This is a genomic window from Sphingobium chungbukense, from assembly GCF_001005725.1.
Lineage (GTDB): Bacteria > Pseudomonadota > Alphaproteobacteria > Sphingomonadales > Sphingomonadaceae > Sphingobium > Sphingobium chungbukense.
This window is the reverse complement of sequence record NZ_LBIC01000020.1, coordinates 57,672-114,397: the sequence shown is the minus strand read 5'-3', so window position 1 is coordinate 114,397 and position 56,726 is coordinate 57,672. Positions and strand designations below refer to the sequence as shown.

Here is a 56,726-nt window from a genome sequence, read left to right as displayed (position 1 = left end):
GGGCATCGGTGAGGGCGCCTTCGATCTTCGAGGCGACGAAGCGCGAGGGACCCGCATAGCCAAGGGACCAGGTGAGGAAATGACGGGTCGGGTAGGAACCACAGGCGATGGTACCGATATCCTGGTGCCTGGGATCCTGGAGAATGCTCTCCTGGAGTGCGGCAATGGCTGCAGGAGGACCTTCGATATACTGAGCGAAGTGACGTCCTGTAAACAAAAGCGCTCCGGTGACCTCCAGCGAACGATTTCTCTGTACAGAAATGGCGACGATATCCCCGACGTGCCTCTCGGCGTCGGTCTCGTCCAACCGGCTCGTGCTGATGTAGAACCATCGATCCAACATAGGCCGTTTATGCCCATTAGATCAGAAGAGTAAAGGCGAGACGCAAGGGTGGAGGCGTTGGCGCACCCCACCTAGATCTTGCAGCTGCCTGCGGGGGGGAGTCGCGATCGAGACCCCATTCTGCAAGGCGAGAGGTGAATATCATCGCCCTTGCGAGCTTCGTAAAAATACGAAGGCCCTGGTAAGGCGATGTCGAGGAATGCGGTTTAAGGGCGCCCCCGAACCCCGGAGGCCTTCCATGTTTGCGCACAAGTCCAGTGATTTCCAGCTCGAAGGCGCCGAACTGCGCCGCCATCCCCGTCAGACGGTTTACAAGTCGGCCTTGCTCTACCCTGTGGTGCGCGAGGCCACGTTGGCGATTGGCAACATCTCCAGAAGCGGCTTGAGCGGCCAGTGCGCCTTGCCGCTCAGCCTCAGGGACACGGTGCATGTGAGCTTCGACGGTGAGAAATTCGTGACGGCCGAGGTTCGCTGGACCAGGGGCTCGACATGCGGGCTTCTCGTTGAAGAGCCTCTTGTGTGCTTTGGCGGGGTTGAAGGGAATTCACCTGCCGCCGCAGCCGGCGAACAGGCCCGCGAGCTCCGGCTCGCCGCCGACCTTTCGGCAACGATCGTGAAGTCTGCGCCCGTGCTCGTCGGCACGGTTCGCAACATGTCGCTTGAAGGGATGATGATCGAAACGGCCGGCTTGCGGGAAGGCACGCGTCTTCTGGTCAAGACGCGCGGAGCTGATGTGCGTATCGGACGCGTTCAATGGGCAAGCGGCGATTTGGCAGGCATTTTCTTCGACCGCGCGATAGGCCTGTAACATCGCGGCGCCGTCGCGGCGCCCGCAACGATACTCCTGGCAGGGCGTTGAGCGGGAAAGGAGTGCGGGCGACCTGCGATGAATACCGGATGCTCGATCTATATAGTGGACAGCGACGCGCGCGTCCGCCGCCATCTGGTGATGCTTCTGCGGGGGCAGAACCACAAGCCCACTTCTTTTGCATCCGGCAACGACTTTGTAGAAGCGCTGGGCTTCCTTGAAGCGGGCATCTCCATCATCGACATGCGCCTGTGCGACATGGATGGCCTGGACGTGCTTCGGAAGACACAGGGCCGCCGTCCGGACATGCTTTTGATAATGATGGCGGCGAACACGGACGTCCGTACGGCAGTCCAGGCCATCAAGGAGGGAGCGGACGACTTTCTGGAAAAGCCCTTCGAGGACGATGCCATCGTGCAGCTCGTCGCGCACGCCATCCCGGAACTTGGCAGGAAAATCCAGTTTGCCGCGCGTCGATGCAGCGCAGCCAAGCAGCTTGATAAGCTCACGAGGAAAGAGCTCCATATGATGATCTCTCTATCGCTGGAGAGGGATAATGGAAAAGTCGCCGAGCAATATCAGGTGAGCGTCAGAACGGTTGAATCCTATCGGACGCGCATAATGAGAAAGGTAGGCGTCACCAGATTTTCCGATGCCTTGCTTTTGCTGTCCGCAGCCGGGGTTTCGCGCGCGCCCTTCCCCGAGAAGGCCTGTTGAAGGCGAGCCGGCAATGACGATCTAAGGTGGTTCTACGACGATCGCACAGCTCTGGAATTTACATTGGGGTCATCAGCAAATTCGGGAATTTGATGAATTGCCGGCTTGATGCGGGCCGATGCGCTTCCACAAACCGTCGCAGTCTCTCAGAATCACCGGATGAACGCGGCCAGGTCCATGCCGCCGCAGTTGGCGATCGCCGCCTTACCCTCGAGCAAAGGCGAGCCGGCCAGAATGGCCTGCATCAATTCCTGGCTGCCGGCCCTCAGGTCCGCAGATGAATCGGGCCGTACCAATCCGTCCGGGGAAATTCCCGGATGGAACGATCTCTCCTGCTGCCTGACAAGCGCAGCGCCTGCGACCGGGATGCCGAACCGCATTCCGCCTGATATGCATCATCCGCCATGCGAATTTGGAACCGCGTGCAAATCCAGGCGCTTGAGACATCCAGGGAGAAAATCGACGATGAAATGGATCGGCGTGGCTGCGCTGCTGCTTTGCTCGAGTGCCTCATGGGCGCAGCAACAGGACAAGAAGGACGAGACGCTCAAAAAGGCCGGCGACATTGCCACTCAACCCGTCCGTGACGTCGGCCTCGACAAGAAGGAAATACCCCAGGTCCTGCAAGAGGCGATGGAAGACCCTTATAAGCGGCCGCCTTCGCGCAGCTGCAAGGGACTGAAAGCCTCGCTGGAAGACCTGAACGCCGTGCTCGGCTCCGACTTCACCACCAGCGAAAATGCGAACGAGAATCGTGCGGGCAAGATCGCCGAAGCCGTAGGCAAGAGCGTTGTCAATTCGCTCATTCCCTTTCGCGGTCTGGTGCGGGAAATAAGCGGCGCTGCGCCCGCCGAACGGCGCTTGCAGGCGGCGGTGACGGCCGGGATCGCCCGGCGCGGCTATCTTCGTGGGCTGGCGGCCGCCAAGAGCTGCAAGATCATGAGCCCGCCGGCAACTTCGCAGGAACAGGCGCGGGACGCTGAAAAATGAGGGAAGCGCGGGCGGTTCAGCCCTGCAACCGTCTCATCGTGGCGATCATCCTGGTGAAAAACGCAACGGCCTGACCCAAGCCATTCTCAGTCCTGTCTGGCGATCGGCGGCGAGGCTGCGGCAAAGCGCCTGGACAGGCCGTGATAGAGCCGTTCCTTGCACAGGAGATGCGCTCCAAAATCGGCAACCAGGGCCGAAGCGAGCAAAGGCAGCATGAGACCCCGGCTTGCGGTCGTCTCCGATACGATGATCACCGCCGTCAGCGGCGCGCGCACGACCCCTGTGAAATAGGCGATCATGCCCAGCAGGACAATCGCGCCGGGCGGATAGGAGGGAAACAGGCTTCGAAGCATGTCGCCGATCCCCGCGCCCACCGAGAGGGATGGCGCGAAGATGCCGCCGGGAAGACCGGATACGGCGGTCGCGAGGCTCGCCAGGAACTTGGCGCCGCCAAACCAGACCGGTACGTCCGCGCCGGCAATGACCGCATGCGCGGTCTGGTAGCCCGTCCCCCAGGTGAGACCGGTGATCGTTCCCACAAGCGCCACGAGCGCGCCGCACGCCCCGGCAAAGAGAACCGGCCGTGCCCGCATCCAGCGCATCGGCGCGAACATCGTTGTGCCTGCTCCCAGCATCAGGCGCGAGAAGAGACCGCCTGCCAGCCCCCCCAGCACGCCGGCGACCGGCGCGGCCACCAGCGCGTCGCGCGCACTCAGCGTCTGGCGCATTTCGCCGAAATAGACATAGTCGCCCGATATGCCGAGGCTCACCATGCCCGCAATCAGGACGGCAGCCATGACGAGAAGCGTCATGCGCTGCTCATAGGCGGAGGCCAGTTCCTCGATAGCGAACGCCACGCCGGCAAGCGGCGTGTTGAAGGCTGCCGCAACCCCCGCCGCGCCGCCTGCAATATACACAGATGCCCGCAGCGGCACGCCCATCAGCCGATGGGCATGGCCCATGATCGACGCGGCGATCTGGACCGTGGGGCCTTCACGGCCCACCGAAGCGCCCAGGAACAGGCTGGCGATGGTCAGCACGAACTTCACGCAAACGGTCCGCGCAGAGGCGAGGGCCTCCAGGCCGCGCTCAGGATCGCGCGAGGCGGCGATCACCTGGGGGATGCCCGAGCCCGACGCCAGCGGGGCGACCTTGCAAGTCAGCCATGCGAGAACCGCAAAGCCGGGCGGCGTCAAGACCAGCGGCGCCCACCACCAGCGGCGTGCTCCCTCCAGAAACAGCTCGGCCGCCGTGTCGGCCAGACGGGCAAAGAGCAGCGCGACAAGGCCAACCAGCACAGCGCCGCCCAATATGGCGGTGCGCCGCCGCCATATCAAAGCCTGGGGCCCATGACGCCGCAGCAGCAGGCGGACAAGACGAAATGTCCGGCTGTAGCGCCCATGGCCGGATCGGCGGTGGCCTGCCGGCATTCAGACAGGCTCCGACCGGTCGATCAAGCCGCTATCGAGCAGCGGCGCGGCGTCGATGTCCTGGGCGTCCATCAGCATGGCGAGACGCTCGACAGCGGCAAGGATCATCGCCTGCTCCCATGGAGGCAAATCGACAAAGCGGCCGGTAAACGTCATCTGCAGCGGATCGGGAGCGTCGGCGAGAGCCGCCCTGCCTGCGGGCTGGGCGGTGAGGATGAATTGACGCTTGTCCCGCTCGCTGCGTTGGCGCTGGACAAAGCCGAGTTCCTGCAACCGGTCCACGATGGTGGTGATCGTCGCCTGGCTGAACTGGAGGGCGCTGGCGACGGCGCTGGGCGTTGCGGCCGCACGGCCGGCGATTTCGCGCAGCACGAGCAATTGCGAAGGCGTAAGCCCCGTCGCCGCGGCGAGCTGGCGGCTGCCGATCTCGGTCGCCCGCAGGACGCGGCGAAGGGCACGGAGCGTGAGCGAGGCAAGTTCTGGTTCCATGGCCTGTCTACTGAAATGATAGCGAAATCCCCTAGCAAAATCCTTAGTCAAATAAAGCATTTTTCTCAGATGCTTTATCGGTCGAAGGAGGGATTTTCCCCTTCAAGGGTTGAAAACCGAGTCAAAACGCGCATATAACACGCCAAAATTGAATAGGCAGACCGTTCTGCCTGATAATATGTTTCGGGAGATTAATTATCTTCGATCGTTTGACCGGCACGGCGGTTCCGCCGCCGGGGGTCGGCGCGCGCCCTGCGCCAGAGGTTCGTGCAGATGTCGTGTTGCGCCGTCCGCTTGCAACCGACGGTCCCGCCGTCACCCGCCTGGTGGGCGCCTGCCCGCCGCTTGATCCCAACTCGGCCTATTGCAACCTGCTCCAGTGCACGCATTTCGCCGACACTTGCGTGATTGCCGAGCAGAATGGCAATATCGCCGGCTGGGTGTCGGGCTATCGCCCGCCCAGCGACCCTCATGCTCTCTTCATCTGGCAGGTGGCGGTATCGCCCGCCGCGCGCGGCATGGGCCTTGCCGGCCGCATGATCGAGGCATTGCTCGAGAGGCCCGCCGTCAGGGGCGCCACGCACCTTCTCACCACCGTGACCGGCGACAATGGCCCGTCATGGGCGCTCTTCGAGGGGCTGGCGGCGCGTTGGGGGGCACCGCTTCACCGCCGCCCGCTCTTCGAGCGCGACACCCATTTTGCCGACGCGCACGCGACCGAATGGGAAGCGCGCATCGGTCCGCTGGCACGCTGAGCGCGCCGCTTATCAACAGGAGGAACAAAATGATCCCCACCGGTCCCAGACCCACGTCCCGGACGCCTGACACAAGCCTCTACGAGCGGCGCGAGTCCGCCGTGCGCAGCTATGCGCGGTCGATGCCGCGCCAGTTCGCCAGGGCGCACAATGTGTGGATGCATGACAATCAGGGAGGCCGCTATCTCGATTTCCTCTCAGGCTGCTCCACGCTGAACTACGGCCACAATCATCCCGTGCTCAAACAGGCGCTGCTCGATTATGTGGCCGCCGACGGCATCGCGCACGGCCTTGACCTGCACACAGACGCCAAGGCTGCGTTTCTCGATGCGCTCGAGCAGCTGATCCTCTTGCCGCGCGGCCTCGACTATCGCGCGATGTTCACCGGCCCCACCGGCACCAATGCGGTCGAGGCGGCGATCAAGCTCGCGCGCAAGGTGACCGGCCGCGAGATGGTGATCGCCTTCACCAACGGCTTCCACGGCATGACGCTGGGTGCGCTCGCCTGCACCGGCAACGCCGCCAAGCGCGGGGGTGCGGGCGTGCCGCTCAGCCATGTCGCGCACGAGCCCTATGACGGCTATCATGGGGCCGATGTCGACACGGCCGCGTTGCTGGAGCGGCGTCTTGCCGATCCCTCGAGCGGCCTTGACGCACCGGCCGCGATCCTCGTTGAGACGGTGCAGGGCGAAGGCGGGCTCAACGCTGCATCGCCTGGCTGGCTGCGCAAGATCAACGCTATCGCCAGGCGGCACGGCGCGCTGATGATCGTGGACGACATCCAGGCGGGCTGCGGGCGCACCGGCGGCTTCTTCAGCTTTGAGGGCCTGGGCTTCACGCCCGACATCGTCACCATGGCGAAGTCGCTCTCGGGCATGGGCCTGCCCTTTGCCCTGACCCTGCTGCGCCCCGAACTCGACCAATGGGCGCCGGGCGAGCATAACGGCACCTTCCGCGGCAATAATCACGCCTTCGTGACCGCGACGGCCGCACTGCGCCATTTCTGGAGCGACGGGCGCTTCGAACGGGACGTCGCGCGCCGCGCCGCCCTGCTGGAGCGCAGGCTGGACGCGATGGCGGCCGAACATGGCCTCTCGACCCGGGGACGCGGCATGATGCGCGGCATCGACATGGGATCAGGCGAGGCGGCCGCCGCGGTTACCGCGGCCTGCTTCGAGCGCGGCCTCATCATCGAAACCAGCGGCGCGCGCGATGAGGTGGTCAAGGTCCTGGCGCCGCTCATCATCGATGATGCGCTGTTCTCTTCCGGGCTCGACATATTGGCCAGCTGCATTCGTGAGGCGCTCGCCCTCCCCTACGGCGTTGCCGCCGAATAAGAAGGAGATATCATGATTGTTCGTAAACTTCAGGACATCCGCAAGTCTGATCGCAACGTCAAATCTGCTCAGTGGGAAAGCGCTCGTCTTCTGCTGAAGGACGACAGTATGGGCTTTTCCTTCCACGTCACCACCATGTACGCTGGCGAGGAAATCAGGATGCACTATCAGAACCATCTCGAAGCGGTGCTGGTTCTCAAGGGAAGCGGGACCATCGAGGATCTGGGCACCGGCATCACGCACCAGCTCGCTTCCGGCGTCATGTATGCGCTCAATGCCCATGACACGCATGTGGTGCGGCCAACGACCGACATATTGTGCGCCTGCGTCTTCAATCCGCCCGTCACGGGCCAGGAAGTACATGATGAAAGCGGCGCCTATCCGGCCGAAGCGGACATGACCCGCGAGGCCGCACTGACCAACTGACCTTTACGAAAGGGGGGAAGTCCCTTGCAAGACGTCTACCCATCCCGCCACGCGAAAGTGGCGGAGTTTTTGCCGCGCCTCGACCCGGTCGTTCACAGCGACTGGAACGCGGACGCGCCCATCAGCATGGAACAGGCGGCGCAGTTTGACCGCGATGGCTATCTGGTGATGGACAATCTCTTTTCAGACGAGGAGGTCGCCTTTCTCCAGCGCGAAGCCGGCAGGCTTCTGGCCGATCCCGACGCGCTGGAAGAAGAGACAGTCATCAGTGAGCCTGGCAGCCGGGAAATCCGATCGATCTTCCGCATCCATGCACAAAGCCAGGTCGTCGCGCGTCTCGCGGCAGATCGGCGGCTGGCCGATGTCGCGCGATTCCTGCTGGGCGACGACGTCTATATTCATCAGTCCCGCCTCAACTATAAGCCAGGATTTCGGGGCAAGGAATTCTATTGGCACAGCGATTTTGAAACCTGGCACATCGAGGATGGAATGCCGCGTATGCGGGCGCTTTCGATGTCGGTGTTGCTGGCTGAAAACACAGCCCACAACGGGCCGTTGATGCTGATCCCCGGCTCGCATCGCAGCTTCCTGACCTGCGTGGGCGAAACGCCCGAGGATCATTATCGCATGTCATTGAAGCAACAGGAATATGGCGTACCGGACGAGGACAGCCTGGCCGAGCTGGCTCACAAGCATGGCATCGTGGCGCCAACGGGCAAGCCCGGGTCGGTCGTGATTTTCGATTGCAACATCATGCATGGATCGAACGGCAATATCACGCCCTTCCCCCGCGCCAACGCCTTCCTGGTCTATAATGCCGTCAGCAACCGGTTGGCCGCGCCCTTCGGGGTCGACAAGCCGCGCCCGGAATTCATCGCGGCGCGCGGCGCGCCACAGCCGATCATACCTGTATCAGGTCCGCTGGCCGAGGAGGTGCTGATATGAACCGCCATAGCGTCGAGAAGATCGGTGGCACATCCATGGCCGAGACGGCCATACTGTTCGACAATGTCCTGATCAGCGGCCGAAAGGGGACTGAACTCTACAACCGCATCTTCGTCGTGTCCGCCTATGCGGGGATGACCGACCTGCTGCTGGAACATAAGAAGAGCGGTCAGCCGGGCGTCTACGGCCGCTTCGTCGCGGATGATGGCGGGGACGGCTGGCGCGAGGCGATGGAAGCGGTGCGCGTCGCCATGCAATCGCGCAATGCACAGATGTTCGCGCGGGCGGACAGCCGACGCGAAGCCGACGCATTCGTCGATATGCGGATCGATGCAGCGGCGGCCTGTCTGAACGATCTGGCGCGGCTGCGCAGCCATGGGCGCTTCTGCGTCAAGGAGCAGCTCGCAACCGTGCGCGAAATGCTGGCCGGGCTGGGCGAGGCGCATAGCGCCCACAGCACCGCCCTGTTGCTGCGCGACCGGGGCGTCAATGCTGTCTTCGTGGACCTGACGCTTTGGCACCAACAGAATATGCAGCAACTCGACGAGCGGATCATGACGGCGCTCGCTCCGATCGATCTGTCTTCCACCATGCCGATCGTCACGGGCTATGCAGGCTGCAGCGAGGGCATGGTGCGCCGTTACGCGCGGGGCTATTCGGAAATGACCTTCTCGCGCATCGCGGTGCTGACCAGGGCGCGCGAGGCGATCATCCACAAGGAATTCCACCTGTCGAGCGCCGACCCCAAGCTGGTCGGAACGGACAAGGCGCGCAAGATCGGGCGGACCAATTATGACGTCGCCGATCAGCTGGCCAATCTGGGCATGGAGGCGATCCATCCCGGCGCCGGGCGCGGGCTGCGCCAGACCAATATTCCGCTACGCGTGCGCAACACGTTCGACCGGGAAGATGGCGGGACGCTGATCTGCGGCGATTATGTGTCCGAAAGCCCGCGCGTCGAGATCGTGACCGGCATCCGCCACGCCCAGGCGCTCCAGTTCTTCGAACAGGACATGGTGGGCGTGAAGGGCTATGACGCCGCCATATTGGAGGCGCTCACGCGGCATGGCGCCTGGATCGTCAGCAAATCATCCAACGCCAACACCATCACCCATTATCTGTCGGCAGACGCGGCGATGGTGAAGCGGGTCATCGACGATCTCCAGCAACGCTATCTGGATGCCTCGATCTCGGCTCATCCGGTGGCGATGGTGTCGGTAATCGGAAGCGACATATCCCGGCCCTCTCTGGTCGCCGATGCGCTGCGCGCGCTGGACGATGAAGGGATCGGCGTCATCGCGATGCAGCACCAGATCCGCAATGTCGATGTGCAGTTCATCGTCGATGTCGAACATTATGATGCCGCCGTCCGGGCGCTGCACAGCGCCTTGGTGGAGCGCGACAAGACGGCTTTGGAAGGACGGCGCGCCGCCTGAACGGCGTCCGATCGACTGTCATGCTATTGGCCATCCAACCCGTGCGCAGCCTTTTGCTGTCCATCTTCATGCTGATGGCGGGCAGCGGATTTCTGGCAACCCTGATCAGCCTGCGGCTCAATCGGGCGGGCAGCGGCACGATGACCATCGGCATCGTCGCCACCGCCTATTTCGGCGGGCTGATCATCGGGTCGCTGCGGGCGGGCGGCATAGTGCGGCGGGTAGGCCATATTCGCGCCTTTGCCGCTTTCGTCGCCCTGCTGTCGGCCAGCACATTATCCTATGCGCTGTGGACGCAGCCGCTGTTCTGGATGCTCTTGCGGCTGATCGACGGCATCTGCGTGGCAGGCGTTTTCGTGTGCCTGGAAAGCTGGCTCAACGATCGCACAGAGCCGCAGATGCGCGGCAGCGTGCTTGCCGCCTATATGGTCGCGCTCTATTCAGGGCAGGCAATCGGGCAACTGCTGCTCGGAGCGAGCGGGTCGCTGCCCGCGATCCCCTTCCAGCTCGCGTCCATTCTCATTTCGCTCGCCATCATCCCCTTGTGCCTCACGCGCAGTGCCGCACCCGCGCCGGTCGAGGCGAGCGCCTTCTCGATCCGTTCGCTGCTCGCTGCATCGCCGCTCGGCGCGTGGGGCGCCCTCGCCACCGGGATGATGCTCGGCGCCTTCTACGGCCTGGCGGCGGTCCATGTCCGGCGGCTGGGCCTCGACCTTTCGCAAACCGCGGGGTTCATGCTCATCGTGATCCTGGGCGGAGTGGCGCTGCAATGGCCGCTGGGACGTCTGTCCGACCGGCATGACCGGCGTCAGGTGATCGTGGGCAGTTTCACCGCGGCGGCACTGGTCAGTCTGGCGCTATCGCTGATCGGCGGCGGCCCCCTGCTCATGGGGCTGGGCGCGCTGTTCGGCGGCCTGAGCTTTGCTCTTTATCCGCTGTGCGTGGCGCATTGCAACGACCGCCTGCTGGAAACAGAAAGGGTAGCGGCGAGCGGCCGGCTGGTGCTGATCTACTCCGTGGGCGCGGCGCTGGGGCCGCTCATAGGCGCGGGCTTCATGACCGTGGCGGGAACGGGAGGACTGTTCCTGTTCATAGCTCTGAGCGCCGGGCTGGCCATGGCGGTCGGGTTATGGCGGCAGCAGGCCTGTGCGCCTGTGCCGGGAAAATATCAGCAGGATTTCCAGATCGTGCCGCGCACGACACCGATGGCCTCGCTGCTCGACCCCAATGTCTCGGATGATGAAACCGCCGCAGGATGACGTGAGACGATGACGACCTCTGCCACCATTCACCCCTTCCCTTCCCCAAGGCAGACCGATGCCGCCACGCTGCGCCGTGCCATCGCGGCGTCTGCCCTTGGCAATGCGACCGAGTGGTTCGACTACGGCATCTATGCTTACGGGATCACCTACATATCCGCAGCGCTGCTGCCAGGCAGCACGCAACAGGCCATTTTGTTCGCCCTGGCGACTTTCGCGATCTCCTTCCTCGTGCGCCCGCTCGGCGGGCTTTTCTGGGGTCCGCTTGGAGACCGGCTTGGGCGCAAATCCGTACTGGCGCTCACCATATTGCTGATGTCGGGCGCGATACTGTGCGTGGGTCTGATACCCGATCATGCGCGCATCGGTTTCTGGGCGCCGGTGCTGCTCATCGCGCTGCGCATGGTGCAGGGTTTCTCGACCGGCGGCGAATATGGCGGTGCGGCCACCTTCATGGCCGAATATGCGCCCGACGAGCGGCGCGGCTTTTACGGCAGCTTCCTCGAATTCGGGACGCTGGCAGGCTTTTCGCTGGGGGCGGCCCTGATGCTGGGCTTCTCGCTGCTGCTGGGCGATGCGGCGATGCACGCCTGGGGATGGCGCGTGCCGTTCCTGGTCGCGGCGCCCATGGGGTTGGTCGGCATGTATCTGCGATCGAAGATGGAGGATACGCCCGTCTTCCGAGCGGCGGCGCTCCATGATGCGGGGCAGCCATCGCCTCGCCTTCCTCTTCTTGTGCGCCGGCACTGGCGCCCCATGCTGGTGGTCGCCGGGCTGGTCGTGGCGCTCAATGTGGTCAACTATACGCTTCTTAGCTACATGCCGACCTATCTCCACCGCCGGATCGGATTATCGGCCGACGAGGCGCTGATCGTCCCGATCATCGGCATGCTCGCGATGATGGCGTTCCTGCCCTTCGCCGGCGCCTGGTCCGACAGGGTTGGCCGACGGGCGATGTGGCGCATATCGCTGATCGGGCTGCTCGTCGCTGTGGTGCCGCTCTATCTGCTGATGGCGACGGGGCTTGCGGGCGCCCTTCTAGGATTTGCCGTTCTAGGGCTGCTTTATGTGCCGCAACTCGCGACGATCACGGCCACTTTCCCCGCGCTGTTCCCCACCAGGGTGCGCTTTGCGGGCTTCGCCATTGCCTATAATGTATCGACGAGCATCTTTGGCGGGACCGCGCCGGCGATCGGCAGCGGGCTGATCAGCCTCACCGGCAATGAACTCATGCCCGCCTTTTACATGATGCTGGCCTGCATCGTCGGTCTGATCGCGCTGCACTTCATGCCCGAGACGGCGGGCCGCTCGCTCCATGGCGATCCCTTCGCGGAGAAACGGGCGTGATTACCAACCTTCCGGTTTCCAGCGACAGCATATCGATATTGACGCGCGGCTATGTGAATGAGCCGTGGGTGCAGAGCGCGCTGGCGCTGCTGCTGCTTGGCATATTCGCATGGGCTGCCAACTGGATCGCCAAGCGCATCGTGCTACGGCTGCTGCTGCGGCTGCTGAACCACCTGCCCTTTCGCATTGAAGCACAGCATATCGGCGCGATCGTCGCGCGTCTGTCGAACATCGTGCCCGCCCTGGCGATCGCGGCCGGCATCGGCGCTGTACCCCATCTGCCCGAAGGGGCCAGCGCGTTCGTTAGAAGCCTGTGCACGGCCTTCATCATCCTCACGATCGCCATAGCGGTGAGCGGCGGCCTGGCGCTGCTCAATGACCTCTACCAGCGCCGCCCGAACGCTGCGAACCGCCCCATCAAGGGCTATGTGCAGCTCGGCAAGCTGCTGGTCTATGGCGCGGCCGCGATCCTGATCATCGCCGCGCTCATGAACCAGTCGCCGCTGCTGCTCCTGTCAGGGCTTGGCGCGATGGCTGCCGTGTTGATGCTGGTGTTCAAGGACACGATCCTGTCCCTGGTCGCCTCGGTCCAGATCGGCTCCAATGACATGGTGCGGGTGGGCGACTGGATTGAAATGCCCCAGCTCAGCGCGAACGGCGACGTCATCGATATCGCGCTGCATACGGTGAAGATCCAGAATTTCGACAAGACGATCACCACGGTGCCCACGCACCGGCTGATCTCGGAGAGCTTCCGCAACTGGCGCGGCATGTCGGAATCGGGTGGACGGCGCATCATGCGCTCAGTGATGATCGACCAGAACAGCGTGCGCTTCCTTGACGAGGACGATGTCAAGAAGATGGCCCGCTTCCTCGTTCTGCGCCCCTATCTCGAGACGAAGAGACAGGAAATCGACCGCTGGAACAGGGAGCATGGCGCCGACGACCTGGTCAATGGCAGACGATTGACGAATGTCGGCACATTTCGCGCCTATGTGCTGGCCTATCTGCAATCCCGGCGGGATATCGCGCAGGACAAGACCTTGCTCGTACGCCAGCTTGCGCCCAGCGAGAACGGGCTGCCGCTCGAGATCTATGCCTTCGCCACCAGTACGGTCTGGGCGGAATATGAAGGCATACAGGCTGACATCTTCGATCATCTGATCGCGATACTGCCTGATTTTGGTCTGCAGCTGTTTCAGCGTCCGACGGGCGCCGATCTCTCCATGCTGGCGGTCCTGCCCGAGCCTTCGACAAAAGCTGCGTAGCGCAGGCTTCCTGCAGGAGCGGACCGGGCAACCCGGTTTGCAAGATGCAGGCGTTGGCGACAGGATTTGAGAGGCGGTTCATCTGTCCACGCGCGCCGCCCAAGACGAACGCCGGCCCGTGCAAGGTCGAGCCCCTGTCCTCGCGTCAGAAAGCAAAGGGTGGTTGTGACCGCCTGACTGGTCACAGTTTCGGCGCGCCTCGAGCATGCAGACCCGAGGGCGCGCCGGACAACCGGCCTCAGCCGGCCTTGGCTGCCTGTGCAAGAACCTGGGCGGAAGGCTTGTTGGCCGCGTCGACCGATCCATCGGCGAGCATCGCCTTCGACATCGTCGCGGCTTCGTCCTTGAGCGCCTGATCCTCACTGGTCTGGCTCGCGCCGATGAGCGCTGCGAGCAGAAGATTGCGGTTGACAGGATTGGACTGTTCAGCGGCGGTCTTGCGGGCGAGCGGGATCGCTTCGGCATAAAGCGGCGCCGCGCCTGCCTTGTCCTGCTTGCCGAGCCTGAAATTCCCCAGCTGGATGAGGATGCCGGTCAGCACGCCCCTGCTCTGCGCATCGGCAGGCCTGGCGGCGACGACCTTGCGCCAATGGGGCAGGCTTTCTTCATAGAGGGGAGCGACAGCGTCCAGTTTCTGCAAGGCCGCGTTCGCAGCAGCCGCAGCGTAGAGCGCGTTGGCGAGGAAGTTCACATTGTCGATCTTCTCGGGCTGGGTTTTGACTGCGTCGCGGATTGCCGGAAGCGCCGCTTCATATTTGGCAAGAGCCGTCGCATTGTCGCCCTTTTGCTGCGCCTGCTGGCCAGCGGTGAAATCGGTCACGGCCTTGTTGAAGGCAACGATCTGTTCCTGGCTGAGGGTAGCGGCGGCAGCGGCGGTGGGCGCCGGCGCCGCAGTTGCCGCCGGCGCTTGAGGAACCGCGGGCGCTGCGGCTTCCTGCGCGGCGGCGGGCAGGGCAGTGGACAGGAAGAGGGTCGTCAGTACAGTTTTATACATCGATTTTTCTCCGCTTTGATGGCTCTCAGGGAGGTTGAACTCCGACAAGCAGCCACGGTTGCCTTGAGGGAATGCCTAGGTCGCCAATAGGTCTATTGGTTCAGAAGGCGGGAATATGGCGTCGATGATCTTCAAGGCGAGGACATCGAGCCGGTAGGGCTTGGCAAGGATGGGACCAAAGTGCCGCAGGTCCGCCGGGGGCTCCTGCCCGTTCAGGCCGGCCGAGGTCACCAATATCCTGATCTCGGGCCAGCGCCGGCTCACCTCACGAACCAGGTCGAAGCCGTCCTGCGCGCCGGGCATGTTCACATCGGTGAAGACGAGGTCGATCCGGCCGTCAAGCTGGTGGAGAACGCCAAGCGCCTCCTCGACATCCTGCGCGGCGAAAACGGTGAACTCCTGGTCGACCAGAAACTCGCACACATTCATGCTGACCAGGGCTTCATCTTCCACCACAAGAATGATGACCGGTCTGGGAAATCGGGGTCTGCCAGTCGGCGCTGCGGTCGTGAACTGCTCCTTGTGCTTCATGCCGCCCTTATGTCTTGGTAAAAGGGAAGGGCGATTATCATGTCCCTGGCGCAGGTGCGCCGCGGGGAGGATATGAGCCGCAAAGATATTTCGCCGTACAGCATCCAAATCATCTCATGGACTGTCAGTCCGGCCGCGAGCCGGACGCCTCTCTCTTGCCTTTTAGACAGACACGGCGCCGTGGCGTTATTATAGCTTTTATATACATGGACCGCCCCGGGCCTGCTGGCTAAGACGGGAAATGCCTCTTTTCTTCAGCCGGCGGGCGATCTTGCGTCCATGATCGACAGGAAGCATCAAAGGACGTTTTCGCAACCGCGCGCAGGGGCGCTCTCATGGCGTGCCGCGCTCCTGGCCGGGGCTGTCGTCCTGCCGTCCTGGTTCATCGCCATCTATGCCCAGCCCGGGCTGGGACGCGTGGCCGCCGCCCTGCTTTTCGTCCTGGGCGTGGTGATCTGCGGCGCGCTCGGCGGCCTGGGCGCGGCACTTGCCGCGGCAACAGCCGCCTTCCTCCTCTATAATTTCTATCTGGTCGAGCCGGTTCTGAGCTTCGAGATTTCCACTGGCCGGGACGTCATTCCCCTGCTCCTGTTCAGCCTGTGCGCTGTCGTGGCCGGGGTCCTCGCCGCAAGGCTGAAGGATCGCGCGAGGGCCGCCGACGACAGCTACCGCCAGCTGAGCAGCCTGCTCGAGATCAGCCGGTCCCTCCAGTCCGCCGTCCGCGTCCCCGATATCGCCAGCGCGCTCGACGATCATCTGTCAGGTTCGTTCGATACGCTGGCAACGCTCTTCCTCGTGAGAGACGGCACATTCGATGCCGCCGTAAACGGCCCAAGCGATGACATCGGCCTCCAGCTTGTGCGGAAAGCGGCAGATAGCGAGGACAGCCCCCGGGAGGAGGGTCCCTATACCGTCTATCGCCTCGACAGCGCCGCGGGATTTGAAGGGGCCATTCTGTTCGGCCACGGCCTGTCCCGGCCACCCGACAAGGCCTTCATGTCGGCGCTCGCCAATCTCATCGCCCTGGCGGTCGAGCGCGCCGCGCTTTCAGAGAGCAATGCCGAGCGGCGCGCCCAGGCCAGGACAGAGGAACTCAAGACGGCCCTGATCTCGTCGGTAAGCCACGATTTTCGGACGCCCCTCACCGCGATCAGCGCTTCTGCCTCAAGCCTCATCGAGTTTCGCGACAGGCTCGATCCGGCAGCGGCTGAGCGGCTGCTGCGCGGCATCGTCAGTGAATGCGATCGCCTCAATCGCTACACCTCCAATCTGCTGGAGATGAGCCGGCTCGAGGCGGGACAATCGCTTGCCCGCAGGCAGACGCTGGGCGTGGCCGACACGATGAGCGCGATCGTCCAGAGGGTCCGTCCCCGGGCGAGCCATCGCCGGATCGTGCGCCGGATGAGCGACGAGGATCTGCTGGTCAATGTGGATGCCGCGCTGTTCGATCTCGTACTGGTCAATGTGCTCGACAATGCGATCATCTACAGCGACGATGGAACCAGCATCCACCTCGATGTAGGCCGCGACGGCGATTTTTGCGTCATCTGCGTCTCCGACGAAGGACAGGGCATCCCGCCTGACGATCTGGAAAGGGTCTTCACCCGCTTCTACCGGGTTGCCCGCCCCCGCCCGTCGCCACGCGGAAGCGGACTTGGCCTCGCCATCGCCAAGGGCTTCACAGAAGCGGCTGGCGGCCGGATCGGGGCTGCCTCTCCGGGGCCAGGCGGGCGCGGCACCGTCATCACCATCATGCTACCCCTGGCCACGGAAAGCTCGCCCGCATGACTGCCTTGCACATCCTTGTCGTTGATGACGAGCCTTCCCTGGTCGACGTACTTCAGCCCGTTCTCGAGACAGCTGGCTATCGCATCACGGTGGCACAGGACGGACGCAGCGCCCAGGCAGCCATAGAGGCGATCGAATTCGACCTCATATTGCTGGATCTGGGCTTACCCGACATCGACGGCAAATCGCTGCTGCAGCGCGTCCGGCTCGACCAGGACGTGCCCGTCATCGTCATTTCCGCGCGGCATCAGGAGGCAGAGAAGATCGCCGCGCTCGATGAGGGCGCGGACGATTATGTCAACAAGCCCTTCGAGATCGGAGAGCTGATGGCGCGGATGCGCGCGGCGATCCGGCGTCATTCTCTTTCCCGGGCGGAGGCATCAACCTACCGCGCGGGTGGACTGGCGATCGATTTTCCAACCCGCCGCGTGACGCTTTCAGGAGAAACCGTCAAACTCTCGCCAAAGGAATATGATCTCCTCCAGACATTGGCGCGCAGGGCTGGACAGGTTGTGACGCACAAGCGATTGCTCGCCGCGGGCTGGGGCGCGGAGGCCACCGACACCCAATATCTGCGTGTCTATATCGGCCTTTTGCGCCAGAAGATCGAGCAGGACCCTTCAGATCCCTGCCTTCTCCTCACCGAACCGGGCGTTGGCTATCGCCTGATCGGGACCGGTTGACGTTGGGACGCCTCCTCATCGTTTCCAACCGGGTCCAGGCCGCAAGGCTCGAGGATGGCAGCGGCAACCAGGGCGGGCTTTCGGTCGCCCTTTCAGCAGCGCTGCGGGAATCCGGAGGCATCTGGTTCGGCTGGTCGGGCGATATCGCCGAGCATTTCTCCGGCGGCATGCATTTCGAGAAGGAGAACGGGATAACGACGGTCACCGTCGATCTCGAGGCAAGGGACGTGGAGGAATATTATAGCGGTTATGCCAACTGCACGCTGTGGCCCTTGTTCCACTATCGCCTCGACCTTGCCCGCTATGACCGGATGTTCGCCAATGGCTATGAGCGGGTGAACGAGCGGTTCGCCCAAACACTGGTCCCCCTGATCGAAGAGGGCGATCTCGTCTGGGTGAATGATTATCACCTCATCCCTCTGGGGGATCAGATACGCAGGCTAGGACGGTCCAACCGTCTGGGTTTTTTTCTGCATATTCCCTGGCCACCCATGCGCCTTCTCCTCTCCCTGCCCAGCCACCGTCAGCTCGTCGAGCTCCTGCTGGCCTATGATGTCGTGGGCTTCCAGGCCGAGGACTGGCTCGAATCCTTTCATGACTATCTGCGCGTACAGTTGGGTCTGGAAAAGGATGAAAAGAACCAGATTGCGTGGAATGGACGAACGATCCAGCTGGTCGTCTGCCCTGTTGGACTGGATAGTGAGGACTTCAAAACCATAGTCCGAAGCGGAGCCGCGAAGGCGGCTTATCATTCCATGGTCCAGAGCCGCGCCGATCGATCCATGATCATTGGCGTCGACAGGCTTGATCATTCCAAGGGAGTTAAGGAGCGCTTCTGTGCATTTGAACGGCTGCTAGCGACATATCCAAGATTGCACGAGCAGCTGTTTCTGTTGCAGATTTCTCCCATCGCGCGCGATGATCTTGGCCATTACCGCGAAATCCGATCCGAGCTGGAAGCGCTCTCAGGCCGTATCAACGGCGCCTATGCCAGCCCCCATTGGGTGCCGATACGCTATGTCAACCAGAGCTACGACCGCGCCACGCTCGCGGGCATGTACCGTGCGGCTCGGGTGGGACTGGTGACGCCGCTGCGCGATGGCATGAACATTGTTGCCAAGGAATATGTCGCCGCGCAGGATCCCGACAATCCTGGCGTTCTGGTCCTTTCGCGCTTTGCCGGAGCCGCTGCCCAACTCGATGAAGCGCTGCTCGTCAACCCCTATAGCAGCGAAGAGGTATCCGAGGCGTGCCTCCAGGCGCTCTCGATGTCGAAATCTGAACGCCTGCGACGCTGGCGGCTACTGAATGACGTCATCGAGGCCCAGGATACTAGCTGGTGGTGGAGGACCTTCATCGGCTTCCTGGACGACGCGCCGGAAAGCCCCCTTGTCAGATCGTGACCGGGGATCGCAAAGGGATGGCTTCGCCTGCCTGGCCGGCCTGCGCGGCGACTTCATCATCAAAGTGGCTCGCCCTTAGCACATCTTCAAGAAAGGGATTGTCCGGCAGCCGCTGCCGCGCCAGGCTGATCGCCTTGCCCACGAGCGTGGCGTAAAGCTGCTGCCGCACCTCGACATCACCGGTTTGGCAGTCCAGCTCGGCAAAACCCTGCGAAAGCCGCTGTTCAACCAATGACTGGACCCCGCGCACGGCCTGTGAGCCGCACCAATCCTCCAGGGAGCCGGCGCCGCCTTTCGACACAGTAAAATCGAGATGATCCTTCGTGTGATCGTTCAACACTCTGCGTCCATCAAATTTCTCCTTCGCAGGAGGCGACCATAGCACGGGACCGGGGAAAGTGTTTTTATAGGATTTTTATCGGCCTGATGCTTCACCCAAACAAGGGCATCGGAAATATCGCAGGTGTCGCTGACACCAGGAGCATGCCCCGGCATGCGGCGGCGTGACCCGGTCGATCAGCCTCTTTGGCGCATCGTGATCTTGCACTTCCCGGACGCTGCTGCGATAGCGGCTGTGGGTGCACGCTTGTGAGCTGGCGGGCAGGTTCACAATGTGTTGGTCGGGCCGCCAGCACGGCAGAATCCTGTCCGGAGATCGGATGCCCGAACATCATCACAGACCCCCTAGCGCGCTGCGCCTGTTCCTGACCAACCAGTCGACGGGAGGCCTTGTCCTTATCGGAACGGCCGCCGTGGCGCTGCTGATCGCCAATTCTGCTCTCGGCCCCGCCTATGAGGCACTGCTGAGCACCTATCTCGGGCCGATGTCGGTCATCCACTGGATCAATGACGGGCTCATGGCCCTCTTCTTCCTGCTGGTCGGGCTCGAGATCAAGCGGGAGATGGTCGACGGCCAGCTTTCCACATGGTCGCGCCGCATATTGCCCGGGGTTGCGGCCCTTGGAGGCATGGCCGTGCCGGCCCTGCTTTATCTCGCCTTCAATTCAGGGCCGACCGCGCGCGGATGGGCGATCCCCGCCGCAACCGACATCGCTTTCGCGCTTGGCGTCATCTCTCTGCTGGGAACACGGGTTCCCGCCTCGCTGCGTGTGTTCCTGGCAGCGCTCGCCATCATCGACGATCTGGGCGCAGTGATCATCATAGCCCTGTTCTATACGGCAAAGCTCTCGATCATCGATCTGGCGGGAGCGGCTGGCGTGGTTGCGCTGCTATTCGCCCTCAACCGCCGCGGGGTGCGCCGTCTTGCGCCCTATCTGCTTCTGGGAGCGTTGCTGTGGCTGCTCGTCTATCGCTCAGGCATTCACGCGACGCTCGCGGGCGTTCTTCTGGCGCTGGCGATCCCGATGGATGGAAGACCCGGACAATCCGATGATGAAAGCGTCAGCCCCCTCCATCGGCTGGAACATGCCCTGCATATCCCCGTGGGCTTTCTCATCGTCCCGCTATTTGCGCTCGCAAACGCGGGCGTTCCCTTCCTCGATCTGTCTTTGGATGCGCTGACAGCGCCAGTCACCCTGGGGGTCGCGGCCGGTTTGCTGCTGGGAAAGCCACTGGGTGTGTTCGGCTTGTCGATGCTGGCTGTCCGCCTGGGACTGGCCGATGCTCCGGCCCATGCCAGCCCCTGGCAGATGTTCGGCGTGGCGCTTGTGTGCGGCATCGGATTCACGATGAGCCTGTTCATCGGCCTGCTTGCTTTCCCGGCAGCTCCTATCCTGATCTCGGAAGCGAAGATCGGCATTCTGGCGGGCTCGCTGCTCTCGGGACTCCTTGGATATGCCGTGCTGCGGCTCGCGCACAGCGAAAGAATGGAACAGGCGCGGCAAGGCGCCTGAGCCTTGCCTGATGGCAGGCCGAGGACGATTGGCAAAACGACGCGGGAACGCTGTTGAGCCGGATTCCCACCGCATTTTCGGACATCCCGGACGCCACCAGCCTGCACGATACAGGCAGCGCCATTGCCGATAGGGAAGGCCTGCCTAGAAATCGCGCGCTCGCCCGGAGTCATGATCGGGGCCGGGCTTCGATCCAGGTGGAACGTCGGGTGGCAAGAAGCTGCACGGGCTGGCCAAGCTCTCTTGCAAGCATGGCCATCATCCAGTCTCGATGCGCTGTCAGGAAGGCATCGAACCCCTCGGCCCTGGAAGGATCGAAGGTGGGCACCGCCCAGTCCACCGTCGCAGGCTGATACTGCGCCTGCCATATGCCGCGCGGATCTTCAGGCGGATCGAGATGGAGGCCAAGGAAGCGGTTTCCCTCGAACAGGATGGAAGGTGAGTGCGGGAAGCCAGGGCCCAGGATATAGTCGGGTCCGTCGCGTCCTGTCTCATGGCCATAGCGCGCGACACCGGCAACGGCGAAAAGATTGTTGGCGATCTTCACGTCGCTGGGCCAGCCCTGCCATTGGGTGGCCGCGACCATGGCGACATCCTGCTGCCCCCCCAAATGGATGACATTGCCTTCGATCCGGGCATGGGAAATGCCCCCGGCCAGCTGAATGACCCGCGCGCCGTCGTGGCGGCTCACATTGCCGCGCACGAGGGTCCGCTGGTTGCCGACATTATCGGGGCCGATCCGTCCGGGCGAGCAGATGAGGACGAAACCGCCTTCATTGTCATGGCTGAAATTATGGGCGATCGTGGTCCTGCGCGAATTGAAGTCAGCGTCAAAGCCCTGTCCGTCCCATCGTCCCTGGGTGAAGGCTGCCTCGTTCAGCTGGATCAGCGTGTTGTCGGTGCTCCACTGCCAGATGGCCACATTATAGCCTGGAGCGCGGCTGGCGGCGTAGCGCACGATATTATGTTCAACGAGCGCGCCGTCGGTTCCGCGCGGGACGATCCCGTCGCCGCCGATATCCTCCAGATAATTGTCGCGGATGACGACGCGCTCGCCTGGAAACCAGCGGTCCAGCGTGACCTGATCGCTGATGCCGGCAATTCCCGAACGATCCACCCTCCAGATGATGTTGCGCTCGATCGTCAGGCCGTGAAAGCGCGTCGCCCTCTTGCCGCCCAGCGCCTGGAAAACAATGCCCCCATTATCCTTTCGTTCATTGGTGCCGCGGACATCGTGAATATACATGTCCCGCACGGCGATGTTGCGGGCGACCCCCACATCCCGCTGCGATATCAGCACACCGTAGCGAGGTCCCCCAGGCGGGCCGTCATTGGTGACTTCAAGGCCGCTCACCTCGACATATTCGGCGTTCAGGACCGCCACCCCATATTGCGAAATGCCTCCCGCCTCGATCCGCGGCCGCGCTCCAATCCCGGCGGCCCTCACGATGATCGGGAGGTTTTTTCGGCCCGACCGGGTAACGACGAGGGGCTCGCGCCAGACCGAACCTGCGGCCAACAGCACCTGATCGCCCGGTTCCAGCTTCGCTTCCCGCAGCCGGGCGAGGGAGCGCCAGGCCGTGCCGGGGAGCAACGCATCGTTCGCGTCATTCCCGTCGACGGCGTCGAGATGATAGGGACGCGCGTTGGCGCCCATGGCCGGTAAAAGGACGAGAATGAGGAAGAGAAGCCACAGGCGCCGAGCGGGTTCTCGCGTCATCCTGGCACCTGGTCCCAGTTCAGCAGGCGCGGCAAGAGGAAAGTATCCTGGACAAAACTCGAAAATGTCGGCGCTGCCATCCCCGATAATCAGCCTTTTGCCTCCTTGCCCAGATATTTGGAAAGCGGTGTGTCGGAGCCGCGAAAAGGTGCGCGCTCAGGGTTCATCAGATCATAGGTTACAGCATTTTCCAGTACGCGCTGCACATAGTTGCGCGTTTCGTAGAGGGGGATCTCCTCGATCCAGCGCAGCATGTCGGCGCCTGGCGCCCTTGGGTCGCCATTGGCGCGAAGCCAGCGGTTCACATTGCCCGGTCCCGCATTATAGGCCGCGACAGCGAGGGGATAGCTGCCGCGATAATAAGAGAGCATCCGCTCAATATAGGATGCTCCGAGCCTGATATTGTAGCCGGGGTCATCGAGCGATCCAGGATTATAGCGCAATCCCAGCTTCCCGGCCTGTTCGCGGGCGGTACCGGGCATCAGCTGCATCAGGCCCCGCGCGCCCGCATGGCTGACGATGCTCCTGTCGAACTGGCTTTCCTGCCGCGCGATGGCATGCACCATGGTCCAGCTGGATCGTGCTTCAGCGGGAACAGGTACGCGCGGAAAGGCGCTTTTCCCATAGCCCGCCAGACCGCTCGAGAGCGCGCGCCGGCCGACCATGACGCCCATGTCCGGGCGGCCGATATTCTGTGCGAGTTCGGCGGCGAGATGATGTTCGGCATCGCTGGCGGCGTGGTTTGCGATGGCGCGGGCAAACTGGCTCTGCTCCTTCCAATAACCCATCTGCCCAAGCGCCTTCACCGCGCGAACGACCGAGCGGCTGGCGAACGCGGAGCGCTCGGCGGAGGATATCGAAGCCTGGCGCCTGGCAGGGGCGGGCGCGGGGATCGGGCGACCCAGCCGTTCCAGCGCGAGCTGGCCGTAAAATTGGCGCGGGAAAACCGCGGCACGCGCGAAATAGCGCTTGGCATCGCCCGCCTTACCCGCCTGGAGCGCCGCGCGGCCAGCCCAGTAGAAGCCCTTCGACCGGGTCTGGGGCGACTTGGCGGCCGTGGCGTAGCGACGAAACATCTCCATGGCCGCCCGGGGTTTGTTGAGCTTGTAGAAAGCGGTCGAGCCTGCAAGCCAGGCGAGGCTGGTATAGTCGTCGCGCTCCCCTATCGGCCGGTCGCTGACGTCCGTCCCTGGCGCATAGGCATCGTCCAGCTTGCTCGCTATGCCATAGGCAAAGCTCCACTGGCTCTCCTTCGCGGCGGCACGGGCCTCGGCCAACAGCAGCTCGTACCATTTTTCCGCGTCACCCGGCCGAACGGCCAGCGCCGGGCGATTGGCGAGATACTGGCGTGCCCCGATCCGGTCGCCGGTCTTTCGCATCCAGGTCGCCTTGTCCGCGACAAAGCCGGCATCGCTTGCGCCGGCCGCTTGCGCCCGGTGCATCTTCGCTGCCGCATCGGCTATCTTCTGGCGCAGCGCGATCCGCGCCTCATAGATGGGACGACGAGAGGAAAGGACATAGGGCAGCATCCGCCGCGCGCCCGCGACGTCGCCCTTCCAGAGAAGGACGTCGGCGCGCCGGTCATGGTCCAGCCCCGTCCAGCGCGCGCCGAAGGAGGCGAGCAGCTGGGCCTCGTCACCTCTCGACAATGTCCCGCCGATCCAGGCATCGTGCGCGGCTCTGCGCGCCTCGTCCATCCGGCCCTCCTGCATGAGCGCAAAGGCAAGGCGCGCGTTCCCGGTCGCGGTGCGCGGCGGGAAGCGGGTGAAGAAGGCGATGACCTTATCGGGATCATAGCTGTCGGGATTGATGCTGCTTTCCGCCAGCCGGCGCATCCGGCTCTCCCCGGGCCAGCCAGGGTTCGCCATGATGAAGCCGGCATAAGCCGAAAAGCCCAGAGCGTCACTGCGCAAAAGCGCGCGCCATTGGCTGATGGTGCGGACGATGGCAGGATCGCTTGCAACCCCGATCCGGCCCTTGGCCCGCTGCCATGGACTGGGGTCTGCGCCGCCTCGTCCGGGCTGCGCAACGCCGCCGGCATCGCTGGATCTGCCCTGGGAAGAGCGGGGAATGTCCTTCGTCGCACTGACCGCAAGGGCCAGCGACAAGAGGGTGATCATGGTGGGCATCAGCGGTTCTTGCAGGTGATTGAAATGCTGGCGGACCGGCAACTTAGCCTGGTGCACCGCACAGGGTTATTATGACTTTCCTATGCCTCGGATCGATCGGCGCGCATCGAAGCGCCCAGCCGCCCTGGCCCAGCTTATCGCCCCGCCAGGCGGTCCGATGATCTTTGAAACGGGAGGAATTTTTGCCCGTGGCGCAGCGTTTGCATGGCGCGCATTCCCACCCTCTCGTCTGATAATCGACCCGATCGCATCGCGCAGGGAGTGACGGCGCTTGATTGCCGGGCAACAGTCGCTAGGCTTTTTGCGCTCCCCTCCAGAACGAGATCCGATCAATCATGCGCAAAGCAGAACACGGCGTCCATGTCGCATCGCGCGTGAAGACCTGGTCCATGGCGGGTCTCCTTTTGGGACTTGCCTTTTTTCTCATCAGCGGGGCGACAGCCTATCTCAATATCCAGGCACTGCGCGAAAGCGACCAGTCCATCCGGCACACGCACAGCGTCCTCAGCGCGCTCGACAAGCTGCGCTCCACGCTGCAGGACGCTGAAACGGGGCAGCGCGGCTATCTGCTCACGGGCGCCCAGACCTATCTTGAGCCTTACAGGAGCGCCGTTGCAGAACTGCCTCGCCGCCTCGACGGCATCGCCAGGCTCACCGGCGGCAATCCGGTGCAACAAGCCAGTCTCGAGGGGCTGCGGCGCCATATCGAGGCTAAACTGGCCGAACTGGACGAGAGCATAGCGGCCAGCCGCGCGGGCGACATGGCTGCCGCCCTTGCAACGGTCAGGAGCGACCGGGGCAAGATCGAGATGGATGCCATCCGCGCCCGGCTCGATACGATGGCAGGCGAGGAGATGCGGCTGCGGCAGGTGCGGATCGGGGAAATGGCGACCGCCTCGAGAACGGCCGTCACCAGCAGCCTCATATCGGCGCTCCTGGGCGCGGGCCTCACCATCGCCGTCTTCATCCTCGTGCGCCGCAACAGCCGCGCCCGCGTCCGGGAAGAATGGTTGCAGGCAGGACAGCTCGGCCTGGCCGACGCGATGCAGGGGGACCAGACGGTCGAAGCGCTGGGGACGACGATCCTTGCCTATCTGTCCCGATATCTCGGTTTCGAGGGCGGCGCGCTCTTCAAGGGCGAGGGCGGCACCTTTCTGCGCGTGGCGACGCTTGGCGTGCCTCCCGACGCCGACATGCCCGCGGCCTTTGGCTTGGGGGAAGGATTGCTCGGACAGGTCGCCGCCGACGGTGACCCCATTGTCCTGCACGACCTGTCCGATCGCTATCTCACCATCGGTTCAGCCTTCGGACGTGACCAGCCGCGACATCTGGTCATCGTGCCGGGCAAGGTGGACGGCAAGGTCAACGCGGTCATGGAACTGGGCTTTTTCGATCCGGTCGACGAGCGCATCCTCGACTTTCTCGATCAGGCATCGGGAAGCATGGGCATGGCCCTGCGCTCGGCGCGCTTCCGGACGAGACTGCAGGATGCGCTGGAAGAGACGCAGCGCCAGGCCGGCGAACTGCAGGCCCAGAGCGAAGAGCTTCGCGTATCCAATGAGGAACTGGAGGAACAGGGACGCGCCCTTAAGGAAACGCAGGTGCGCCTCGAGCAGCAACAGGTCGAACTCGAGCAGACGAACAGCGAGCTTGAGCAGCAGACGCAGGCGCTGGAGAGCCAGCGCGATCAGCTCGAACGATCGGCAGCGTCCCTGGCGCTCAAGGCCCGTGAACTCGAACAGGCAAGCCAATACAAGTCCGACTTCCTCGCAAACATGTCGCATGAGCTGCGCACGCCGCTCAATTCATTGCTGATCCTCTCCAAGCTCCTGGGCGACAATCCCGATGGCAGCCTCTCGGCCGAACAGGTCAGATATGCCCGGACAATCGAATCCTCGGGCAACGATCTGCTCACCCTCATCAACGATATCCTCGATCTGTCCAAGATCGAGGCGGGCCATGTGCAGATCCAGCCCGAGACGGTGTCCGTACAGAGGCTCGCCGGCGATATCCGCCAACAATTCACCCCCATCGCCGAGGATCGCGGCCTCTCGTTCGAGATTGTCCTGGCACAAGGAGCGCCAGGCGCGCTCGAGACCGACCGGCTGCGGATCGAACAGGTGCTGAGGAACCTTCTCTCCAATGCCTTCAAGTTCACCGAGCGTGGCGGCGTTCGCCTCGCCATCGCGCCGACGGCGGACGGCCGGATCGCCTTTGCGGTCGAGGACAGCGGCATCGGCATTTCGCCCCACCAGCAACAGAGCATCTTCGAGGCGTTCCAGCAGGCCGACGGCACCATCAACCGCAGATATGGCGGCACTGGCCTTGGCCTCTCGATCTCGCGCGAACTCGCCCGGCTGCTGGGAGGCGCGATCGGCCTTGAGAGCGAGCCTGGCAAGGGCAGCACGTTCACGCTGACCGTTCCGCTCGTATACGATCCTGCGGGCGTTACCGCGCGAAGCGTCGAGGAGACAGCCACGGCAAGGCCTGTCTCCCCCACCGTCCCGCCCCAGGGTCAGACGCAGTCCGCGGCAGCCCAGGCCGTCCCCGCGCCGCACTGGACGATCGAGGACGATCGCGGTTCGATCGCCGCCGACCGCAAGCTGCTGCTCGTCATCGAGGATGACAAGGCCTTCGCCTCCATCGTCCGCGACCTGTCCCGGGAAATGGGGTTCCAGTGCATCATCGCGACGACGGCCGGGGAAGCGGTGGACCTGGCAGGCACGTTCCGGCCCAGTGCCATTGTCCTTGACCTCGGGCTGCCTGACCAGTCGGGGCTGACGGTGCTCGACCGCCTCAAGCATGACGACGAGACCCGGCATATCCCGATCCATGTCATCTCCGCGGCCGATCAAAGCCAGACCGCCCTTTCGCTGGGCGCCGTAGGCTATCATGTCAAGCCGGTCAGGCGTGAGGAGCTCGCGCAGGTTCTCGCCGGTCTCCAGGCCAAGCTCTCGACCCGCATGCGGCGCGTACTGATCGTGGAGGATGATCCCGTTCAACGTGAAGCGGTCGGCAAGCTGCTGTTGTCGGACGACGTTGAAACCGTCGCCGTCGGCACGGCGGCCGAATGCCTCGAGCAGCTTCGCCGCGAAAGCTTCGACTGCATGGTGCTTGACCTGACGCTGCCCGACACTTCGGGTTACACCTTGCTCGAGACGCTGAGCCAGGATGAGGACCGGGCATTCCCGCCTGTCATCGTCTACACCGGCCACGATCTTTCGCCCGACGACGAGCAGAGGCTTCGGCGCTACTCCAGTTCGATCATCATCAAGGGCGCCAAATCGCCCGAACGCCTTCTCGACGAGGTATCGCTGTTTCTCCACCAGGTGGTGGCCGAGCTTCCGCCTGAACAGCGCCGGATGATCCAGAAGGCGCGGCATCGCGATGCCATGCTCGAGGGACGCCGCATCCTTCTTGTCGAGGACGATATCCGCAATGTCTATTCGCTCAGCAGCGTCCTCGAGCCGCGCGGCGCGCTGATCGAGATCGCCCGCAACGGCCAGGAGGCGATCAACGCGCTGGAAGCGGCCTCGGCCGAGGCCGGGCGGGCCATCGACCTGGTGCTCATGGACGTCATGATGCCGGTCATGGACGGATTGGCCGCGACGCGGCTGATCAGGGCGGACGCGCGATGGGCGAAGCTGCCGATCGTCATGCTGACGGCCAAGGCGATGCCGGACGACCAGCAGCACTGCCTGGAGGCGGGCGCCAACGATTACATGGCAAAGCCCATCGATGTCGACAAATTGCTCTCGCTCGTTCGTGTATGGATGCCCCGGTGACCGGCCGGGACGCCACCGAGGATATCGAGATCCAGCTGCTGCTCGAAGCTGTGTACCGGCGTTACCATTATGATTTCAGGCACTATGCGCGCGCCTCGGTCAAGCGGCGTCTCCTCCAGGCGCGGCAGCAGCTTGGATTTGCCAGCATCTCAGGCATGCAGGAGAGCATCCTGCACGATCCCGCCATGCTGCCGCGGCTGTTGAACTACCTTACCGTGCAGGTAAGCGAGATGTTCCGGGATCCCTCCTATTTCCGGGCGCTTCGCGAGCAGGTCCTGCCGCACCTGCGCACCTATCCCTCTCTCAAGGTCTGGGTCGCGGGCTGCAGCAACGGCGAGGAACTCTATTCGCTCGCGATCCTGTTCCGTGAAGAGGGGCTTGACCAGCGCACGATCTTTTATGCGACCGACATCAATCCCGAGGCCCTCAAGGTGGCGCAGGCAGGCGTCTATCCGCTCGACCAGGTCCGCAATTTCACGCAGAACCATCAGAAATCAGGCGCCCGCTCCTCGCTTTCGGATTATTATCGCGCCGATTACGGGCGTGCGGCGTTCGATGCCGGGTTGCGCGAGCGGGTCGTCTTTTCCGATCACAGCCTCGTCACCGACGCCGTCTTTGCGGAGATGCATCTCATCTCCTGCCGCAACGTCCTCATTTATTTCGACCGCGATCTGCAGGATCGGGCGATAGGCCTGTTCAGGGAATCGCTCGCCCGCAAAGGATTTCTGGGCCTGGGCTCCAAGGAGAGCCTGCGTTTCTCGCGCCATGCCGATGCCTTTACCGATTTCATCCGCGAGGAGAAAATCTACCGGAGGAACGAGACATGAGGGAGGAGCCAAGCGCAGTGGCGATAGGGGCCTCGGCGGGCGCGGTGGAGGCCCTGCTCCAGATCCTTCCCGCCCTTCCGGCAGGCTATCGCCTGCCCGTCCTGGTCGTCGTTCATGTGCCCCGCGATCGCGGAAACTCACTGGTTTCCCTTTTCCAGACGCGATGCCGCCTCAGGGTCAAGGAGGCTGAGGACAAGGAAGAGACGTGCCCGGGCACCATCTATTTCGCACCTTCGGACTATCATCTTCTGGTGGAAGCGGATGGTTCGCTGTCCTTGTCGTCCGACGAGCCTGTTCATCACAGCCGGCCGGCGATCGATGTTCTGTTTGAAAGCGCGGCCGATGCCTTTGGTACCGGCCTGGTCGGGATCGTCCTTACCGGCGCCAACCAGGACGGCGCCAGCGGCCTCAAGGCGGTGGTCGAGGCGGGCGGCATGGGAATCGTTCAGGATCCCGCGACGGCTCTGGTGCCCACGATGCCGCGGGCGGCCCTGGCGGCCTGTCCGGCGGCAAGGCAAGCTGACCTTGACGGCATTATATCCCTCCTGCTGGAACTGACCGCGACATGAGTCCCGACAAGAATCTCCTCTACTGCCTGCTTGTCGATGATCTCGACGAGAATCTGGTCGCACTCGAGGCGCTTCTGCGGCGCGAGGGGCTTGTCTGCCTCAAGGCCCGGTCGGGCGACGAGGCGCTCGAACTGCTGCTCGTCCATGATGTAGCCCTTGCATTCCTGGACGTGCAAATGCCCGGCATGGACGGGTTTCAGCTTGCCGAGTTCATGCGGGGAAGCGAGCGCACGCGCCATATTCCCATCATCTTCCTGACGGCCGGCAGCGCCGACCGCCAGCGCCGCTTCCGCGGTTATGAAGCGGGCGCGGTCGATTTCATTCACAAGCCCATAGAGGGCGACATATTGCGCTCGAAGGCGGCCGTGTTCTTCGACCTTCACGAACAGCGCCGGCACGTCACGGCCCAGCGGGACGAGCTCGAGGCCATGACAAGGGCGCTCCAGGCCGCCGACCAGCACAAGAACCGCTTTCTTGCCATTCTCGGGCACGAATTGCGCAATCCCATCATGGCGCTCACGGCCGGGCTGCATCTGCTGGAAAAGCGCGATGGCACGCCCGCTGCCCGGGACGTGCGCAACCAGATGGAGCGGCATGTGAGGCACCTCTCCCGCCTCATCGAGGATCTCCTCGACGTCGCCCGGCTCGACCAGGGCAAGATATCCTTGAGGAAGGAGCGGCTGCGCCTCCAGGATGTCCTTTCCTTCGCGATAGAATCGAGCCAGCCGCAGATCGATGCCGGAGACCATGAGCTGGTTCTCGACATCCCGCCCGAGCCGATCTGGCTGGAGGCCGACCATGCGCGGCTTGCCCAGATCGTCACGAACCTGCTCAACAATGCCGCCAAGTACACACCCACTGGCGGCAGGGTCCAGCTCGCAGCAGCGATGATCGACGGCCAGATTGTGATAGAGGTTGCCGATAACGGCATCGGCATCCCGGCCGACAAGCAGGCCCATATCTTCGACCTGTTCACGCAGGTGAAGGATGTCAACAGCGCCGGCCATGAAGGGCTCGGCATCGGCCTGGCGCTCGTCCGGCAGCTCGTGGAGCTCCATGGCGGGACGATCGCCCTCAAATCGAGCGCGCCTGGAGAGGGCAGCACGTTCCGTCTTTGCCTGACGCCAGGATGATGGCGGATCAGGCGCGCGTCCGCGATCGGGAGGCCCTACCCCTCAAGGCTCCCGCCGTTGGCTGACCGCATCGCGCGCCGTCCGGAACTTTCCCTGGCTGGCAGGACCGCCTGCTCCCTGCAATCGGCATCGGGAGCCATGAAGGCAGAAGGGTGTGCGGTCAGGGTGACCCGACCCTGCCCTGGAGATCAGGCAGCGGCGCTGGCAGGTCCATGTCCAGGCGACGGTCGATTTCCTCGGCGAGCAGGTCGAGCTGCTCTGGCGAAACGGCAATGTCGAACGCAGAGCCATTCTCGAGCGTGAGGCGCAGACGATAGGTTTCTCCATCTGCATCGATCGAAAAGCCAGAGAGGCTGGGCATCATGATTCTCCTTGAAGCCCTGGGGCTGTTCCTGTGATGGCATTCTTCGGCTCGCCCGCTTTGCGCGCGCGCAGGCCTATACGCCCGTCCTTGCCGCGGCCTCCGACTTTGCGAGCCTTTTTCCGGTCACCAGTGTCTGGATGATGAAGAGCATGATCAGGATGATGCCCGCCGTTGCCACGAAAAGATCAAAACCCGACCAGGCGCCGAAATATCCCCGCCCCGTCCCAAGGACCATCATCATGATGGTCAGACCGATCAGCATCAGCCTCAGCTCGGTTGGGCCGGCTTGCAGATAGGAGAGTTTGAATTCACCGAGCACGCGCGCGGACAGGAAGGCATGGATCGAGAGAAGAAGATATCCTGCGAGCGCAAGAAGCGCGACATCCATCGCCACGAAGGGGCTAAGGCCAATGCCGGTCAGGATCAGCAAGGTCGCCAGCCCGTCGCAACTGTGATCGATGAAATATCCATAGGATGGCCGCTCGATCCGTCGATAGCGCGCGAGGCTTCCATCCATGGAGTCGCCAAACCACTGAAGGCCATAGCCGCCGATCGCGAGGAGCAGCCACCAGGCCGAGAGATTGCTCGCGGCATAGCCTGAAAAGACAAGCGCGGCGCCCGCCATGCCGGTGGCGGTCAGGCGATCGGGGGTCACCGAGTCGGGCATGCGGGCGCACAGCCATGTGAGAAGCTGCCGCTCTTTTGCCGCGAGCCAGTTCTGCTGGATTCGGCTGAGAGCCGGGGTCGAGTGATCCAGAATGACGGATATCTTCTGTAAGGGCGGCGCACGCCCGGCTGAGCGTTCGCATGGGGGTGAGGCAGCTCTGGTCAGCGCCGTCTCCCGAAGATGCGCCAGCCCAGGAAGAGAAGAAAAACGGCCGAGACGGCAAGCAGATCCATCAATGAAGAAATGTCGCGCACCATGCAATCCTCCGAAAAAGGCGGGAGCACATGGAGTCTCTCTGTCGGCCGGCGCATGAAGATGGCCGATGATCGAGACTATCAGGTCCAGCCGACGCGCAACACGAGTTTCGTGCGCTTCACGCGTGACCCGCGGACAGGCGATGGGACAGGGACAGGCGATGGGACAAGCATTGCGCGAGACTTGCCGCAAGCAACCGCCCTTCTTGAAGGGCCGCCCGACAAGCGGGCCATTCACCTTGCAGGATAATCGCAGCCGCTGCGAAAAGGACGCAAATGATTGGATGCCATCTCAGCTTTCGAATGCGGTAATGATCGGACAGGCTCCCGTCTTTTGACGGCCGCAGGCGTCGGCCAGTCGGGAAAGTGCCGCGCGAGCTTGCTGCATTTCGCTGATCTTCACGTCCAGGGCTGCGATGCGGGCTTTCGCGAGTTCGCGCGCGCGGGGCCGGTCATCAACTGAATCGAGCTGGAGTAGCTCGCCAATCTCTTCCAGCGTGAACCCGGCAGTCTGCGCCGAGCGGATGAACCGCAACCGCCGCAGGTCCGCAGCGTCGTAGCGTCGAACGCCGCCCTGTCGGTCAGGCTCGATCATAAGGCCGCGCCGCTGATAATAGCGGACCGTCTCGACACCGACGCCGCCTGCCGCAGCGAGGCCACCGATCGTGAACGACATAGGTCTTGACTCCGTACTGTGGTACGGATCCTATATGGTACGGGAATGATCAGATGACGAGTTCCAAATAACCACTCCCATGATTACCCGGACGATCAAGCGCGCGGCCCTGCACCGCATGGTGATGCCGCAGCATATATGCCCCTACGGCCTGAAGGCCAGGCATCTGCTTAAGAGCCACGGCTATGAGGTCGACGACCATTGGTTGCAAACGCGAGAGGAGGCTGACGCCTTCAAGGCTGAGAACGGGGTCCAGACGACGCCGCAGACTTTCATCGGAGGCGAGCGCGTCGGCGGCTATGATGACCTGCGGCGCTTTTTCGGCAAATCCGTGCCCGACCCTGGCTCCACCAGCTACAAACCGGTGGTGGCCGTTTTCGCGATGACCGCGCTCATGGCGCTCGCTGCGAGCCACGCCGTGTCTGGCACAGTTTTCTCGGTCCGCGCGATCGAATGGTTCATCGCTTTGAGCATGTGCGTTCTGGCTCTCCTCAAGCTTCAGGACATCGAGGGCTTCTCGACGATGTTCCTCAATTACGACCTGCTCGCGCGACGCTGGGTGCCCTACAGTTACGTCTATCCTTTCGCCGAAGGACTGGCTGGCGTCCTGATGCTTGCTGGAGTGATGACCTGGCTATCGGTGCCGGTCGCACTGTTCATCGGCACGGTCGGCGCCGCATCTGTCTTCAAGGCCGTCTACATTGATCGGCGCGAGTTGAAGTGCGCCTGCGTTGGCGGGGCCACCAAGGTGCCGCTCGGCTTTGTGTCGCTCACCGAGAACCTGATGATGATCGCGATGGCGGCCTGGATGGTCACTCCTGGAGGCGCGATGTGACCGGCTTGGCTGCCGTTTTGCGGCCGCGATCCTGGAGAGAGGGCATGGCGCACATCCCGCCCCGATCCGTTGTGAAGCTCCTGCTGCTGGCGCTGGTCGCCATCGGGCTTGTTCCCTGGCATAAGCGCGGGATGCGCAGCGACCGCGGCCCCCTCGAGGATGGCGGCCGCATCGGATTTGCACTGCGCCGGCATGCCGGCGCAGCCGCACAGGCCGCTCAAAGCCGACACCGCCTTCTGCGGGCTCTGCGCCGCCATTCCCGACACTGCCGCAGCCATCTTTGCCGAGATGCTATTCGCCAAGACCCATCCAGCGGCATCAATCCTGGCAAAGCTCGCCGGTGTCTCCCACGGGCCGGCTCCACCCCCTCCGCGAATTGCCTGCGTCCAACCGCACGGAACGACCAAACGCATTCACGGAGCTATACAATGAAGATGATTTCGATCATGGGCGCGGCGCTTGCCCTAGCCGTTCCCGCCACCGCGTTCGCGGCCGGCTGCTGCGCAGACGCGCCCTGCTGCAAAGAGGGCACCGACCCCTGCAAGGACGGCAAGTCATGCTGCGATGAAACCAGGAACGATGAACATGCTGGGCACGGGGTGCCGGGCGCCCGGGAGGAATAAGCTGGCGGCGCAGGGGCCCTCGCGCCCCTCCGCTCCCTTCCGACAATTCATGCGTTACGCTTGCAAGTGGGTGCGCTGGCGCATCTGCGCGAGACGTGTGCGCCACACGATTGGGAAAAATATGTCGATCAAAATACTGCTCGCCGCTACCGCGCTCTGCGCACCTGCCGCAGCCTTTGCCCAGGCCATGCCGGGTATGGACAGGGGGCGACATCAGCGCCACGCCGAACCCTCGGCACAGGCCAAACCGGCGCCAACGCCTCCCGCTCATCAGGGCTCGCAGAGCGCACCGCCAACGGATCCCCAGCCTGGGCTGAACCACGGCGCCGTGCACAGCACTCTGCGAGATCCTGCCCGCGATGATGCGATGCCTGGCATGGATAGCGGCGCCATGGACCATGGCTCGATGCCCGGAATGAACCATGCCGGCATGGACATGAAAGGCATGAAAGGTGCGCTCGGCGGCTACAGCATGATGCGCGATGCCTCCGGCACCGCCTGGCAACCCGACAGCTCCCCCATGTGGGCTATCATGGGCAAGACCGGCGATTGGTCGACGATGATCCACGGCTTCGTCACGCTCATCCAAGACCATCAGGGCGGGCCGCGCGGCGACAGCAAGACGTTTTCGACTTCGATGCTGATGGGAATGGCGCAGCGCCCGGTGGGCCGCGGCACGCTCACGCTACGCGCCATGGGCAGCCTTGACCCTCTCATGGGCAAGAGCGGCTACCCGCTGCTGCTCGCCACAGGCGAGACGGCCGACGGCCGCACCGAGCTGGTCGATCGTCAGCACCCGCACGATGCGTTCATGGAACTGGCCGCGACCTACAGCCATCCGCTCGGGCAGGACCTATCGGCCTTTCTCTATCTCGGCCTGCCCGGAGAGCCGGCACTTGGACCGGCGACCTACATGCATCGCTTTTCGGGAATGGCCAATCCGGAGGCCCCGATTTCGCACCACTGGCTCGACAGTACCCATGTCACCTTCGGCGTCGCGACCGCTGGCCTTGTCTACAAGGGACTGAAACTGGAAGGGTCGATCTTCACAGGGCGCGAGCCTGACGAGCGCCGCTGGGACATCGAGCGCCCTCGCATGGACAGTTGGTCCGTCCGTGCGACCGTCAATCCGACCACGAACCTGTCCCTGCAGGTGAGCCATGGGTTCCTGAACAGCCCTGAGGGGCTGCACCCCGAAGAAGATGTGCGCCGGACCTCGGCATCCGTCACCTGGAACCTGCCGCTCGGCGAGGACCGCAACTGGCAATCGACCCTTGCATGGGGGCGGAACGATCCCTCGGGGGGCGAGCACGGCCACAAGACCGATGCGTTTCTGCTCGATAGCGCGGTACAGTTCGGTCGCTGGACCCTTTTCGGGCGCGCAGAGAATGTCGACAAGGACGAGCTGTTCGGCGACATCCACGAAGGCGATCCACTCGCCGGTAAGGTCTTTAATGTCAGCAAGCTCAGCTTGGGCGGCTACCATTCAGTGCCGCTGGGCAAGGTCGCGCTCGACCTTGGCGGCCTTGTCAGCAAATATGATCTGCCGCGCGACATTCAGTCCCGCTATGGATCAGACCCGACGAGCTTCATGCTCTTTACCCGGTTGCGGATCACAGGCTGACACCTAAGGCTCGCCCGCGCGTTCCATGTCATAAGCTGACGCAGGAGCGCAACATGGACCCCACCGAGCACAACAACAGGCCCAAGAAGATGGTTATGACCTACGGCAGGTTCGCAGCCATGATCGCGACATCGACCGTGGTGATGTTCGGCCTGATGTACCTGAACAGCTATGCCCTCGGACATGTCGAATTCAGCCAGACGCGAGCCTGGATGGCGGTTGTGATGGGCGCGACCATGGCGCTCATCATGATCGGGTTCATGTGGGGCATGTATCCCAACCGCCGGGCGAACATAGCAATCCTCCTCGGCTCGGTCGCTCTATCCACAGGGGCCTTGTGGTTCGTCCGCAGTCAGGAGACCGTGAGCGACGTTTCTTACATGAAGGCGATGATACCGCACCACTCGATCGCCATCATGACCAGCGAGCGGGCCCACATCAAGGATCCGCAGGTACGAAAGCTCGCCGATCGGATCATCGACGCGCAGGTACGTGAGATCGCCGAAATGAAGCGGCACATCGCCCGGCTGGAGGCCCAGCCAACCCGCGACAATGCGCCGGATCTGCCGTCCTACCGTGATCGGGGCGCAGGTCCGCCAGCAGGTGAAACCGACGAGGACGCCGGCATCAACACGCGGGCGCCGATCCGCTAGTCAGCCGCCGTGCCGGCCAACCGGCGGCTTTGGCAACAACGCAGAGAAAACGCGGCCGCCTCCCGGAACCAGGCGCCTCGCCGCCGCGACAGCCGGATATTATAGATCGTGCCGAACAGCGGGGCGCCATACCATCGCCAGCCGACGCTTTCCGCCAGACCCATCCAGAAGCTTCTCCAGGTCAGAAGCCGAAAGCCCGGAAGAAAGATAGCCAGGGCGGAGTGCTGGAGAGGCAGGTTCGCGAGCAGCTTGCAGCCTGCGATGCACAAGAGACAGGACAGCGCCAGAAACAGGCTGAGCGCAAGGCCCAGCGTCACGATGGGAACCGGTGCCGCCGCGCGCTTTTCATGATCCATCGCAGCCTCCTTCGATCTGCTGGGTCAGCGACGGTTAGACACAGCGCCTCCGGGGCCTGGCAGGAAGGCCGGCACGCGCGCCATATAGTCGCGATACGCCTGTCCGATTCCGCGATGGCGTCGACTTCCTCATGGCGGGCCAGCCGTACATACATGACGACCAGGACAGGGAACATCGCGATGGTCAGCAGAGTCGGCCATTCAGCAGGAAACCGAGCATGATGAGGATGAAGCCGTCATATTGAGGGTGGCGCACGCGGGCGTAGATGCCAGTCGTCACCAGGCGGTGCCGGCGCTGCGCCGTGTGCAAGGCATTCCAGCCAACCGAGATCAGCCAGAAGCCGGCTCCGATCAGTATGAATCTGGCGATGTGGAAGGCCCCCCAATGCGGATTGACCTTCCAGCCGAACATCATCTCCAGCAGATGCCCCGCATCGTGAGAGAACCAATCGACATTGGGGTAGCGCGACTGAAGCCAGCCCGAGAACAGGTAGATCGTCAGTGGGAATCCGTACATCTCGGCAAACAGTGCAACCAGGAAGGCGCTGAACGCGCCAAAACTGCGCCAGTCACCTTTGGTCTCGGGCTTGAAGAAGCTGAAGGCGAACAGGATGAAGACCGCCGCATTGACGAGTACGAGGCCCCACAGCCCATAGCCGGGCTGATGCATATGTGTCATGGCCGGTCTCCGGCGCGCGTGGCGTCGGCGGTAACAGGTGGCTGGCTGCCGGGTCTGTCCTGTCCCCGATAGCCATGGCGTCCGTGTCCGTGATGCATAAACAGGTGCATCAGGGGGCAGGCGAGGAGCAGCAAATAGGGCAGGACGCCCAGCAGATGCGCACGGTGTTCCGACAGCAGGAGAAAAGCGGCAATCACCATGAAGCCGATCAGGACGATTCTGGAACGGAATATCCTCTGGCGTGATCGCTCCGCCATGGTGGCGATCCCTTCACTTGTGCGCGTGGCCATGCTTGGGCGGAGCACGATCCTGCGACGGGTTCATCATGCCGTCCGTCATCATGTCCGCCCCGGTCGCCTTGTCGGCGCTCCGACTGTGACCGGCGCTTTCCTTGTCCATCATAGGACAGCAATCATGGTCATGCCTGGGGTGCCCGGAAGGCTTCGGCACGTTCGTAGCGGGTTTACCCGGCACGGCTTCCTGCACGGCGGTTTGATGATCTGCATGGCGATCGGCCTGTTGAGCAAAAGCCGGCGCGGCCGTCATGGCAAGCATGAGGGCCCCGATCTCGAACGCACATCGCATCTTCCTGTCCTCGGGATATTCGAAATGCGACGATCATCGACCGTCAGCCGTGCGCGCGATATACGTATAGTACCCTAGCGCGTCCCGCGTTCGATCGTCCTACCCAGGCATGCAAACCGCCCGCCTTAGCTTATTGCCGTCAACACGGTGTCGAGCAGCAGGGACGTAGATCAGACGAGGAACTGAGATGGACCATGCCCGTCACGATCACGACACCCTCATGGGGGAGCAGGACGCGCGCGATCCCGTCTGCGGCATGACGGTCGACCCGCATGGCACAGCGCATCGCGCCGGGCATGGCGGCAAGACCTATTATTTCTGCAGCAGCAAATGCCAGGCAAGGTTCGTAGCCGATCCCCTGCGCTTTATTGGCGAAACCTCGTTCAGTCCGAACGCAAACCCCGAGGGCACGATCTGGACCTGCCCGATGCACCCGGAAGTGCGGCAGGATCATCCCGGCGCCTGTCCGATCTGCGGTATGGCCCTTGAACCCGAAATGGCGCGGGTCGAGAGCGGCCCTAGCCCGGAACTGGCTGACATGACACGCCGCTTCTGGATTGGCCTCATCCTCGCCTTTCCCGTGCTCGTGCTGGAAATGGGCGGGCATCTGTTTCCCGCGCTTCACCACACCGTGCCCATGCCAGTGTCAATCGGGATCCAGCTGGTGCTGGCAACGCCCGTCGTGCTTTGGGCCGGATGGCCGTTTTTCGAGCGTGGCTGGACCTCGCTCAAGACCCGCAGCCTCAACATGTTCACCCTGATCGCCATGGGTACAGGGGTCGCATGGGCTTACAGCATGGTCGCCGCGCTCGCCCCGAGACTGTTCCCTCCGGCCTTCCGCAATGCAGACGGCACGGTGGCTGTGTATTTCGAGGCGGCAGCGGTGATCACTGTCCTTGTCCTGCTCGGCCAGCTGCTCGAGCTGCGCGCGCGCGAACGAACGTCGGGCGCGATCAAGGCACTGCTCCGCCTTGCGCCCAAGACGGCCCGCCGTCTGCTCGCAAATGGCGAGGACGAGGAAGTCAGCCTCGATCTCGTCGGCGTCGGTGACCGTCTCCGGGTGCGCCCGGGCGAAAAGGTGCCCGTCGACGGCACGGTCGAGGACGGACGTTCATCGCTCGACGAGTCCATGGTGACAGGCGAATCCATGCCCGTCACCAAGATCAAGGGCGACAGCGTCATCGGCGGCACGCTCAACCAGACCGGTGCGCTTGTCATCGTTGCCACCAAGGTGGGCCGCGACACGATGCTGGCCCGCATCGTGCAGATGGTCGCCGAGGCGCAGCGTTCGCGCGCGCCGATCCAGCGCATGGCCGATCAGGTCTCAGGCTGGTTCGTGCCGGTGGTCGTCGCCATCGCCGCCCTCGCCTTTGCCGGTTGGGGCATCTGGGGACCTGAACCCCGCTTCGCCTATGGTCTTGTCGCCGCTGTCGCGGTGCTCATCATCGCCTGCCCCTGCGCGCTGGGTCTGGCCACGCCGATGTCGATCATGGTGGGCGTCGGCAGGGGCGCGGGGCTTGGCGTGCTCATCAAGAATGCCGAGGCGCTGGAGCATATGGAGAAGGTCGACACCCTGGTCATCGACAAGACCGGGACACTCACGCAAGGACGTCCCGCCGTAACCGCCATAGTGCCGGCGGAAAGCTATGTGGAGGCCGACCTGCTCCGCTTCGCCGCCTCGGTCGAAAGGGCTTCGGAGCATCCGCTCGCTCTCGCCATTGTCGAAGCCGCCCGCAGCCGGTCGATGGCCTTGCCCGAGGTCAATGCGTTCGATTCTCCGACCGGACGCGGGGCGACGGGCATTGTCGAAGGCCGGCGGATCGTGCTGGGCAATGCCCGCTTTCTGGGCGACGAGGGCATCGACACCAGTGCGCTTGCCGCTTCCGCCGACGATCTACGCCGCGATGGCGCAACCGCGATCTTCCTTGGCATCGACGGCAAGGCGGCAGGCGTTATCGCCGTCGCAGATCCGGTCAAGCCAACGACCCCGGAAGCATTGGCCGCCCTGCGCGAGGCGGGAATCCGCGTGGTGATGCTGACGGGCGACAACAAGACCACGGCGCAGGCGGTCGCGGCGAGGCTGGGCATTGACGAGGTCGAGGCCGAAGTGCTGCCCGATCAGAAGAGCGCGGTCATCGCCAGGCTCAAGAGCGAGGGCCGGATCGTCGCCATGGCCGGCGATGGCGTGAACGATGCTCCAGCCCTTGCTGCCGCCGATGTCGGTATTGCCATGGGTTCCGGAACGGACGTTGCCATCGAGAGTGCGGGCGTAACCCTGCTCAAGGGCGATCTCAACGGCATCGTTCGCGCCCGTCTGCTCAGTCGGGCGACCATGTCGAACATTCGGCAAAACCTTGTCTTCGCCTTCATCTACAATGCTGCCGGCGTCCCGATCGCGGCGGGCCTGCTCTACCCGCTGTTCGGCATCCTGCTCTCACCCATGATCGCGGCGGCGGCGATGGCGCTGTCATCGGTCAGCGTCGTCACCAATGCCCTCAGGCTCAACAGACAAGCTCTCCGATAGCATATCGGTAGACAGGTTGCCGCGAATGTCCGCTGCCAAATGCGCGGGAAACTCCCTTTAGCGGCGTAAAAAAAAACGGCGCGCTTCAGCCCGGCCTCTGAAATCCTGCCCTTTTCACTTTCGCGGCAAGCGCACCGGTGCGACCTCTTGACAGGCATGGGGCACTTGCCGACCGCCAGCTTCGAAGATCGTGGAGACCGCCGCCGTCGAAGGCCCCTGTCACTTCAAGGCTTGGGGCAGGCCAGGTCGCCCACTTAATCAGAGATTGCGACCTCCGCTCGCTCACCCCATCGGCGACTGAAGGTCCAGGCGCAACGCATCCTCATCGGCTGTCGCCGCCGCCAGTTCGGCCCGGGCGGCGGCAATGCGCGCTCGTGCCTCGATCAGCTTCACCTCCGCGCTGGTCGCGTTTTCCTCGCGCTGGTTGACCAGGAAGAAGTCGCTCGATCCAAGCTCGAAGCGGCGGCGCTCGGCGCTTGCCAGCCTCTGCGCGAGTGCGCGTTCCCGTTCGGTTGTGTCGACCAGCTGGTTTGCCGTCTCCACCTCGATCCCGATCGATGCGACCTCTGCCTGTATCTTTTCGGCAAGGAAGCGTTGCTTGACGGTCAGTTCATCGATCTTGGCCTGGGTCTCTGCCATCTTGCCCCTCGCCTTGCGGTTCTGGAGTGGGACCTTGAAGGTCAAGCCCACGATCGCCTCGAGCGGCGTGCGGCTATATCCGCCTGGCCCCTCAGGTCCCAGATCCCTGGCGACTTCGGCGGTAATGTCCAGCCGCGGCTTCATGTCGTTGCGCGCAAGTGCAAGCTTGACCGTCGCTTTGTCGATTTCCTCCAGCAATATGGCAAAATCAGGCCGCCCTTCCAGATTGAAGGTGGGATCGGCCCTGAGCTTGCCGAACGCATCCGCCCCGTCCGGCAACCTCCCCTCGTCGACCACCACCGGCAGCCCCAGCTCGTCCCTATAATAGAGGGAAAGTTTCACGGCCGCCGCGCGAAAGGCCTGCCGGGCCTCGACGACCAGGGCCTCGCGCTTGACCAGATTGGCCTCGTTCTCGATCAGCAATATGTCGGGCTTGGCGCCCAGTTGAACCTGGCGCCGGATTCCCAGCGTCCGGTCCTGGGCCAGGGCCATGAGCGCCTGATAGGCCTTAAGCTTCAGCCCCGCTGCCACCCATTTCTGAAAAGCGTCGGTCGCGCGGATCTGCACCCCGATGCTGGTAGCCTTGGTCTCGAACCGGGCAATGTCGATGTCGTTGGCGGCGAGCCTGAATTGGGACCGGCGCGCATCAATCAGGCGATCGCGCAGCAGGGAATAGAGCGCGCCAACCTTCACCTCGCCCAGCCGATTGGTGTAGGCCTTGTCCTCATAGACCGGAAAGTCTCTGCGAGAGACGCGGTATTGCCCGTAGACGTAGCCGCCATTGTCCATGAACGGATGCTCGGCCTTTCCGGCCAGTTCGGTGCCGTCATAATAGCCCTGGGCGCGAGTGCGCCCCTCCACCGCAAAAACGGTATCGAACGCCCCCTGCGCGGTCATCTCCCGCGCCTGGGCCTGGCGCTTGCGCGCGAGCGCCGCGATGATGTCGGGCGCCGACCGGGATGAGGATCGCAGCACGTCATCCAGGGTGAGCGGACCGCCGCCCTGCGCGGCGACAGCAGCCGGTTCGCTGGCAACCTCCTGCCCGTTTGCCACTGAGACAGTTGCGAGGATCAACAGTGCGCCCGTTCCGATCCTGATGCGCATCGTCACTTCTTCTTCTCGATCGAGCTTTTCTCCGCCTTAGCGTCCTGCTTGCGCGCAACCTGATCCTGCCCGAAACTGAGCGGGAAGTCGTTGAGCTGACGCCACAATTCATAACCGACCGTGACATTGTCGCCCTGAATCCAGCCGAGCACCTTGCTGCCCTGCCGGACGAACCTGCGCTCGGGCCAGGCGGGCTTGCCGGACCTGGGTTCGACCAGTACGCGGAACAGCCCGTCGGCGCGCGGCGTAGGATCGACCGACCGCACCTGCCCATCATAGATGCCGACGGCAAAGCCGGGCCAGCCGCTGAACTGGAAGGCGGGAAAACCCTCGAATTCCAGACGAACCGGACGCCCCTGATCAACCAGCGGGATATCGCGGCCGTCTACATAGAGCTCGACTGCGCGCTCGATCTGCTCGGGCGCGATCGTCGCCAGCACCGTCCCGGCGGAAACCAGCGCGCCGCCGGCCGCCGCATTGAGGTTTTGGACCCGGCCGTCGCGCGGCGCGGTGACGACCTGCGCCGATTGCCGCTTTTGCCGCACCTCGATCTGCTTGAGTTTCGCCCGGGCCTCGGCCAGCTTGGCGTTTGCGTCGGCGATCTTGATCTGCGTCTGTTCGAAGTCCCGCCGCGCGGCGAGTCCCTCGGCGTAAAGCTGCCCGGTGCGCCCCACATCGATCGAGGCGACGGCGCGGGCTTGCACGATCGCGGCGATCTGGGTCTCGATTTCCGCTTTCTCTGCGGCCAGGCGCTCCAGAAAATTGGGATCGATATCGACGACCTGAACGATGGGATCGCCGGCCTTCACCAGCTGGCCGTCCTCAACGAAGAAGCGATCGACGCGGCCATCGACCAGCGAGGATATCTGCCGCGCCCGATCGTCGGGGTCGAGCGCGATCACCTGGCCCTCGCCCTGCGCGGTCTGCCGCCATGGTACGAACAGGATGGCAACGGCCAGACAAAGGCCCAGCAGGATCAGCCATGCCACGACCATGGCCGCCCGCGGCGGCCGCAGGCTCGCAAGCGATCGAAAATGGGTCAGCTGCGCCGGATCGATCGTCACGTCCTTGGTTCCTCCCCGGCAAAGAAGCGCGCCAGCTCCGCCTGATCTGTAAAGCGGCGCTGCGAACGCGCGCCAAGCCAGTAGCAGCGATCAAGATCGAGCGTTTCGGGCCGGCCGGTAAAGAAAAGGACCGTCGTGCCATGCTCCCTCAACATCCCTAGCGTCGCGCGCAACGGTCCGGCGGGCATCATGTCATAGAGTTGCGACAGCAACAGCACCTTGGGCCGCCCGAGCAACGCGTTGGCCAGCTTCAGCTGCATCACCTCGACGATCGAGAAGGGCGAGCCTGAACTGGCCAGTCGCGTGTCCAGCCCGTCGGGCAGGCTCGCGATGCGCGCGGCAAGACCGACCATGTCGAGCGTACGCATGATCATGGCGCCGTCAGCATTGCGACCTGCCGCCAGATTGAGATATTCGCGGATGGTGATGTCCACGATCGTGGGCCGGTTCAGCACCATCACGGCGGATCGCAGTAAATACATGTCGAAGCTGCCCAATTCGCTGCCCCCGATCGACAGCAATCCCCTGTCAGGGCTCGCATGACGCTTGAGCAGAAGCGCGACCTGGCTCTCGATCCCGGGCTCCGCCACGATGACGGCTTGCTCGCCGCTGCCGACTTCGAAATCGAAGCGGGATCCTGCGAGGTCAACATTGCGAAAACGCACCGATCCATCTGGCGGCGCCTGACCGCTCAGACCTTTGGGTTCCTGCGGGATGGCGAAAATCTGCGACAGTTCCTCTGAGCTCGCCACCAGATCGTAAAAGGTGTCGAGATACCAGCCCAGCTGATAGATGCCGTAGAAGACGCCGGACATGATGAGCTCGGCCGCCACGAGCTGGCCGATCGAAAGCTGGCCCGCGAGGATGAGGTTCCCGCCGAGCGCCAGCAGCGCCGCCGCAGCGAGCGCATAGACCAGGAAATAGCCCAGCGCCTGCGCAAAGCTGTAGCGAAAATAGTGCCGGTGCGCCTGGATGTAATGGGCTGTCACTGCCTCTGACCGGTCCATCGCGAAATCGAGATGGCGCGCGGATTTATAGAAGCCGTTGGACGCGCCGACACTTTCCAGCCAGTGCGCGGCTTCATGCTTGGCGTGCGACACGCCAACAGCGCCGGTGATCGCGCCATGCCGCCATACCAGCCAGATGAGCAGGCATGTCGCCACCAGGATGATGTTGAACGCCAGGAAGAAGGGATGGTAGAAACTGGTCACTATCAGGCCGACAGCACCCTGCAGGATGATTGTGAAGGCGCCGATCACGAGGCTCGGCACCGCCTTTTGGACGACCACCATGTCGAAATAGCGATTGAACAGGCTGCCGCGACTGTCGTCCGCAAAAAATGGATTTTGCGCGTGTACCGCACGCACGGTGACCTCCGCCACGACACGGGAGAAGATGCGCCGTTCGAACATGGCCAGCAGGTAAATGCGCAACGCGCTCAAGCCTGCGACCAGCAGCAACAGGGCCAGCAGAACGCCGGAAAGGATCCAAAGTGGCGCAATCAGCGCAGTGCGCGCCACCGAGTTGATCAGCAGCTGCACCGAAATCGGCATCGCTAGCGACAGCAGCGTGATCGCCAATGTGTAGACGAGGCCTACATTCACATAGCCCTTGTCGGGTCCCACGATTTCAGAGAGCCATGCGGCAGCCTGCCGCAGACCCGGACGCTCCCCAGCCAATATGAACCTCATCGACCTGCTTTTCGCCGCATTTAAGCCGCCGACCCGGTAACGCAAGGCCCCACGCTGCGCTGCAACATAAACTCACAAACTCGCAACGTGGGCGGGTCGCTGTCATTTTCAACGGTGTCGCAGCCGCTGACCCCGCGACCCTGTCTCCTGGCACAGACTTGCTCTTTTGCGTCTGGTACCAGCATCTTCGCGCCCGTTCGGAGCGCAAAATGGTCCAGTTCGCGCCGTTGCCGTCATCGACTGGTCAGTATCGGGCCCGCAGCCAGGGAATGGAGATGAGCGGCCGTTCCGGGCTCAGTCCAGGATTGACGCAACGCGCAATTGCTGCGTTATCTAAACAGGCAAATGGGGGGGTGTATCGCGAGCAATTGCGCGATACATAATGAAAATGGCATCAGCGCAGCAACTCATAGGTCTCGTAAAGAGCCACGCGGAGGGGGATTCCGATCGCTTCTTCGATCTCGCCATGCAGCTCTCTGCTGCCGAGGAGCAGAAGGGGCATAAACGGCTCGCCGAAACCCTGCGTCAATGGGCCAATGCCGGCCAGACACCGCCGCAACCGGCCTCGCGAACGCCCAACCTCACACCGATCGCTGCGCCTCGCGGCGATCTCGCGCAATTCCTGTTCGCCTCCTATCCAAGCGAGCGGTTGAACAGCGTCATCCTGCCGCCTCTGATCGAGGAGGAACTATCGCACATCGTCATAGAAACGCGGATGCGCGAGAAGCTCGAGGAAAAGGGCCTCAAGCCGAGGCGGCGCATTCTCCTGTCCGGGCCTCCGGGCACGGGCAAGACCATGAGCGCCCATGGCCTCGCCGGCGAGCTTCAATTCCCGCTCTTCTCGGTGATGCTGCACGGCCTCATCACGAAGTTCATGGGTGAAACGGCCCAGAAGCTGAAGCTCGTGTTCGACGCGATCAAAACGACGCGTGGCGTGTATCTGTTCGACGAGATCGACGCCCTTGCAGCAGCGAGAGGCGACGGAAACGATGTCGGCGAAGCCCGCCGCGTTCTGAACTCATTCCTACAGTTTCTCGACGAGGACACGGGCCCCTCGATCGTGATCGCTACCACAAATCTCGCCGAGATCCTTGATCGCGCGGTGCTGCGTCGGTTCGATCTCGTTCTCTCCTACGAGCTGCCCGATGCGACCGCGATCCGCGAGGCTCTCGAACGGCGTCTGACCGGCTTCTCCTATGCTCGCCTGTCGTGGAAGAGGGTCACCGACTGTGCCATCGGTCTGTCGACAGCTGACGTCATAGCCGCGGCCGAAGACGCCGCCCGCCGGGCAGTACTTGGCGATCGGAACACGATAACAACGCTTGATCTGGTAAACTCGCTGGAGCGCCGTCGCTCGCTACAGGGACTGGGAAGAGGCGCGAATGCCACGGAATCTACGGCACTTTCTTCTGAAGGATCTCGGACAGGCGCATCCGTTTCGAGCAAAAGGCGGGGGCGGGGGCAAATCGCCAAGTGACGTCCTCAATCGGTCGGGCCACGCCCAGGCTCTGCTTCAAGCCATTGATCTCCTCCCCCCGGTAGCGACCGACGGCCTCCCCGGCGTCTATCTTGAGGTCAAAGGACGACCGAACGAGCCGCTGGCAAAGGATAGTCTGGGATCGAGCGGCATTGCCCTGCTGCGTAGCGATGCCGAGGTCAGCGAAGCGGGTACGATCGAGACAGCGACCGTTTTCGCCACGGCAAAGGGCGTCGAGAAGCTCCGCAAGAAGATCGAACAGTTCGAAACGGAAGATACGCCCGACAGGGAAAAGGACGGTCGGCTCATCCCTGGTCGGCCCAAGAACGCCAATCTCGTCCAGAGCCTGGCCGCCATCACCGAAGCTGGCTTGCGGGCGCTCTGGCGCGGTCCGCAGGACAAGTTCCCCGCAGATAATGGCGAGACGCACTGGGAAATCTGGCTGGAGCCCGAAGAAGTGGACGCTTTCACTGCCCAGGCCGCTGCCTATCAGGTGCAGATCGAAACCGATCGACTGTATTTCCCGGAAGATGTGGTCGTAATAGGGCAGGCAACGCGGGATCATATCGCCCTCGCCGTGCGACGACTTGGCGGCGTTCGCGCTCTTGCAGCGCCTGCGGCCACCGCCGACTTCTTCGACGCAATGGATGTGCAGGAGCAGGTTGCCTGGGTTGAGGACCTTTCCCAGCGAACGACCTATACCGGCGGGGCGAACGGTGGCTATGTCACCCTCCTCGACACGGGCATCAGCCGCGCCCATCCGCTTCTCGCTCCTGTGCTGCTCGCGCCGGATCGGCATGCCGCTGAGCCTGCATGGGGGCTGGAGGACGTCAGGGGCCATGGAACCCAGCTCGCCGGCCTCGCGCTCTTCGGCGATCTGACCTTCACCCTGCAATCAACGATGCCGGTTACGGTCTCGCATCGGCTGGAATCGGTGAAACTGGTTCCGGATGCAGGGGGGAACCCGCATCACCTGCTGGGCGTTATGACCCGCCGCGCGATCGACACTGTCGAGCACACTATTCGCAGGCGGACCTTCACCATGGCCGCCACAACTGACGAGGACACTCCCCACGACGGTGCGCCGACGTCATGGTCCACCGAAGTCGACCAGCTTGCCGCCGGCGTATCGGGCCAGCGCACAAACCCACGATTGATCCTGGTGTCTGCCGGTAACACTGACAATTTCAAGTTCACCGCGGATCCATATCTCGGCACCTGCGACCATCCCGACAATGAGCTGGAATCACCGGCGCAGGCGTGGAATGCGATCAGTGTTGGGGCCTACACCGAAAAGACGATGCTTCCGGCGACCGACGGCCTCACCTTCGTTGCGCCTTTTGGCGACCTCTCGCCCAGCTCCCGAACAGCATCGTGGTCATCGACATGGCCACTCAAGCCCGACATTGTCCTTGAAGGCGGCAACTGGGCTGCCGGCACAGTGCCTCCACCCATGCGGCATAGCGATCTGTCGCTGCTCACGGTCCATCATGCCTATCCCCAACGCTCGTTCAGCCTCACCTATGACACGAGCGCTGCAACGGCCATCGCGGCCAAACAGATCACCGAGTTGTGGTCAGACTATCCACTGCTCTGGCCCGAAACCATCCGGGCGCTCTATGTGGCATCCGCCCGCTGGACGCCGCAGATGCGCTCGCACCTTCCCGCGCAACCAAACAAGGGCAGCTATGCGCGCCTGTTCCAGCGCTATGGCTACGGGGTGCCCGATCTCGACAGAGCCCATCGTAGCGCATCGAACGCCCTGTCGCTGATCGTTCAGGACGTCATCATTCCTTACGGTCTATCGGAGAAAACAGGTGGAGGCGTCCATAAGGAGATGCGGCTCTTCACGCTGCCATGGCCGGTCGAGGAGTTGCGCAAGCTCGGCAATGCGGAGGTGACGCTCAGGGTCGCGCTCAGCTCCTTCATTGCCCCCAATCCCGCCGAAGCATCCCGTGGCTCGCGCTATCGCTACGCATCCCACAACCTCCGGTTCAAGCTCAACCGCGCCGGCGAGAATGCCCAGCAGTTCATGGCCCGCATCAGCAAGGCCGCCGAGCCGGCCGGGCCTCAGGTCGATGAAGACGATCTGTGGGACTTTGGAAGCAGCAGACGCGACGTAGGCTCCCTCCATATCGACCAGTTGACGTGCAAAGCCTCGGATCTTGCCCGCCGCAATCTCCTGGCCATTCATCCAGTCGCCGGATGGTGGCAACACACTGCGATGTTGAAGGACGGAGAACCGCAGGTTCGTTTCGCTCTTGTCGTCGAAATCGATACGCAAGGGGTCGAAGCAGATCTCTATGCCGAGGTACAGACGACCATCACCGCTCTAAATGCCGCTCAGGCCATCATCATCTAAGCCGGAGCCCGTGTATTGTGCGATATGTAAAGGAGTGGCGGCAATTTAGGTTGCCTGTTCAGTAATCGGCGAAATGGCTCGACTATAACGAAGCTTGGCGGAGGCAAAGAACCCACCGCATCCGTTCCTGCCCAAACAGCCTGAGCATTCGGGCATGTAGTCCTGCTTCCAGTCGCTGATTGAGCGGCGAGCGAAGCGTCTGATCGACGGCGCGAGAACGCACGTCTGACTGTTGTAAATCGATGTTTTAAGCCCGGCTCGATCAAGGATGCCTACGGCTTCTACCAATTCTGCCTGATAGTCGATGGGGTCGATCCAAATTTGGTCCAAGTTCGCGCGAGCAAAGCCTGTAAGTTCAAGGCCCATGAGAGCAACATGATCAATGAAGAGGAGGTTTCGCGCCAAGAATCGAGCCAGTGGGACTAAGCGGGCTATGGTCTGTTGTTGGAGGACAACGCGCACTTCAACACGAACACCATGGGCTTTGAGCGCGAGAATGCCTCGAATGGTTTCGTCGAACGCACCATTGGCCTGTACAACGTGATCGTGGACATGCGCCAAGTCAGCATAGACTGGAATGCCCATCATGAGGTCATGATGTCGGATGGCGCCGAGGTCGCGCGCGAGCGTTCCATTAGCAAAGGTGCGACCGTTCGATAGAATATGAAGAGCGGTCGTTGGGAGATGGGAACCGGCTGCCCGCACGAGTTCGATGAACCTGTCACCCAGCAGTGTCGGTTCACCGCCAGTGAAACCGATTTCGGTTGCCTGGCGATCCATGAGCGGCAACGCCTCCAGGATTTCGTCTACGATCCAGCCGTCTTCCACGGTTCGCGGCGGCTGGGAGCACATGAGGCAATAGTTGTTGCACCGTTCGGTAAGCAGGAAGTGGTTGTAAGGGACCGCCTTGCGGAAGAGCGTTCGGAGGCCGCCGCGCGATGGCTCCAGCCTGACGACATCGCCATCGGCGAGATGGTCAAACTCGGCAGGTAGCACGGCTGCAGGAACTCCCGGAGGCACGAGCGTCATGGCTTCGGTTGCCTTGAGCAGATACCAGCCAAAGCCGTCGGGCATGTCCCCGCCCTCGTGGACGAACCCCTCGGCCGCGCGCAGAGGGGCGGGCCGGGTGCGATTGGTAGTCAGGCGTAGCAGAGGTGATCCGCTCTCCATTGCGGCCGGATTGAACTCAACAGAACGTCCGCGCAGCGTGATCATACAATATTGGCCCAGCGTTCGAACATGCGCTTGATGTCCGGATTCGCTTCCATACGTAGTATCAGCCCCCTGAAGACCGCCATGTTGCGGGTGCAGAAGGACGAAAGCGGCTTCTTGCCGACGAAGTCGCCTTGCGTCGCATGGTGGAAGACGGGCTCTGCGCCGCACCATGGCTCGAAAGCGCACCATGAGCAGCCCGGCACACTGCCGGCAAAGGACTGCTCCAACGGATTTAGAAGCGCGTCACCGAGCATGATGTCGGCGAAGTCATTTTCATGCACGTTGCCGAGCGCAAAGGTTGTGTCGCCCATCTCCGCGAGCATCCGGCTCTCGTCTGATGCGTAGACGGTGCCGTCATAGTTGTAGACGATCGCGCCGATCCCGATTCCCGCAGGACTCATGAGATCGACATAGCTGGTCTGTAACGGTGTCAGCATCTTCTTCAAAACCATCGCGGCATAATGCTCGATGAACTCGTGGCCATCGAGGTTCAGATCGATGATGTAGTCCAGCCCCTCGAAATAGAAGTCGAGCCATTTTTTCTGGTCGTATGCGGCGTAGGTCTTCGTCTTAATGGCGAAGCCATAAGGGGACAGTGGACGGAGAAAGATGCCGCCGAAATCGAGCCTCACATATTCGTCGATAATTTCGCGCACGCGAGAAAGACTTGCGGCTGTCGTCGTCATCAGCGCGCCGACATTGTAGTGACCAAGAGCGGTGCGCGCACGCCTGATTCCGTCGATCGCCTTCTCATGCGAATCTTTGCCGGGCCGTGGACGGTTCCGGTTGTGGAGATCCGCTGGGCCATCGAGCGAAGTCGACATAAGGATGCCGTGTTCGCGGGCAAATGCCAGCATCTCTTCATCGAGTATAGCCAGATTTGTCGCGATGACGAACGCCAGATTGCGCTGCGCCGTTTCGTTGCGTCGGAGAGCTTCCGCAACGATGAAACGTATCATCGCCATGTTCAGAAGCGATTCGCCACCCTGAAATTCGATTTTGATCGTGGGGGAAGGTGATCTGAAGACGAGGTCGAGCGCGCGCATCGCCGTTTCCTCGGTCATATCGAACTCGCGCTTGTCGTCGTTGGCGCGGGAGACTTGGCAGTATGGGCAACTATGCTCGCACCGAAGGGTCGTCACGAAGATGTGAAGTCCGGTGAAGTTCGCCAATGGGGCGAGCTTCGTCCTGACTTTGAGAGCCAGGAGGTCGACGGCGACATCTGTATCGGCGTCAATCAGGAAGTGCTTCGCCTTGAGGTCGCTGTAAAGATCATAGTCCACCGTCAGGCGACCCGAAGCGAAGTCGGAAACCTCTTCGCGCGACATAGCGATATATTCGCCGGCCATGTTAGTCGCGACGCAGCGCTCATTATCGAGGGCTGTAAAACGCCAGGGCATCATTGTGTAGCCGGCGTCACCGGACTCGTCGAACGCAGCTACATCGCGGAACTTAGCCATCCTGAAGCCCGGTGCGGGAGAAGGCGAGACCCAGGATGGTATCCCGATAAGCCTCGGTGCGCTGTTCGATCGAAATGCGAAGATCCTGATCGACTACTTCCCGCCGAAAGTCGCGCTCTGCCGTCTCCATCGGCGATGCTTTGGTAGCGGGCGTCAATGTGCAAACAATATCGTCGTCCGAAAGGGTGACGGACACGTCGTATAGCGCCATGAGGGAATAGGAGGCCCGCTTCACAGCCTCTACGGAAAAGACGGCCCGGGACAGCTGCACTGTCCGAGCCTCGCCGGTGAGCGAGTTCATCGATAGGGTCGCCGCGAGCGCGCCTCCTTAATATGCGCTGGAAGAATGCGAGCTGTGGCTCGAATGGGAGCTATGGCTGGAATGCGAGCTATGGCTGCCATGGATGGCGAGCTGAACTGGAGCGTCAGCTTTCGAAAGAACCAGATCCGGCGCGGCCCCCGTCTGTTCGGCAACCTTGGTGATTGAGGTGGCGACCTCAGGATGCACGACCGCCTGCGCTTGAGCGGTAGCCAACAGAGTAGCAACGGAAGCAGCAAAGGGCTTCAGAAATTTACGACGGTCCATTGTGTCCCCCTGATAATCAACCGAATATGCCACCGCGATCGTTACGCGGTCAATGGGCATTCTTGGTAACGTCTAGATTAACTTGGGCTTGCCCGAGGGGAAATAACTTCGCGCCGAAATCCCGCCATTCCGTTTGAAACAATTTGCGGCCCACAGCGCGTACAGCCGCCTGCGGTGGCAGCGGGGACGCTCTTTGATTCGAAATGACTCCATCTGGGGCTCTTATCGACTTTGTCGATGCGAATGGCGGGAGACCTGCGAGGCCTGCACATCGGCAGGCGCTCCGTCATTAAGAACGCTCAGAAGTTTGAAAGCCTGTCGGTTGAATGGAAATGTCAACTGAAGTTCGACCGAATATGCGGCTTCCATCGCAGTACGCTAGGGGTCCTTTTTCTGGGCAGCTGCTTGGACCGCCATGGACCAGCCAGGCTCAATGCCCGACAGCCAGATTGACGGGTTGTCCGGCGTGCCGGGATCGCCGCCCTCACAGGTGCTCAAAACGACGCTTCGACTTCGACGAGCCTGCCAAATGCGCGGGCGGGCGGGAAGAATTCTGTCACTTCGCCTTTCTGTCGATGGCACCGGCAAGACGGAGAATCCATCCGTCGGCCGCAATTTTGTGGCCGGAGAGACGGTGCAGGCTTGAGAGCGTGCCCAGCGCCTTCAGTTAACGACGGTCAAGAACCGCAGGGACGGGGAATGCGCTCTACACCCGCTGAACAGGTCGGCGCGCGTCATGGTTGCGGGAATTGACCACGCGCTTGGGAAGGCGCTCATGATTACCGCGCATGTCGTGACCAGACATGGTCATCAAATCCTGGGATATCATCGGCAGATCAGTTGCCAAACCTCTTGAATGCTGGCCCGTTCCTCATTATCGCGAATAATTCGCATTATAGAGGCAAGCCGCTTTCCGATGACCCGAGACACCATCCGCGTCTGGTATCTTGTCCACAGGTGGACCAGCCTGATCTGCACGCTGTTCCTGCTGATGCTGTGCGCCACCGGGCTTCCTCTGATCTTTCACGATGAGATCGATCTGCTGTCGGGTGAGCCTGACAGGGTAGCGACCGCCGGGGCACCCTCCTCGAGCGATGCGGCTGGATTGAAACCGCTCGACACGATGCTGGCGAAGGTGCTGGCGAATGAACCCGGCCAGGTCCCGGTCTTCATGGCGTTCGACAATGAAACGCCGTTGATGACCATCACAACCGCTCCGCGTCCCGACAGCAGGGCGGCGGACATGACGGTCCATGTCCTCAATCGCGCGACAGGCGAAATGACCGGTCGGGAAAGCGAGGAAGGTGCGATGCATTTTCTGCTGCAGCTCCACACCGACATGTTTCTGGGCCTCCCGGGGATGCTGTTCCTGGGACTGATGGGCTTCCTGTTCTTCCTCTCGCTGGTTTCGGGTGCGGTTCTCTATGCGCCCTTCATGCGCAAGCTGAAATTTGGCACGCTGCGGGTTAGCCGCAGCGAAAGGCTGCGGCAGATGGACTATCACAATCTGCTGGGCATCGTCGCACTTGCCTGGATGAGCGTAGTCGGGCTGACCGGCGTGATCAACGCAGCCGCCACGCCCCTGCGCCAGATGTGGCAGATGGGCGAGCTCGCCGAAATGACCCGCACTTATGCCGGCCAGCCGCCGCTGCCGCCATCGCGCTACGGTTCGATCGACAAGGCGATGGCGGCTGTGCGTCAGGAGCGGCCGGGCAATAGCCCGCAATTCATCGGGTTTCCCGGTGGCGCATTCAGCAGCAAGCATCACTATGCCATTTTCCTGCAGGGCACGACCAAGCTGACCGAGCATGTGCTGACCCCGGCGCTCGTCGATGCGGAGCGGGGCGTACTCACCGACATACGCCAGATGCCCTGGTACATGGTCGGATTGTCCTATTCGCAGCCGCTCCATTTCGGTGATTATGGCGGGCTCCCATTGAAAATCCTGTGGGCGGCTCTCGACCTTTTCACGCTTCATGTGCTGTGGACCGGCCTCCTTTTGTGGCAGGGCAAGCGGCGCGCAGGCACTGACGCTCATGTCCGCGAGGTGGAGACCGGTGGAATGCCGGTGCCCGCCGAATGACCGGCAGACGCGAAAATCGAGTGCGTTCGGCAGGTGCCGTGTTTGCCGCACCTCTGGTCATCGGCGTGCTGAGCCTGTTCGGGCTAGTGGCGGCGCTGGCGGGCGAGGGCCCTGCCGACTGGCTGTCCTGGGCAGCGCTGGCATTGCCCGTGCTGGCGGTCGCCTGGGCGATGCAGAGGCGCCGAAGCTGATTTCAATAATCCTTTTTCGATCCTATTTCCAACCGGGGGACTATCCTGTGACATCCCATTTCACACGCCTGATGATGGGCGCTTCGCTTGCCGCCTTCGCCGTGCCCGCCTTTGCCCAGGACGATAGCATCATCGTCACCGCGCAGAAGCTGAACCAGACCGCCGTGCTGCGTGGCGGCAGCGTCGGGATATTCGGCGAGAAAGCGGCGCAAGACACGCCCTTCAACATCAAGACCTATAATGAGGCGCTGATCCTCAACCAGCAGCCGCAGACGCTCGGCCAGGTGCTGGAAAACGATCCGTCGGTTCGCACGACCCTGGGTTTCGGCATTGCCGGCGAACTGTTTGTCATTCGCGGTTTTGCGCTCAGCGGCGACGATGTCGGCTTTGGCGGCCTCTATGGCATCGCGCCGCGCCAACTGGTCGCGCCTGAACTTGCCCAGTCTGTTCAGGTGCTGAACGGCGCCAGCGCCTTCATCAACGGCGCGGCGCCGGGCGGCAGCGGGGTCGGCGGCAGCGTCAACCTGATGCCCAAGCGCGCAGGGGAGCGCGACCTCAATCGCCTGACCGTCAATTACACAGGGCCCGGGCATGTTGGCGGCGCGTTCGACGTCAGCCGCCGGTTCGGCGCGAACGGCGAATGGGGCGTGCGGATCAACGGCACGGCGCGCCGGGGCGATGTGGCGATCGACGACGAATTCCGCAGCTCCTATGTGCTGGACGGCGCGTTCGATTATAAAAGCGGCCCGCTGCGCCTTGCCCTCGACATCGTCTATCAGCGCGTGAAGGTAGCGCATCAGCGCCCCAAGCTTGTCATCGGCAATGTCATTCCCGCCGTTCCCGGCGCCACGACCAATTATGGCCAGCCCTGGCAGAACACCACCCTGCGCGACATTTTCGGTCAGTTTCGCGCGGAATATGACATCGCCGACAACGCCATGATCTATGCAGCGTTCGGCGCGCGCGACGGATCAGAGCGCGGCTTCTACCAGACGATCCGGCTGACCGACGCCGTGACGGGCGCGGCGACGGCGCAGGGATCCTATATTCCCCGCACCGACAATAACGAAGCGGCGACAGCAGGCCTGCGCGCCCGGCTGGCCTCGGACCTGTGGACTCACGAGATCAATTTCGGAGGCTCGATCAACTGGCTGGTCAACCGCAACGCGTTCCAATTTTACGCGGCGTCGCCGGTCACGACCAATATCTTTGATCCGGTCACCGTCCCGCGTCCCGATGTCGGCACTTTTGTCGGCGGCGACATCAATGATCCCTTTCCCATCACCCGCCAGAAGCTGGGCAGCCTGTTTGCATCCGACACCATCGGGTTTTGGAACGACCGCGTGCTGATTACCGCTGGCCTCCGCCTGCAGAGGATCAAAAGCAAATCCTATGCCGCAAGCGCAACAGGCGCGATCCCCGCCGGAGGTCTGACCGGGCAGTATGACGAAGATGCCGTGACGCCCGTCTTGGGCCTGGTCATCAAGCCGGCGCAGGGCGTATCGCTTTACGCCAACCGGATCGAAGGGCTGGTTCCCGGCGCGACCGCTGCGGCCACCGCCGATGGCGGCAGCGGCACCCTGCCCGTCAGCAACGGCGGCGAGGTGCTAGCGCCCTTTGTCTCCACCCAATATGAATTCGGCGGCAAGCTGTCGCTGGGCAAGGTGAACGCCAGCCTGGCGCTTTTCCAGATCGACCGGGACATCGCGATATACACGCTTGATGCTACGCGCCCAGGTTTTCTGGTCTATGGACCGTTCGGCGTACAGCGCCATCGCGGCATCGAACTCAGCATCGACGCGGAGCCGGTGGACGGGCTGCGCATCATCGCCGGCGGTTCGGTGATTGATGCCAAGCTGCGCCGCACCCAGGGCGGGGTCAACGAGGGGAACAAGCCGACCGGCGTTCCCGAATATATGCTCAACGCCAATGTCGAATGGGATGTGCCCTTCGTGCCCGCGCTCACCCTGACGGGCAGGGTGGTCAACACCGGCAAGCAGGCCGCGAACCTCACCAACACGCTGTCCCTGCCCAACTGGACGCGGTTCG

General features: G+C 62.8%; 52 protein-coding genes (2 of these 52 cut by a window edge). 30 read left to right on the top strand and 22 right to left on the bottom strand.

The window, feature by feature from the left end; genetic code table 11:
* On the bottom strand, positions 1-343 hold the 5' portion of the coding sequence (locus YP76_RS25160) for a BLUF domain-containing protein (protein WP_046766107.1). 74 nt of this gene lie to the left of the window's left edge; only the first 343 of its 417 coding nucleotides appear in the window; its start codon is at positions 341-343; the stop codon falls past the left edge of the window.
* A gap of 238 nt (positions 344-581) precedes the next feature.
* Between YP76_RS25160 and YP76_RS25155 the strand changes: the two genes are divergently transcribed.
* From YP76_RS25155 to YP76_RS25140, 3 genes are all read left to right on the top strand, one after another.
* The gene (locus tag YP76_RS25155) at positions 582-1,151 is read left to right on the top strand and encodes a PilZ domain-containing protein (protein ID WP_021243583.1); all 570 of its coding nucleotides are present in this window, start codon (positions 582-584) and stop codon (positions 1,149-1,151) included.
* A gap of 105 nt (positions 1,152-1,256) precedes the next feature.
* A complete protein-coding gene (locus YP76_RS25150) occupies positions 1,257-1,868 on the top strand; it encodes a response regulator transcription factor (protein ID WP_198147594.1) in 612 nt (203 codons plus the stop codon).
* Between the two features lie 465 nt (positions 1,869-2,333).
* Positions 2,334-2,858, top strand: a complete 525-nt coding sequence (locus YP76_RS25140; RefSeq protein WP_021243586.1) for a hypothetical protein — start codon at positions 2,334-2,336, stop codon at positions 2,856-2,858.
* Positions 2,859-2,944: 86 nt separating this feature from the next.
* Here the strand turns inward: YP76_RS25140 and YP76_RS25135 are convergent, their stop codons facing one another.
* Positions 2,945-4,288, bottom strand: coding sequence for a chloride channel protein (locus YP76_RS25135; RefSeq protein WP_046766106.1), 1,344 nt, complete (start codon positions 4,286-4,288; stop codon positions 2,945-2,947).
* The gene (locus YP76_RS25130; RefSeq protein WP_046766105.1) at positions 4,289-4,777 is read right to left on the bottom strand and encodes a MarR family winged helix-turn-helix transcriptional regulator; all 489 of its coding nucleotides are present in this window, start codon (positions 4,775-4,777) and stop codon (positions 4,289-4,291) included.
* A gap of 209 nt (positions 4,778-4,986) precedes the next feature.
* Between YP76_RS25130 and ectA the strand changes: the two genes are divergently transcribed.
* From ectA to YP76_RS25090, 8 genes are read left to right on the top strand one after another with little or no spacing between them, the layout of a single operon-like run.
* Positions 4,987-5,532 (top strand): diaminobutyrate acetyltransferase, encoded by a 546-nt coding sequence (ectA, locus tag YP76_RS25125; RefSeq protein ID WP_332307434.1) that lies wholly within the window; start codon positions 4,987-4,989, stop codon positions 5,530-5,532.
* 29 nt (positions 5,533-5,561) lie between these two features.
* Positions 5,562-6,869, top strand: a complete 1,308-nt coding sequence (ectB, locus tag YP76_RS25120) for a diaminobutyrate--2-oxoglutarate transaminase (RefSeq protein WP_046766104.1) — start codon at positions 5,562-5,564, stop codon at positions 6,867-6,869.
* Positions 6,870-6,881: 12 nt separating this feature from the next.
* Positions 6,882-7,295: an ectoine synthase gene (locus tag YP76_RS25115; RefSeq protein WP_046766103.1), complete on the top strand. Its 414-nt coding sequence runs from the start codon at positions 6,882-6,884 to the stop codon at positions 7,293-7,295.
* 24 nt (positions 7,296-7,319) lie between these two features.
* Positions 7,320-8,240 (top strand): ectoine hydroxylase, encoded by a 921-nt coding sequence (thpD, locus tag YP76_RS25110; protein WP_046766102.1) that lies wholly within the window; start codon positions 7,320-7,322, stop codon positions 8,238-8,240.
* Positions 8,237-9,676 carry an aspartate kinase gene (locus tag YP76_RS25105; RefSeq protein ID WP_046766101.1) on the top strand — a complete coding sequence of 480 codons (1,440 nt, stop codon included), beginning with the start codon at positions 8,237-8,239 and terminating at the stop codon, positions 9,674-9,676. The genes thpD and YP76_RS25105 overlap by 4 nt, the downstream gene beginning before the upstream one ends.
* A 20-nt stretch (positions 9,677-9,696) precedes the next feature.
* Complete coding sequence (locus YP76_RS25100) at positions 9,697-10,935, top strand: MFS transporter (protein WP_021243594.1); 1,239 nt, start codon at positions 9,697-9,699, stop codon at positions 10,933-10,935.
* Positions 10,936-10,944: 9 nt separating this feature from the next.
* Positions 10,945-12,282: an MFS transporter gene (locus YP76_RS25095; protein ID WP_046766100.1), complete on the top strand. Its 1,338-nt coding sequence runs from the start codon at positions 10,945-10,947 to the stop codon at positions 12,280-12,282.
* On the top strand, positions 12,279-13,550 hold the full coding sequence (locus tag YP76_RS25090) for a mechanosensitive ion channel family protein (RefSeq protein ID WP_021243596.1): 1,272 nt from the start codon (positions 12,279-12,281) through the stop codon (positions 13,548-13,550). Before YP76_RS25095 ends, YP76_RS25090 begins: the two co-directional genes overlap by 4 nt.
* A 238-nt stretch (positions 13,551-13,788) precedes the next feature.
* Here YP76_RS25090 and YP76_RS25085 read toward each other — a convergent pair whose 3' ends face one another.
* Together YP76_RS25085 and YP76_RS25080 are read right to left on the bottom strand one after the other, a co-directional pair.
* Positions 13,789-14,544 carry a hypothetical protein gene (locus YP76_RS25085; RefSeq protein WP_021243597.1) on the bottom strand — a complete coding sequence of 252 codons (756 nt, stop codon included), beginning with the start codon at positions 14,542-14,544 and terminating at the stop codon, positions 13,789-13,791.
* A gap of 75 nt (positions 14,545-14,619) precedes the next feature.
* Positions 14,620-15,075 carry a response regulator gene (locus tag YP76_RS25080; RefSeq protein ID WP_021243598.1) on the bottom strand — a complete coding sequence of 152 codons (456 nt, stop codon included), beginning with the start codon at positions 15,073-15,075 and terminating at the stop codon, positions 14,620-14,622.
* A gap of 279 nt (positions 15,076-15,354) precedes the next feature.
* Between YP76_RS25080 and YP76_RS25075 the strand changes: the two genes are divergently transcribed.
* The 3 genes from YP76_RS25075 to YP76_RS25065 are packed head-to-tail and all read left to right on the top strand — an operon-like array spanning position 15,355 to position 18,949.
* Positions 15,355-16,863, top strand: a complete 1,509-nt coding sequence (locus YP76_RS25075) for a sensor histidine kinase (RefSeq protein ID WP_021243600.1) — start codon at positions 15,355-15,357, stop codon at positions 16,861-16,863.
* The gene (locus YP76_RS25070; protein WP_021243601.1) at positions 16,860-17,546 is read left to right on the top strand and encodes a response regulator transcription factor; all 687 of its coding nucleotides are present in this window, start codon (positions 16,860-16,862) and stop codon (positions 17,544-17,546) included. Before YP76_RS25075 ends, YP76_RS25070 begins: the two co-directional genes overlap by 4 nt.
* Positions 17,547-17,548: 2 nt before the next feature.
* On the top strand, positions 17,549-18,949 hold the full coding sequence (locus tag YP76_RS25065) for an alpha,alpha-trehalose-phosphate synthase (UDP-forming) (RefSeq protein WP_031290525.1): 1,401 nt from the start codon (positions 17,549-17,551) through the stop codon (positions 18,947-18,949).
* Here the strand turns inward: YP76_RS25065 and YP76_RS25060 are convergent.
* Complete coding sequence (locus YP76_RS25060; RefSeq protein WP_059140375.1) at positions 18,939-19,289, bottom strand: hypothetical protein; 351 nt, start codon at positions 19,287-19,289, stop codon at positions 18,939-18,941. The genes YP76_RS25065 and YP76_RS25060 overlap by 11 nt on opposite strands.
* A gap of 319 nt (positions 19,290-19,608) precedes the next feature.
* Here YP76_RS25060 and nhaA point away from each other — a divergent pair, with 319 nt between their 5' ends.
* Positions 19,609-20,802, top strand: coding sequence for a Na+/H+ antiporter NhaA (nhaA, locus tag YP76_RS25055; protein WP_021243604.1), 1,194 nt, complete (start codon positions 19,609-19,611; stop codon positions 20,800-20,802).
* Between the two features lie 169 nt (positions 20,803-20,971).
* Here the strand turns inward: nhaA and YP76_RS25050 are convergent, their stop codons facing one another.
* Together YP76_RS25050 and YP76_RS25045 are read right to left on the bottom strand one after the other, a co-directional pair.
* Complete coding sequence (locus YP76_RS25050; protein ID WP_031290526.1) at positions 20,972-22,522, bottom strand: right-handed parallel beta-helix repeat-containing protein; 1,551 nt, start codon at positions 22,520-22,522, stop codon at positions 20,972-20,974.
* Between the two features lie 89 nt (positions 22,523-22,611).
* Positions 22,612-24,651, bottom strand: coding sequence for a lytic transglycosylase domain-containing protein (locus YP76_RS25045; protein ID WP_046766121.1), 2,040 nt, complete (start codon positions 24,649-24,651; stop codon positions 22,612-22,614).
* Positions 24,652-24,986: 335 nt separating this feature from the next.
* On the opposite strand from YP76_RS25045, the gene YP76_RS25040 reads away from it, so the two are divergent.
* Genes YP76_RS25040 through YP76_RS25025 form a run of 4 tightly spaced genes read left to right on the top strand, consistent with a single transcriptional unit; the run spans position 24,987 to position 30,965 of the window.
* Complete coding sequence (locus YP76_RS25040; RefSeq protein WP_046766099.1) at positions 24,987-28,436, top strand: response regulator; 3,450 nt, start codon at positions 24,987-24,989, stop codon at positions 28,434-28,436.
* Complete coding sequence (locus YP76_RS25035; protein ID WP_046766098.1) at positions 28,421-29,263, top strand: CheR family methyltransferase; 843 nt, start codon at positions 28,421-28,423, stop codon at positions 29,261-29,263. Before YP76_RS25040 ends, YP76_RS25035 begins: the two co-directional genes overlap by 16 nt.
* A 17-nt stretch (positions 29,264-29,280) precedes the next feature.
* Entirely contained in the window at positions 29,281-29,832 is a 552-nt protein-coding gene (locus YP76_RS25030; protein ID WP_408640461.1) for a chemotaxis protein CheB, read from the top strand.
* Positions 29,829-30,965, top strand: coding sequence for a hybrid sensor histidine kinase/response regulator (locus tag YP76_RS25025; RefSeq protein ID WP_046766096.1), 1,137 nt, complete (start codon positions 29,829-29,831; stop codon positions 30,963-30,965). The genes YP76_RS25030 and YP76_RS25025 overlap by 4 nt, the downstream gene beginning before the upstream one ends.
* Before the next feature lie 160 nt (positions 30,966-31,125).
* On the opposite strand, the gene YP76_RS25020 is transcribed toward YP76_RS25025, so the two are convergent.
* From YP76_RS25020 to YP76_RS25010, 3 genes are all read right to left on the bottom strand, one after another.
* Positions 31,126-31,326, bottom strand: a complete 201-nt coding sequence (locus YP76_RS25020) for a hypothetical protein (protein ID WP_148648616.1) — start codon at positions 31,324-31,326, stop codon at positions 31,126-31,128.
* A 76-nt stretch (positions 31,327-31,402) separates the two neighbouring features.
* The gene (locus tag YP76_RS25015) at positions 31,403-31,996 is read right to left on the bottom strand and encodes a CDP-alcohol phosphatidyltransferase family protein (protein WP_046766095.1); all 594 of its coding nucleotides are present in this window, start codon (positions 31,994-31,996) and stop codon (positions 31,403-31,405) included.
* Between the two features lie 546 nt (positions 31,997-32,542).
* Positions 32,543-32,926: a MerR family transcriptional regulator gene (locus YP76_RS25010; protein WP_021243614.1), complete on the bottom strand. Its 384-nt coding sequence runs from the start codon at positions 32,924-32,926 to the stop codon at positions 32,543-32,545.
* A gap of 79 nt (positions 32,927-33,005) precedes the next feature.
* Here YP76_RS25010 and YP76_RS25005 point away from each other — a divergent pair, with 79 nt between their 5' ends.
* The 4 genes from YP76_RS25005 (at position 33,006) to YP76_RS24990 (ending at position 36,661) form a co-directional block, all read left to right on the top strand.
* A complete protein-coding gene (locus YP76_RS25005) occupies positions 33,006-33,761 on the top strand; it encodes a glutaredoxin family protein (protein WP_046766094.1) in 756 nt (251 codons plus the stop codon).
* Between the two features lie 428 nt (positions 33,762-34,189).
* Positions 34,190-34,384, top strand: coding sequence for a hypothetical protein (locus YP76_RS25000; protein WP_046766120.1), 195 nt, complete (start codon positions 34,190-34,192; stop codon positions 34,382-34,384).
* Between the two features lie 70 nt (positions 34,385-34,454).
* The gene (locus tag YP76_RS24995; RefSeq protein ID WP_157035885.1) at positions 34,455-36,008 is read left to right on the top strand and encodes a hypothetical protein; all 1,554 of its coding nucleotides are present in this window, start codon (positions 34,455-34,457) and stop codon (positions 36,006-36,008) included.
* 53 nt (positions 36,009-36,061) lie between these two features.
* Positions 36,062-36,661: a DUF305 domain-containing protein gene (locus YP76_RS24990; protein WP_198147593.1), complete on the top strand. Its 600-nt coding sequence runs from the start codon at positions 36,062-36,064 to the stop codon at positions 36,659-36,661.
* Here the strand turns inward: YP76_RS24990 and YP76_RS24985 are convergent.
* From YP76_RS24985 to YP76_RS29130, 4 genes are all read right to left on the bottom strand, one after another.
* Entirely contained in the window at positions 36,658-37,017 is a 360-nt protein-coding gene (locus YP76_RS24985) for a hypothetical protein (protein WP_052757574.1), read from the bottom strand. The genes YP76_RS24990 and YP76_RS24985 overlap by 4 nt on opposite strands.
* A gap of 184 nt (positions 37,018-37,201) precedes the next feature.
* On the bottom strand, positions 37,202-37,696 hold the full coding sequence (locus YP76_RS24980; RefSeq protein ID WP_456320446.1) for a methyltransferase family protein: 495 nt from the start codon (positions 37,694-37,696) through the stop codon (positions 37,202-37,204).
* Entirely contained in the window at positions 37,693-37,986 is a 294-nt protein-coding gene (locus YP76_RS27410; RefSeq protein WP_232307724.1) for a DUF2933 domain-containing protein, read from the bottom strand. The genes YP76_RS24980 and YP76_RS27410 overlap by 4 nt, the downstream gene beginning before the upstream one ends.
* Complete coding sequence (locus tag YP76_RS29130) at positions 37,967-38,098, bottom strand: hypothetical protein (RefSeq protein WP_269748668.1); 132 nt, start codon at positions 38,096-38,098, stop codon at positions 37,967-37,969. Before YP76_RS29130 ends, YP76_RS27410 begins: the two co-directional genes overlap by 20 nt.
* A gap of 370 nt (positions 38,099-38,468) precedes the next feature.
* On the opposite strand from YP76_RS29130, the gene YP76_RS24970 reads away from it, so the two are divergent.
* The gene (locus YP76_RS24970) at positions 38,469-40,805 is read left to right on the top strand and encodes a heavy metal translocating P-type ATPase (RefSeq protein ID WP_046766091.1); all 2,337 of its coding nucleotides are present in this window, start codon (positions 38,469-38,471) and stop codon (positions 40,803-40,805) included.
* 282 nt (positions 40,806-41,087) lie between these two features.
* Here the strand turns inward: YP76_RS24970 and YP76_RS24965 are convergent, their stop codons facing one another.
* The 3 genes from YP76_RS24965 to YP76_RS24955 are packed head-to-tail and all read right to left on the bottom strand — an operon-like array spanning position 41,088 to position 45,291.
* Positions 41,088-42,548, bottom strand: a complete 1,461-nt coding sequence (locus YP76_RS24965) for a TolC family protein (protein WP_084733350.1) — start codon at positions 42,546-42,548, stop codon at positions 41,088-41,090.
* Between the two features lie 2 nt (positions 42,549-42,550).
* On the bottom strand, positions 42,551-43,612 hold the full coding sequence (locus YP76_RS24960) for an efflux RND transporter periplasmic adaptor subunit (protein WP_046766090.1): 1,062 nt from the start codon (positions 43,610-43,612) through the stop codon (positions 42,551-42,553).
* The gene (locus tag YP76_RS24955) at positions 43,609-45,291 is read right to left on the bottom strand and encodes an ATP-binding cassette domain-containing protein (RefSeq protein WP_046766116.1); all 1,683 of its coding nucleotides are present in this window, start codon (positions 45,289-45,291) and stop codon (positions 43,609-43,611) included. Before YP76_RS24955 ends, YP76_RS24960 begins: the two co-directional genes overlap by 4 nt.
* Before the next feature lie 400 nt (positions 45,292-45,691).
* Between YP76_RS24955 and YP76_RS24950 the strand changes: the two genes are divergently transcribed.
* Complete coding sequence (locus YP76_RS24950; RefSeq protein ID WP_021243629.1) at positions 45,692-46,780, top strand: AAA family ATPase; 1,089 nt, start codon at positions 45,692-45,694, stop codon at positions 46,778-46,780.
* Complete coding sequence (locus tag YP76_RS24945; RefSeq protein ID WP_082749212.1) at positions 46,686-49,142, top strand: S8 family peptidase; 2,457 nt, start codon at positions 46,686-46,688, stop codon at positions 49,140-49,142. The genes YP76_RS24950 and YP76_RS24945 overlap by 95 nt, the downstream gene beginning before the upstream one ends.
* A 45-nt stretch (positions 49,143-49,187) precedes the next feature.
* Here YP76_RS24945 and hxsC read toward each other — a convergent pair whose 3' ends face one another.
* The 4 genes from hxsC to YP76_RS28035 are packed head-to-tail and all read right to left on the bottom strand — an operon-like array spanning position 49,188 to position 52,403.
* Entirely contained in the window at positions 49,188-50,357 is a 1,170-nt protein-coding gene (hxsC, locus tag YP76_RS24940) for a His-Xaa-Ser system radical SAM maturase HxsC (RefSeq protein ID WP_046766089.1), read from the bottom strand.
* Entirely contained in the window at positions 50,354-51,817 is a 1,464-nt protein-coding gene (gene hxsB, locus YP76_RS24935; RefSeq protein WP_046766088.1) for a His-Xaa-Ser system radical SAM maturase HxsB, read from the bottom strand. The genes hxsC and hxsB overlap by 4 nt, the downstream gene beginning before the upstream one ends.
* Complete coding sequence (locus tag YP76_RS24930; protein ID WP_021243633.1) at positions 51,810-52,118, bottom strand: hypothetical protein; 309 nt, start codon at positions 52,116-52,118, stop codon at positions 51,810-51,812. The genes hxsB and YP76_RS24930 overlap by 8 nt, the downstream gene beginning before the upstream one ends.
* 27 nt (positions 52,119-52,145) lie before the next feature.
* Positions 52,146-52,403, bottom strand: coding sequence for a hypothetical protein (locus YP76_RS28035; protein ID WP_145907791.1), 258 nt, complete (start codon positions 52,401-52,403; stop codon positions 52,146-52,148).
* A gap of 433 nt (positions 52,404-52,836) precedes the next feature.
* Between YP76_RS28035 and YP76_RS28030 the strand changes: the two genes are divergently transcribed.
* From YP76_RS28030 to YP76_RS24915, 4 genes are all read left to right on the top strand, one after another.
* A complete protein-coding gene (locus YP76_RS28030; RefSeq protein WP_157035884.1) occupies positions 52,837-53,049 on the top strand; it encodes a hypothetical protein in 213 nt (70 codons plus the stop codon).
* A 270-nt stretch (positions 53,050-53,319) separates the two neighbouring features.
* Entirely contained in the window at positions 53,320-54,486 is a 1,167-nt protein-coding gene (locus YP76_RS24925; protein WP_021243637.1) for a PepSY-associated TM helix domain-containing protein, read from the top strand.
* Positions 54,483-54,677: a hypothetical protein gene (locus YP76_RS24920; RefSeq protein ID WP_021243638.1), complete on the top strand. Its 195-nt coding sequence runs from the start codon at positions 54,483-54,485 to the stop codon at positions 54,675-54,677. The genes YP76_RS24925 and YP76_RS24920 overlap by 4 nt, the downstream gene beginning before the upstream one ends.
* Before the next feature lie 71 nt (positions 54,678-54,748).
* On the top strand, positions 54,749-56,726 hold the 5' portion of the coding sequence (locus tag YP76_RS24915) for a TonB-dependent receptor (protein ID WP_052757573.1). 173 nt of this gene lie beyond the right edge of the window; the window shows 1,978 of its 2,151 coding nt (coding positions 1-1,978); its start codon is at positions 54,749-54,751; the stop codon falls past the right edge of the window.

What these genes read in the sequence shown, in the direction of transcription:
- YP76_RS25155 (WP_021243583.1), top strand. Translation starts at nt 582, where the DNA reads ATGTTTGCGCACAAGTCCAGTGATTTCCAGCTCGAAGGCGCCGAACTG.
- YP76_RS25140 (WP_021243586.1), top strand. Translation starts at nt 2,334, where the DNA reads ATGAAATGGATCGGCGTGGCTGCGCTGCTGCTTTGCTCGAGTGCCTCA.
- YP76_RS25135 (WP_046766106.1), bottom strand. Translation starts at nt 4,288, where the DNA reads ATGCCGGCAGGCCACCGCCGATCCGGCCATGGGCGCTACAGCCGGACA.
- YP76_RS25130 (WP_046766105.1), bottom strand. Translation starts at nt 4,777, where the DNA reads ATGGAACCAGAACTTGCCTCGCTCACGCTCCGTGCCCTTCGCCGCGTC.
- ectB (WP_046766104.1), top strand. Translation starts at nt 5,562, where the DNA reads ATGATCCCCACCGGTCCCAGACCCACGTCCCGGACGCCTGACACAAGC.
- YP76_RS25115 (WP_046766103.1), top strand. Translation starts at nt 6,882, where the DNA reads ATGATTGTTCGTAAACTTCAGGACATCCGCAAGTCTGATCGCAACGTC.
- YP76_RS25105 (WP_046766101.1), top strand. Translation starts at nt 8,237, where the DNA reads ATGAACCGCCATAGCGTCGAGAAGATCGGTGGCACATCCATGGCCGAG.
- YP76_RS25100 (WP_021243594.1), top strand. Translation starts at nt 9,697, where the DNA reads ATGCTATTGGCCATCCAACCCGTGCGCAGCCTTTTGCTGTCCATCTTC.
- YP76_RS25095 (WP_046766100.1), top strand. Translation starts at nt 10,945, where the DNA reads ATGACGACCTCTGCCACCATTCACCCCTTCCCTTCCCCAAGGCAGACC.
- YP76_RS25085 (WP_021243597.1), bottom strand. Translation starts at nt 14,544, where the DNA reads ATGTATAAAACTGTACTGACGACCCTCTTCCTGTCCACTGCCCTGCCC.
- YP76_RS25080 (WP_021243598.1), bottom strand. Translation starts at nt 15,075, where the DNA reads ATGAAGCACAAGGAGCAGTTCACGACCGCAGCGCCGACTGGCAGACCC.
- YP76_RS25075 (WP_021243600.1), top strand. Translation starts at nt 15,355, where the DNA reads ATGATCGACAGGAAGCATCAAAGGACGTTTTCGCAACCGCGCGCAGGG.
- YP76_RS25070 (WP_021243601.1), top strand. Translation starts at nt 16,860, where the DNA reads ATGACTGCCTTGCACATCCTTGTCGTTGATGACGAGCCTTCCCTGGTC.
- nhaA (WP_021243604.1), top strand. Translation starts at nt 19,609, where the DNA reads ATGCCCGAACATCATCACAGACCCCCTAGCGCGCTGCGCCTGTTCCTG.
- YP76_RS25050 (WP_031290526.1), bottom strand. Translation starts at nt 22,522, where the DNA reads ATGACGCGAGAACCCGCTCGGCGCCTGTGGCTTCTCTTCCTCATTCTC.
- YP76_RS25045 (WP_046766121.1), bottom strand. Translation starts at nt 24,651, where the DNA reads ATGCCCACCATGATCACCCTCTTGTCGCTGGCCCTTGCGGTCAGTGCG.
- YP76_RS25040 (WP_046766099.1), top strand. Translation starts at nt 24,987, where the DNA reads ATGCGCAAAGCAGAACACGGCGTCCATGTCGCATCGCGCGTGAAGACC.
- YP76_RS25035 (WP_046766098.1), top strand. Translation starts at nt 28,421, where the DNA reads ATGGATGCCCCGGTGACCGGCCGGGACGCCACCGAGGATATCGAGATC.
- YP76_RS25025 (WP_046766096.1), top strand. Translation starts at nt 29,829, where the DNA reads ATGAGTCCCGACAAGAATCTCCTCTACTGCCTGCTTGTCGATGATCTC.
- YP76_RS25020 (WP_148648616.1), bottom strand. Translation starts at nt 31,326, where the DNA reads ATGCCCAGCCTCTCTGGCTTTTCGATCGATGCAGATGGAGAAACCTAT.
- YP76_RS25015 (WP_046766095.1), bottom strand. Translation starts at nt 31,996, where the DNA reads ATGCCCGACTCGGTGACCCCCGATCGCCTGACCGCCACCGGCATGGCG.
- YP76_RS25010 (WP_021243614.1), bottom strand. Translation starts at nt 32,926, where the DNA reads ATGTCGTTCACGATCGGTGGCCTCGCTGCGGCAGGCGGCGTCGGTGTC.
- YP76_RS25005 (WP_046766094.1), top strand. Translation starts at nt 33,006, where the DNA reads ATGATTACCCGGACGATCAAGCGCGCGGCCCTGCACCGCATGGTGATG.
- YP76_RS25000 (WP_046766120.1), top strand. Translation starts at nt 34,190, where the DNA reads ATGAAGATGATTTCGATCATGGGCGCGGCGCTTGCCCTAGCCGTTCCC.
- YP76_RS24990 (WP_198147593.1), top strand. Translation starts at nt 36,062, where the DNA reads ATGGACCCCACCGAGCACAACAACAGGCCCAAGAAGATGGTTATGACC.
- YP76_RS24985 (WP_052757574.1), bottom strand. Translation starts at nt 37,017, where the DNA reads ATGGATCATGAAAAGCGCGCGGCGGCACCGGTTCCCATCGTGACGCTG.
- YP76_RS24980 (WP_456320446.1), bottom strand. Translation starts at nt 37,696, where the DNA reads ATGACACATATGCATCAGCCCGGCTATGGGCTGTGGGGCCTCGTACTC.
- YP76_RS27410 (WP_232307724.1), bottom strand. Translation starts at nt 37,986, where the DNA reads ATGGCCACGCGCACAAGTGAAGGGATCGCCACCATGGCGGAGCGATCA.
- YP76_RS29130 (WP_269748668.1), bottom strand. Translation starts at nt 38,098, where the DNA reads ATGATGGACAAGGAAAGCGCCGGTCACAGTCGGAGCGCCGACAAGGCG.
- YP76_RS24970 (WP_046766091.1), top strand. Translation starts at nt 38,469, where the DNA reads ATGGACCATGCCCGTCACGATCACGACACCCTCATGGGGGAGCAGGAC.
- YP76_RS24965 (WP_084733350.1), bottom strand. Translation starts at nt 42,548, where the DNA reads ATGCGCATCAGGATCGGAACGGGCGCACTGTTGATCCTCGCAACTGTC.
- YP76_RS24950 (WP_021243629.1), top strand. Translation starts at nt 45,692, where the DNA reads ATGGCATCAGCGCAGCAACTCATAGGTCTCGTAAAGAGCCACGCGGAG.
- YP76_RS24945 (WP_082749212.1), top strand. Translation starts at nt 46,686, where the DNA reads ATGCCACGGAATCTACGGCACTTTCTTCTGAAGGATCTCGGACAGGCG.
- hxsC (WP_046766089.1), bottom strand. Translation starts at nt 50,357, where the DNA reads ATGATCACGCTGCGCGGACGTTCTGTTGAGTTCAATCCGGCCGCAATG.
- hxsB (WP_046766088.1), bottom strand. Translation starts at nt 51,817, where the DNA reads ATGGCTAAGTTCCGCGATGTAGCTGCGTTCGACGAGTCCGGTGACGCC.
- YP76_RS24930 (WP_021243633.1), bottom strand. Translation starts at nt 52,118, where the DNA reads ATGAACTCGCTCACCGGCGAGGCTCGGACAGTGCAGCTGTCCCGGGCC.
- YP76_RS28035 (WP_145907791.1), bottom strand. Translation starts at nt 52,403, where the DNA reads ATGGACCGTCGTAAATTTCTGAAGCCCTTTGCTGCTTCCGTTGCTACT.
- YP76_RS28030 (WP_157035884.1), top strand. Translation starts at nt 52,837, where the DNA reads ATGCCCGACAGCCAGATTGACGGGTTGTCCGGCGTGCCGGGATCGCCG.
- YP76_RS24925 (WP_021243637.1), top strand. Translation starts at nt 53,320, where the DNA reads ATGACCCGAGACACCATCCGCGTCTGGTATCTTGTCCACAGGTGGACC.
- YP76_RS24920 (WP_021243638.1), top strand. Translation starts at nt 54,483, where the DNA reads ATGACCGGCAGACGCGAAAATCGAGTGCGTTCGGCAGGTGCCGTGTTT.